The following is a 55,428-nucleotide window of genomic DNA, read 5'->3' on the forward strand; positions in this document are numbered from 1 at the left end:
AGCTCAGCCTGAGCGGTTTTTTAAAGGGGGCTTTAAGGCCGAATTACCCTCTCAACCCCGCTCAGGCTGAGCTTGTCGAAGCCCCCACGGCAAAAACCGACCTCCCCCGAAAACCCGCATTGCAACCGATTGGCACGTCTCTTGCGAAACACCCGGCACACAGTTCGGGACACCACCCAGATGCCGCAGGATCTATTCGGAATACATGGCAAGGCGCTGGAACTGCGCTCGCAGCGCATGGGCGTGCTTGCCTCCAACATCGCCAATGCCGGAACCCCCGGATACAAGGCCCGCGACATCGACTTTACCGCCGCGATCAAGGCGGCGGACGCCGGTGCCGGTATCGACAAGGCAGCCCATTCGGCCACGCTCTACCGCGTGCCGGTGATGCCCTCGCTCGACGGAAATACGGTGGAACTGCAGAACGAGCAGCTCGCCTTCTCCGAAAACGCGGTCGGCTATTCGACCACGCTCGAATTCATCCGCTCACGGGTCGATACCGTGAAGCGGGCGTTGCGGGGAGATTGACCATGCCGGCTCCCATGAACCTCTTCGGCGTCGCCCAGCGCGGCATGTCGGCGCAGCTGGTGCGGATGAACGCGGCGGCCTCGAACCTGGCCAATGCGGGGTCCGTGTCGGGCACCGAACAGGGCGCCTACAAGCCGATCCGCGCCGTCTTTTCCGAAGACCTCGACCGCGCCAGCGGCCTCTCCACCGTCGCCGTATCGGGCGTGATGCGTGAAAAGGCCGCGGCCGTGCGCCAGCACAACCCCGACCACCCGCTGGCCGACGAGAACGGCGACGTGTGGTCCGCTCCCGTCGATGAGAACGCGGAGATGGTCGAGATGCTCGAAGCCTCGCGCCAGTACCAGAACATGGTCGAGGCCCTCTCCACTGCCAAGAACCTGATGCTCGAAACGATGAGGATGAAATGACCGTCACTTCCGTAATCAACCCCTCGTCGAGCACGGCTTCGACGAACAAGACCTCGCTCTCGTCCCTGAACCAGGGCGATTTCCTGAAGCTGATGACCACCCAGATGCAGCAGCAGGACCCCTTCGATCCGGTCGATCAGAAGGAGATGCTGGCGCAGATGGCGCAGTTCTCCTCGCTCGCCGGGACCACCGAGATGGGTGAGACGCTCAAGACCATCTCCGGCCAGCTCGACACGCTGGCGGAGGCGCAGAAATCCACCGCCGATGCGGTGGCCGCACTCGCAGCTTCCCAGACCGACAAGACCGCCTGAAACCCTTTCTTCGGAGTACCTTAGATGTCCTACTACACTTCGCTCACCGGCCTGAAGAACGCGCAGACCGAACTCAACGTCATCTCGCACAACATCGCCAATGCCGAGACGAACGGCTTCAAGAAAAGCACCACCCAATTCGCCGACATCATCTCGTCGTCGATCGTCACCGACCCTTCGCTGACCGTCGGCATCGGCTCGCGCGTCAGCGTGATCGCGCAGGACTTCAACGTCGGCGCCATCGAGCAGACCGGCAATGCACTTGACCTCGCCATCGGCGGTGAAGGCTTCTTCACCACCGTTTCGCCCAAGTCCGGCCAGACCGAATATACCCGCAACGGCGCCTTCAGCGTGGACGGCAGCGGCTTCATCAAGAACGCGCAAGGCGCCCGCCTGCAGATCTTCCCGGTCGTGGGCGGCGTTACCAATACCGCCACCCACCAGGACGCACAGGTCACCACCACGAATGCCGCCGGCTCGGCCTATGCCAGCGTGACCATCGACCAGGAAGGCATGGTCGTCGCCTCCTACGACGACGGCAGCAACGTGACGCTGGGCACCGTGGCGCTGGCCAACTTCGTCGCCCCCTCGGGTCTCAAGCAGGTCGGCGATTCGAGCTGGAAGATCACCGGCAAGTCCGGCGCGGCCAATTACGGCGCCCCCGGTTCGGGCGCATTCGGCCCGCTGAACTCCGGCTCGCTGGAGCGTTCCAACGTCGATATCGCCGAGGAGCTGGTCGATCTCATCAGCGCGCAGCGGTATTTCCAGGCCAACGCCAAGGCCATCGATACCGCCACGCAGATCTCGCAGACCGTCATCAACCTGCGCACCTGATGAACGCTCCCTCCCCGCAAGGGGAGGGAGTTAACACGCCCCAAGGACCTGCCGATGGACCGCCTGATCTACACCGCCGTTTCGGGCATGAACGCCTCGCTCAACCGCGAGCGTGTCATCGCCAGCAACATGTCGAACGCGCAGACCATTGGTTTCAAAGCGGAAATCCTGCAGGCCACGCCGACAACGCTGGAAGGCCCGCAGCTGGAAGTACGCGCGATGTCGAGCACCGAGGTCTCTGCCGCGTCGATGAAGGCGGGCGGCCTCAACCGCACGAACTACGCGCTAGACGTCGCCATGCAGGGCGATGCGATGCTGGCGGTGCAGGCCGCCGACGGGCAGGAAAGCTACACCCGGCGCGGCGATCTTTCGGTTACCGTCACCGGCGTGCTGCAGAACGGCGACGGCTTGCCGGTGATCGGCAGTTCCGGTCCGATCTCGGTTCCGCCCGGCTCCAAAGTCACGATCGGGCCGGACGGCGGCGTGCTGGTGCAGGACCCCGACACCCCCGACGCTGCCCCGCAGGTGATCGACAAACTCAAGCTGGTCAGCACCGCCGGGACCAGGATCGCCAAGGATATCGCCGGCCAGTTTCGCGTGCCGAATGGCGGAATTCTGCCGGTCGACGAGAACGCTCAGGTAATTCCCGGAGCCCTGGAGCAGTCCAACGTCAACCCTTCCGAGGTACTGGTGGAGATGATCGCGGCGCAGCGGCTTTTCGATATGCGCACCAAGCTGGTCCAGACCGCAGGGCAGCTCGACGAAGCCGGCGCGCGCCTGATGCGCATCGACGGCTGACCGGCACCTAAACGTACCTGAACGACACCTAGAAGGACATAGACCATGCCCAGTTCCGCACTTCAGGTCGCCCGCACCGGGCTTGAGGCCCAGGACACGCGCATGCGCGTGATCGCCAACAACCTCGCCAACGTATCGACCACCGCCTTCAAGCGCGACCGCGCCAACTTCGCCACGCTCGCCTATCAGGATGCGCGGGTTGCCGGCGCGCAGTCCTCGACCGAGACGGCTTATGCCACCGGCCTCAATCTGGGCACCGGCGTCGCCGTGCAGTCGACCACGCGGATGGAGACGCAGGGCACGCTGCAGACCACCGGCAATTCGTTCGACCTGGCGCTGGACGGTGACGGATATTTTCAGGTCCAGCTTCCCGGCGGCCAGCTTGGCTATACGCGCGCGGGCAATTTCAGCCGCACCGCCGAAGGCCAGCTGGTGACCTCGCAGGGCTATGCCGTGCAGCCGGGCATCACCGTGCCCGAAGGCGCGACCACGATCACCGTTTCGGACGACGGCACCGTTTCCGCGCAGCTTGCCGGGCAGTCCGAGCCGACGCAGCTTGGGCAGATCACTATCGCCAGCTTCACCAACCCGGTGGCGCTGCAATCGGCCAGTGACAACTTCATGCTGGAGACCGCCGGCAGCGGCCCCGCGCAGATCGGCATCGCCGGCGAGCAGGGGCGTGGCCACATCCGCCAGGGGATGCTGGAAGGCTCCAACGTCAACATCGTCGAGGAACTGGTCGACATGATCGAGACGCAGCGCGCCTACGAGATCAACTCGAAGATGATCTCGGCGGTCGATGAAATGCTGCGCAACGCAAACCAGACGCTGTGATGATCCTTCGACAGGCTCAGGATGGGCGGAAGCAGGAAATGCCGGAAGACAAAGGCCCGCTCATGCTGAGCTTGTCGAAGCATGCCGGCGCCGCCCTCGCCTGCCTAGCCCTCACTGCCACTCCGGTCTTCGCGAAGAAGCCGCCGCAGCCCTCGGGTTACGAAGCGAGCCTGCCCATCGCTCCCGCACCTGTGGCACCGCCGACCGGCTCGATCTTCAACGTCTCCGCCGGCTACGCGCCGCTGTATCAGGGCACGCGCGCGGCGCGGGTGGGCGATCCGCTGACGATCCTGCTGACCGAAAGCACCACCGCGTCCAAGGCGGTCAGCTCGAAGAGCGGCAAGAGCGGCAGCGCCTCGATCACGCCGCCCACCACGGGCCTGATCTCGCAGCTGCTGAAGCCCAATTCGCTGAAAGCCGGCTCGAACTCCTCGTTCAACGGACAAGGCAGCGCAGCGCAGACATCCGCGCTCGACGCCACCCTCGCGGTCACCATCGCCGAGGTGCGGGCCAACGGCACCGCGCTGGTGCGGGGCGAGAAGAAGATGCTCATCAGCCAGGGCGATGAATGGGTGCGCTTTTCCGGCATCGTGCGGCTCGCCGACATCGATCAGGAGAACCAGATCGCCTCGTCGCGCGTGGCCGATGCCCGCATCGAATATACCGGCAAGGGCGCGCTGCAGCAGGCCAGCAAGCAGGGCTGGCTGGGCCGCTTCTTCAACAAGATCTCGCCGTTCTGATGAGAGTGAACATGCCCTCGCACATCGCTTTCCCATCCTTCGACAAGCTCAGGATGAGCGGCTTCGACAAGTTCAGGATGAGCGGAGTTGAACTCATGAAGCTGTTTCCGCTCATGCTGAGCCTGTCGAAGCACCTCGCACGTGCGGCGCTCGCCCTCACCCTTGTCGCCGCCCCCGCCCATGCCGAGCGCGTGCGCGATCTCGGCCAGTTTCAGGGCGTGCGCACCAACCAGCTCACCGGCTACGGCGTCGTCGTCGGCCTGCCGGGCACCGGGGACGACAATCTCGAATACCTGACGCAGGCGATGAAGGGCGTGTCGGGCCGCATGGGCCTGACCCTGCCGCCGGGCATCGCGCCCGGCCTCAAGAACGCCGCCGCCGTGATGATCACCGCCGACCTGCCCGCTTTCGCCAAGCCGGGGCAGCGCATCGACGTGACCGTCTCCACCATTGGCAAGGCCAAGTCCCTGCGCGGCGGCGCGCTGATCCTTACCGCGCTCTACGGCGCCGACGGGCAGGTCTATGCCATGGCGCAGGGCAACCTTGCCGTAGGCGGTCTCGACGCCTCGGGCCGCGATGGCTCCAAGGTCACCGTCAACATCCCCACCGTGGGCCGCATCGCCGAAGGAGCCAGCGTGGAACGCGCCGTCGCCACCGGCTTCGACAGCGGCGAGATGCTGCGCTGGAACCTGTTCGAGGCCGATTTCCTCACCGCCGCGCGCGTGCGCGACGCGATCAACACGCGCCTGCCGAACACCGCCTCGGTAGAGGACGGCGTTACCCTGGCCCTGCGCCTGCCGGGCAATCCCGACAGCCGCGCCAGCGTGATGGCCGCGATCGAGATGATCGACGTGAACCCCGCCGAAACCGCCGCGCGGGTGATCGTCAACAGCCGCACCGGCACCGTGGTCATCAACTCCGCGGTGCGCCTGTCCCCCGCCGCGATCAGCCACGGCAAGCTGACCGTGCGCGTCGAGGAGAACCAGCAGGTCGTCCAGCCCGCCCCGTTCAGCAAGGGCCGCACGGCGACCGAGCAGCATTCGAACGTCTCGGTCGAGGAGGAGAACCGCTCGGTCGCGCTGTTCAGGGGCGGCGCTTCGCTGTCCAAGGTGGTCGATGCGCTCAACATGCTGGGCGTCACCCCGTCCGACCTCGTGGCGATCCTGGAAGCGTTGAAGCAGGCCGGCGCCCTCAAGGCGGAAATGGTCATCATATGAGCACGATCCTCCCCTCCGTCCTCGGCATGGCGACCAGGGCGGACGCCACCGACCGCGAAAAGCTGCACACCGTCGCCAAGCAGTTCGAGGCCGTGTTCGTACGCGAGATGCTGAGCGCCGCGCGCAAGACCAGCTTCGGCGGAGATGGCGGCGCTGGCGACATTTCCGGCGGGCAAGGGCTGGAAACCTTCCGCCAATTGCAGGACGAACATGTCGCCGACACCACCGTGCAGTCGGGCGTGCTGGGCCTCGCGAAGATACTGGAGGAGCAGATGGCGAAGTTCGTCGGCGGTCCTTCGACAGGCGCAAGACGAGCGGATGGTGCGGGAAGTGGCTCGGCCACGACCAAACCGGACGGTGGCTGACACCAACCTTTGCTCCTCCCACCCCGCCAACCCTGAAAATCCGCGCTGCACTGCCGTTCTAGTATTCGGGGCAAGCGCCCCTCCCAAGAACCCCGCTCAGGCTGAGCTTGTCGAAGCCCGGGCCGCGCAAACGGAAACCAGGTAGCATAATGGCCTCCGACCTTCTCTCGATCGCGCGTTCGGGCGCCCGCGTTGCCCGCACCGCGCTGGACGTGACGGCGAACAACATCGCCAATGCCAAGACCGACGGCTACGTGCGCCGCAGCGTCTCGGTGGCCGAGGTCGTCGGCGGAACGCTCAATGCCACCCCCACCGGCATCAACCTTGCCGGCGCCCGGATCACCGGGATCGTTCGCAACGCCGACGTGTTCCGCCAGTCCGAGGTACGCCGCACCGGCTCCGACGCCGCGCGCGCCTCGGCCGAAGTGGCGGGGCTGGAAAGCGTGCAGACCGCGATCGAACAGACCGGCGTCTACGATTCGGTGGTCGCTTTCGAGGGCAGCCTCAAGCAGCTGGTATCCGATCCCACCGACGGTTCCCTGCGCGCGCAGGTGATCGAGGACGGGCGCACCATGGCGCAGACCTTCAACACCGCCGCGCAGAACCTGGATGCGGCAGGCAAGGGCCTGCGCTTCGAGGCGCGAGACGGCGTCGACACGGTCAACCGCCTCGCCGGAGAAATCGCCAAAGTGAACCTGCGCCTGATGCGCAGCGGCGGCGATGCATCGGGCGACCAGTCCACCCTGCTCGACCAGCGCGACGCCCTGCTCCAGCAGCTCAGCGATCATGCCGATATCACCACCACCATCAATGCCGACAAGTCCGTCTCGGTCACGCTGGGCGGGCCGACCGGCACCTCGCTGGTATCGGGCGCGGCGGCAAAGACTCTGTCGATGGCCAGCGCGGCGAACGGCACGGTGTCGTTCTCGGTGAACAGCCAGGCGGTGACGCTCAGCTCCGGCGCAATCGCGGGCAAGGCGCAGGCGCTGGTGGAACTGGCGGGCGCGCGCACGCAGCTCGATACCATCGCGGGCGGCATCGTCAGCGCCATCAACACTGCGCAAACGGGCGGCGTGGACCTTCAGGGCAGCCCCGGCCAGGCGCTGTTCTCCGGCACCGGCGCGGCGGACATCGCCATGGTCGCCAGCAAGGGCACCGCCATCGCCACCGCCCCTGCGGGCGCGGCGGCAGGCAGCCGCGACATGACCAACCTTACAGCGATGCGCAGCGCGCTCGAAACGGCGGACCCTTCGGGCGCGGTCGATACGCTGCTGTTCGGCGTCTCCAGCGCCGTTGCCGGGCGCACGATCACCCGCGATGCCCTCGCCGCGATCTCGGGCAGCGCGCAGTCCGCGCTGTCTGCTCAGGCCGGCGTGAACCTCGATGACGAAGCCGTGAACCTCGTCCGTTTCCAGCAGGCCTATCAGGCTTCGGCGCGGGTGATGCAGGTCGCGAGCGACATCTTCGATTCCATCCTCTCGATCAGGTAAGGCCCGCCATGACCACCATTTCCACCTCGACCGGCGCCTTCTTCGACAAGTCGCGGACCGATATGAAGTCGCTGCGCGGACAGGCGGAATCGCTGCAGACCCAGCTCAGCACCACCCAGAAGCTGAGCCGCTCTTCCGACAACCCGGTCGCCGCCTCGCGCCTGCGCGCGCTGTCGCGGCAGGAGACGCTGTCGCAGATCGACACCGCCAACGCGAACCGCGCAAATGCCGACCTGACGCTGGCCGACGGCGCCATGTCCGACATCGCCGACACCATCATCCGCGCGCAGGAACTGGCGACCCAGGCCGCCTCCTCCACCCTGACTGCCGAACAGCGCAAAGCCGTGGCAACCGAACTGGATCAGGTTCACGCCACCCTGTTCGGCCTTGCCAACACCCGCGATTCGAACGGCCACGCGCTGTTCGGCGGTGAAAGCACGGGCGATGCCTACAAACTCGATGCCTCGGGCAACGCTGCCTATGTCGGCACCGCCAGCAGCGAAGACCTGCCGCTGGGCGAAGGGCAAAGCGTCACCCGCTCTATTACCGGCCCGCAGTTCCTGACCTTTACCGACAAGAACGGCAACCAGACCGACGTCATGGCCACCGTCAAGGCGCTGTCCGATGCGCTCAAGACCGGGGTGACACCGACCGTCGGCGCGAACGACGCCCTCGCCAATCTCCAGACCGGCCTCGACACCCTGAGCACCGGGCAGACCGTGGTCGGCACCCGGCTGGCCTGGATCGAACTGACCGGCGACCGCCGCATCGACCGGGGCGAACTGCGCTCCGCCGAGCAGACGGACCTGGGCGCCACCGACATCGCCTCCACCATGGCGCGGCTTCAGGAAACCCTGACGGTGCTGGAAGCCAGCCAGGCCGGGTTCGCCAAGCTCTCCAGCCTGAGCCTGTTCAACCAGCTACGCTGATTTCGGCGCTTCTACGCAGCTTTGCGTAGGCTCGGCGACAAGCGGAAATAACCAACTGTCGGCTAACCTGCGCGCATCGCAAGGGTTCGCAAACCCTTATGGCGCCCCGTTTCTGCGGGTGCCGGGCTTTTCGACACGAAGGACCAGAAACCCATGTTCGCAATCATCGGCGTCGTCATCCTGCTGGTGATGGTTTTCGGCGGCTTCGCGATTACCGGCGGCGCGCTTGGCCCGGTGATGGAGGCGATCCCGCACGAGATGCTCATCATCGGCGGCGCCGCGATCGGGGCGATCGTCACCGGCAACTCGATGCACGAGCTCAAGGGCCTCGGCAGCGGCATGATGAAGGTCTTCAAAGGCCCAAAGCACAACAAGCAGGATCACATCGACGTCATCATCCTGACCACGCGGCTGATGAAGCTGCTGCGCTCCGAAGGTCCGGTGGCGCTGGAAAGCCATGTCGCCGATCCCAAAACCTCCGCCATCTTCGCCGAATTCCCGCGCCTGCTCGGCAACGAGCCGCTGGTCCACCTCATCGCCGACACCCTGACTCTGATCGTCGTCTCCTCCGGCACGCTGGAGGTCCACGCGGTGGAGGACGTGATGGACAATGCGATGAAAACCCATTTCCACGAAGCCCACGAAGCGCAGCATGCCCTGCAGGGGCTGGCCGACGCCCTGCCCGCGCTGGGGATCGTCGCCGCCGTGCTGGGCGTGGTGAAGACGATGGGTTCGATCGACAAGCCGCCCTCGATCCTGGGCGGGATGATCGGCTCGGCGCTGGTCGGCACGTTCATGGGCGTGATGCTGGCCTACGGCATGGTCGCGCCGATGGCCGGCCGCCTCAAGCAGGTGCTGGAGGCGGACGAACAGATCTTCCACGCGGTGAAGCAGGTCATCATCGCAAGCCTGCACGGCTGGCCGCAGCCGCTGGTGGTGGAATCGGCGCGTTCCGGCCTTGGCCACGCCTTCCGCCCCAGCCTGTCCGACCTGCTCGACGCGATGCGCGGCAAGTAAGATGGCCAAGAGCGACGAACCCGTCCGCCCGATCATCGTCAAGAAGATCACCATCGTCGCCGGCGGCCACCACGGCGGCGCATGGAAAGTCGCCTACGCGGACTTCGTGACCGCGATGATGGCCTTCTTCCTGCTGCTGTGGATCCTGGGCGCCACCACCGAAAAACAGCGCAAGGGCATCGCCGACTATTTCTCGCCCACGCTGGTCAAAAACCGCAAGTCCGGCACGGGATCGGGCACCGGCCTGCTGGGCGGCACTTCGCTGACCGCGCAGGACAAGCTGCCCCACCCCGGCGGCAGCGGCAACAAGGCCATCACCATCCCGCGCGACGCCACCGGCGGACCGAAGGAAGGCGCCAAGCGCACCCAGCTCGCTCGCCAGCAGGTGGAAAAGAAGCTCCAGTCCACTGACCGCCTGCGCAAGCTGGCAAAGCAGGTGCGGCTGGTCGACACCACCGAAGGCGTGCGCATCGACCTTGTCGACGATGCGAACTTCTCGATGTTCCGCCTCGGCACCACGGTACTGACGCCCGAGGCATCAGACCTGCTGGCAGCGCTGGGCGAAGCGCTCGGCCCCGACGGTGGCGGCGTGACCGTTCGCGGCCATACCGACGCGCTGCCCTTCGTGCCCGGCACCGTGGGCAACAACTGGTCGCTTTCAGCCGGGCGCGCCGAGGCGACCCGCCAGGCCCTCCTGCGCGACGGCATCAAGGAAGACCGCTTCCGCCGCATCGAGGGCGTGGCCGATCGGGAACTGCTGATCCCGGCCGACCCGCACGATCCGCGCAATCGGCGGATTTCGATCACGCTGCTGAACTGAGCAGTCGCCCTGCCCTCATGCAAACCGGGGCACCAAGTGTCGCATCGCACCCACGATCCGCCCCTCCTTGCACACCACCTGACCAGCCCGCACTTTCCGCCGCAAACATACGAAGGGAGAGCGCGCAATGCCATTTACCGGCCCGACCGAGGACCGCCTCGCTATCCGCGAACTCTACGGCACTTACGCCGACGCCAGCTGGCGCGGAGACCGCGACTTGTGGCTTACCACGTTCACACCGGATGGACGCTGGACCAGCCACCTGTTCGATGCCGCCGGTCACAAGGCCCTGACCGAAACCTGGGACGGATTGTGGAAGGACTGGACCTCCGTCGCGTTCCTCGGCGAGATCGGGTCAATGGAGATCACCGGCGATACCGCCGCCGTCCGCAGCTACGCCCGTGAAGTGGTGCAGATGAAGGACGGCATGATCTTCAAGCTCTGCGGCCATTACGAGGATGCGCTGGTCCGCATCGGGGCTGAGTGGAAATTCGCCCGGCGCGATTATACGCAGACTATCGGCGAATTCCCGGGCTGAAGAAAAACGTCGCCCCGGATCGTCAAGCCCGCGAATGCCAATCCCGCTTCAGTACGATGCTGCATCATCCGCGCGGCCAGATGGCCAGTCACGCCGATGGACAGAACGCTGTGCCGTTTATTGGTGAGAATGTAAGTCCAGCCGCCATGCTGACAGGCTAGCTTATGCAGAGGGCGGTCCCAGACTTCACTGGGATGACGACGGGATTTTAACGGCTGCCCTGAACCAACCGAAACGCCCGGCGGTCTGAGAACAGACCGCCGGGCTGGGCCCTCCGGGGGACGGGAGCCAAGTCGGCATGCCGCGCTTCGGCATACCGGTGTCGGCGTCGCTCTGCGCTTAGCGCAGCAGCGACAGGACGTTCTGCTGGCTCTGGTTGGCCTGGGCGAGCATGGCGGTGGAGGCCTGGCTCAGGATCTGGGCCTTGGCCATCGCAGTCGTTTCGGCCGAGTAATCGGCGTCTTCGATGCGGCTCTTGGCGTCGGACAGGTTGGTGACGGTGTTGGTGAGGTTGTTGATCGCCGATTCCAGGCGGTTCTGGCCGGCACCCAGCGAAGCGCGGGTGGCGTTCACGTCCTTGAGCGCGGAGTCGACGTTCGAAAGCGTGGTGGTGGCCAGCGCCGAAGTCGTCACGTCGAGCGAGGAGGCGGTCAGGTTGGCACCGTTGATAGCCTTGGCGGTCAGCGTGACCTTCTCGCCCGAGTTCGAGCCGGTCTGGATGTCGAAGGTCAGGTCGGTGCCCGAAGTGGTCGAGATCAGCGTGTTGCCGTTGAACTTCACCTGCGTGAACGAGTCGCTGATCTGCGAGGTCAGCGCCGTGACTTCCTGCTGCATCGCCGCACGGTCAGACGACTGGTAGGTGCCCGAGGCCGACTGGATCGCCAGTTCACGCACGCGCTGGAGCATGTTGCTGACTTCCGACAGCGTGCCTTCTGCGGTCTGCGCCAGCGAGATGCCGTCGTTGGCATTGCGGATGCCCTGGCTCATGCCGCGGATCTGCGAGGTCATCGAAGTGGAAATGGCGAGGCCGGCGGCATCGTCCTTGGCCGAGTTGATGCGCTTTCCGGTCGACAGGCGTTCCATCGCGGTGCCGAGCATCTTGTTGGCGGAGTTCGAAGCGTTGGACGCGCGAATGGCGCTGATGTTCGTATTGATGACAGACATGATGAGGTTCCCGTTGAGTGTCCCGATAATCCCGGCCCATCAGTCATGGGCTTTTCGGAGCAACCGGCCGGCCCATCCAGCCCGCTGCCAGCCACTAGACCGGCAAGCCCGCGCGAACTTTAAGCCCCGCTGTGAAATCGTTTGAAACGCGATTCTTTCCAGAGCGAGGCGGCGGCGGGCGAATCCTTCCCGTTTTACGATTCTCCCGCGCGACAATCGCGCGCGCGTGAAGATTATTCCTCCGCCGCGCCGCTGCGCCGGCCGGATGCGATCCAGCCTGACATCCACCGTGAAACGCGCGATTTTCAGGGATTCCAGCCGAAACCGCGCCTCCCAAAGCCCGGCAAGGCGAGGCTCGCAGCCGGTCGAATGCCCTGCAGGAACCTGCCGCCAAACGGCAGATTACGGACATCTACGCGGCCTTAAATTACCGCTCTTTTTGCCGTTAACCACCCATAAGCGGCTTCAGGGAACTGGTTAATTCCAAGGGAATCCGCGATATGGCCGCTCTGGAAATCAATAACGAAACGGCTCGCCTCCACGGCCCGCTGCTCCAGCGCGCCGGGGCGATTGCCGCCTCTCTTTTTAACGGCGATGCAATCGATTTCCGCGATTTTGCAGACCGCACTCCGCTGCGCCCCCGCACCCGCTGCGTGCGGCTGTCGCGCGGGCCGGTCTGCGCGCTTGCCCGCGAAGGCGCCAGCCTGACCTCGATGACCTACCCCGACCCGGTCAGCGAAACCGCGCTGGCCATGCTGCTGGCCGCCTCCGCCGGCCCCGAAGACCCCATCGCCGCCGACCCGGAGAGCCTGTCGGTCTTCGCGCTGGCAGAGCGCCTTGCCGTCAGCGACATCCCCGTACTCATCAACGGCCCGACCGGCACCGGCAAGGAAGTGCTCAGCCGCTTCATCCACACCCGTTCGAACCGCCGCGACCAGCCGTTCATCGCCGTCAACTGCGCTGCCATGCCCGAAACGATGCTGGAGGCCATGCTGTTCGGCCACCAGAAGGGCGCCTTCACCGGCGCGACGGCGGCCAGCGAGGGCTTCATGCGCGCGGCGGACGGCGGCACCCTGCTGCTGGACGAGATCGCCGAACTGCCGCTGGTCCTGCAGGCCAAGCTGCTGCGTGCGCTGCAGGAGCAGGAAGTGGTGCCGATCGGTTCGACCCGCGCGATCAAGGTGGACGTGCGCGTGATCGCCTGCGCCAACCGCGACTTGCCCACCGAAGTGGCGCAGGGCCGTTTCCGAGCCGACCTTTTCTACCGCCTCAACGTGTTCCCGCTGGAACTGCGCCCCTTGCGTGAGCGCCCGGACGACATCGCCCCGCTCGCCTTCGCGATGGCCCTGCGCCACCGCGGCGCGATGGGCACCGGCACCGAAGCCGTGCCCTGCTTCACCGAGGGCGCGCTGGCCATGCTGCGGCTGCATTCCTGGCCGGGCAACGTGCGCGAACTGGAGAACGTGGTGCGCCGCGCGATGCTGCTCGCCCACGGCAGCGCCCGGATCGCGCCCGAGCACATCGTCTTCGACAGCCCGGCGCGCCTTGTCGCGGTGCCTGCGATCGGCGGCCTCGAACTGCCCTTCGCCCCGCCCGCCGACGCACATGGCGACGACCGCAAGCTGTCGAGCATCGTCCAGCACTCCGAGGCCCGCGCCATCGTGGAAACGCTGGAAGCCTGCGGCGGCAACCGCCTGCGCGCGGCCCGCGAACTCGGTATCTCGGAGCGCACCCTGCGCTACCGCCTCGCCTCGATGCGGGAGGCCGGTATCGAAATCGGCCGTGCCGTGATGGGAGGCGGCCGGTGAGCAGCATTCCCTCGATCAGCGGCATGGGCGGCGCGGGCGGCGTCCAGCAGATCCTGCAACTGCGCCAGCAGATCATCTCGCGCAACGACCTGCTGCGCGAGATCCACACCGCGCAGGCCACCGCCCAGACCCAGGGCGCCGGGCAAGCCCCCGCCGGCGGTTTCAGCGCCTCGCTCCAGACCGCGCTGGACGGCGTCAGTTCGGTGCAGAGCCGTTCGGAGGCACTCTCCGTCGCCTACGAAAAGGGCGAGGTCACCGATGTCGCCAAGGTCATGCTGGCCCGCCAGGAAGCCGGCGTCGCCTTCGAAGCCACCCTGCAGGTGCGCAACAAGCTGCTGTCCGCCTACCAGGACATCATGCGGATGGGAGTCTGACTAGATGGCCGATCTCGTTCCCGTATCCGGTTCGTCCTCGACGTTTGGCGGTTTTGGTGATGCTTCGGGCGGCAGTGTGCTGACCCGGCTTTCGTCCATCGCCCAGCAGCCTGCGGTGAAGAAGATGATGCCGGTGTTCATCGGCCTTTCCGCCATCGGCGGCGCGGCGCTGACCTGGAGCATGATGGCGCCTTCGCCCCAGCGCGTGCTCTATGCCCAGCTCGGCGACAGCGAGCGCGCCGGCGTGGCGGAAGCGCTCGACGCGGCGCAGATCAAGTACGCCATCGACAACCAGACCGGCGCGCTCACCGTGGCCGAGGGCGATTTCTACAAGGCGCGGATGCTGGTGGCGTCCGACGGCGCGCTGGCCACGCCCGAGACCGGCGACCAGATGCTCGACAAGCTGCCGATGGGCGCCAGCCGGACGCTGGAAGGCGAACGCATGCGTTCTGCCCGCGAACACGACCTGCAACTGACCATCGGCCAGATCGACGGCGTGGATTCTGTGCGCGTCCACCTTGCGGAGGGCGAAAAGTCCGTCTTCGTGCGCGATAATCTGGCGCCGACCGCCTCGGTCATGGTGCGCCTGAAATCCGGCCGCCAGCTCAGCGAGGGGCAGGTCACCGCGATCCTCAATCTCGTCGCCGCATCGGTGCCGGGCCTCTCTCCCGATGCGGTGCGCGTGGTCGACCAGCATGGCCGCCTGCTGTCCGAAGGCCAAGGCGCCGACAGTGACCGCCTCGACATGCAGTCGCGCCTGGAAACCAAGCTGCGCGAACAGGTTGCGCAGCTTCTCACCCCGATGCTGGGGGACGGCAACTTCACCACCGAAACGCAGGTCCAGCTAGACATGGATCAGGTGACCGCCGCGCGCGAAAGCTACGACAAGGACGGCGTGGTCCGCTCCGAACAGCTGCAGCAGTCGCAGACTTCCGGCCCCGGACAGGCGGGCGGCGTCCCCGGCGTACTATCGAACACCCCGCCGCCCGCGACGCAGGCCGTCCCCGGCGCGCCGCAGGGTACGGCGCCTGCAAACCCTGCTGCCCCCGCCCCGACCAACGGGGAAAGCTCGACCAGCAAGACCTATGAACTGGGCCGTCAGGTGTCCGTCTCCGAAACCGGCCCCGGCGGGATCAAGCGCCTGACCGTGGCGGTCGCGATCAGCGCCGATGCCATGAAGGGCGCCAAGGCCAAGGATCTGGCCGACCTCGAAGCGCTGGTCAGCGCGGCGGTCGGCGCCAATCCGCAGCGCGGCGACGTGGTCAAGATCGTCACCCGCAGTTTCGAGCCGGTCGCGGTGGAGACCACCCCGTTCTACGAAACGCCGTGGTTCGCCATGGTCGTGCGCAACGGCGCGGCGGTGCTCGCGGTGCTGCTGGTCCTGCTGCTGGGCGTGCGCCCGATGATAAACGCCATGCGCGGCGACAAGCCCGCCAAGGCGAAGAAGGGCAAGAAGGGCGCCGCTGCCGAGGCGGACGACGGCAGCGATGCCGCCCCCGCCCAGCGCGCCCTGCCGATGGCTTCGCCAGAGGGCGTGGCCGTGGAAGTCAGCCGCGCCGAACTGCTCTCGCGCCAGCTTGGGCTGGCCCAGCGCATTGTCGCCGAAAAGCCGGAAAGCGCGGTCCATGTCCTGCGCCAGATGCTTGCCGAACCCGCCCCCGAAGCCCCTTCCAAGGCCGCGTAAATGACTGAAATGGCTCCCCTGCAGGCCGCCGACAGCGCGGCGGTGATGATGATGCTGCTGGCCGAGGACCAGACCGCCGAACTTCTCAGCGCCCTCGACCCGCGCGAACTGCGCCTGCTGGGCGAAAAGATGGTCGCGCTGGGCGAGATCGGCCCCGATGTGATCGCCCAGGCCATCGCCGGTTTCGTCGCCAAGACCGAGCGCATGGGCCTAGTTGCCCATGACCGCGTCGGCCAGGTCCACGCGATGATGAGCCGCGCCGTGGGCGAGGTAAAGGCCGACAACGTGATGCGCCGCATTGCGCCCGCCGCCCCGCAAACCTCGCCGCTGGAACTGGCGCGCTGGCTGACCCCGGACGCGCTGGTCCCGCTGGTCAAGGGCGAGCATCCGCAGGCCATCGCCGTGCTTTTGATCCAGCTCGACCCCGAGGTTGCCGCAGCCGTGCTCCACGCCCTGCCGCCGGCTGTCCAGCCCGAGATCGTCCACCGCATCGCCACGCTCGGCCCGGTCGCCCCGCAGGCGATCGAGATGCTGGAAGATCTGCTCTCGCGCCGGATCACCGAAAGCCACGGCCAGCGCCCCCTGCAGATGGGCGGCGCGCGCGAGGCCGCCGAAATCATCAACGGCATCGGCAAAGTCGCCGAGAAACACGTCATGGGCGCGCTCGCCAAGCGCGACAAAGTGCTGGCGCGCCAGATCGAGGAGGAGATGTTCAAGTTCGAACACCTCTTCGTCCTCGATGCGCAGGCGATGGGTGCCCTGCTGCGCGATGTCCCCAACGAGACCCTGATCGACGCCCTCAAGGGCATCGCCGAAGACGAGCGCGAAGTGTTCTTCAAGGCCATGTCCAGCCGCGCCGCCGACGGCGTGCGCGATGAGATCGCCGCGCGCGGACGGGTGAAGCTGGCCGATGTGGTCGCGGCGCAGAAGGACGTCGTCGCGGTGGCCCGCAAGCTGGCCGCCGACGGCACGATCGTGTTCGGTTCGGGCGGAGACGACGACTATGTCTGACCTTGGTTTCTCGCTGGCCCAGCCGGGTCTGGCGCCGCCGACGGCGCCGCTGGTCGGCAGCCCGCGTCCGCGCGTCTCGCTGGTCGAGGCGCTGGGCCAGTCGACGGGGTTCCGCCCCGATGCGCGCTTCGGGGGGATGTTTGGCATGACCTTGCATGAACGCAGCGGCTCGGTGGTGCAGCCCGATGCGCCCGATCTGGTGGCAGAAGCCTATGCCCGCGGTTTCGCCGATGGCCACGCGCAGGCGAGCGAGGCGGCAGAGGCCCACGCCATCGCCATGGCCGCCGCGCACGAGGCCTTGGCGCTAGCCTTCACCCGCCTCGACGCCAGCCTCGAGGAAGACCTGCGCCTGCGCCTGCGCGATACCGTCGCGGCGCTGTGCGAGGCGGCGCTGGCCCCCCTCGCCATCGACGAGGCGGCGCTGATCCAGCGCATCACCCGCGCAGTATCGATGCTGGCCCGCGCCGACGACGAGCGCGTGGTCAGGCTGCATCCCGCCGACATCGCCCTGATTTCGGAGCGGATGAGCGCCGAATGGCAGGTCGTGCCCGATGCCTCGCTGGAACGCGGCACCGTGCGCGTCGAAGGCAGTGCAGGCGGGGTGGAAGACGGCCCCGCAAGCTGGCGCATGGCGATCGCCGAAGCGCTGCACGAGGGTTGATCCGCCTTTTGCGAGGGGGCTTCGACAAGCTCAGCCTGAGCGGGGTTGAGATTTTTACGCCGCCTCCGCTCACCCTGAGCTTGCCGAAGGGTCAGGCTGAGCTTGTCGAAGCCCCAGCAGGCCAAAACAGGACGCGACACCCATGACCACGCCCCACGCCGCCATCCTCGCCGATTTCGCGGCCGAGCCGGTAGACCTCGCCCCGCGCCGCTTCGGCACTGTCACCGCCTGCGACGGGGGCCTGCTCGAAGTCAGCGGATTGTCGGTTCCGGTCGGCGCGATGTGCCGGGTGATGAACGGACCGCGCAAAACCTTCCCCGCCGAAGTCATCGGCTTTCGTAACGGCCGCACGATGATGATGCTCCTGGGCGACACCATCCTGCTGCGCCCCGGTGCCCGCGTGGTGCCCGAAGGCCGCCCCGGAATGCTCCCCGTGGGCGATGCGTTTCTCGGCCGCGCGGTGGATGGCGAGGGCCTGCCGATCGACGGCGGACTGCCCATCCACACTCGCCTCGAATGGCCAGCCGGCGGCGTGCGCACGTCCGCGCTGGACCGCAGCCCGGTGCGCCTGCCCTTCGACACGGGGGTGCGGGCGCTCAACGCGCTGACCACTTTCGGCGTCGGCCAGCGCATCGGCGTGATGGCGGGATCGGGCGTGGGCAAGTCGGTGCTGATCGACATGATCGCGCGCGGGGCCAGCGCCGACGTGGTGATCGTCGGCCTGATCGGAGAGCGCGCGCGCGAGGTTTCCGACTTCGTCGAGCGCCACATGAACGACGAGAAGAAACACAAGACCGTCGTCGTCGCCGTGCCCGCCGACCATGCCCCGAACCTGCGCCTGCGCGGCTCCATGCTGGCCACCGCGATGGCCGAGCATTTCCGCAGCAAAGGCAAGCGCGTGCTGCTCATTCTGGACAGCCTGACCCGCGTGGCCCACGCAGCGCGCGAAATCGGCCTCCTGCTGGGGGAACCCGGCGCCGCGCGCGGCTACCCCCCTTCCGCGCTGGCGACGATCACCAAGCTGGTCGAGCGCGCCGGCAATTCAGCCGCGAGCGGCGGCTCGATCACCGGCCTCTACACCGTGCTGGCGGACGGCGACAACCAGGACGATCCGGTGGTCGACACGGCCCGCTCGATCCTCGACGGCCATATCGTGCTCTCGCGCGAACTGGCGCAGCGCGGGCAGTATCCGGCGATCGACATCGCCGCCTCGCTCAGCCGGGTGATGAACGATATCGTGCCGCTGGCCCACCAGCATCTGGCCCGCAGTTTCCGCGCGCTCACCGCCAGCTACGAGGCCAACCGCGATCTCGTGCTGATGGGCGCCTACCGCACCGGCGCCGACCCGCAGCTGGACCGTGCCATCGCCATGCAGGCCGCGCTCACCGGCTTCCTGTGCCAGCCGCAGGGCGAGGTCGTTGGCCTGGATGCCAGCGCGGGCCAGCTTGCGGGACTGCTGGGATGAGCCCCGAACTCAAACGCCTCGCCCGCCTGAAAAGGCTGGAGAAACTGCGCGCCATCGCCAAGCAGACTGCCGCCACCGAAGCGGCGCAGGCCGAAAGTACCCTGTCGCAGCTTCGCTCCCTGTCGGACCGCACCCGCCAGCTCGCCAGCGACTACGCCGCGCGGCGCGAAGCCGCAGACGGCGCGGCGCTGCACCACGTCGCCCGCTTCGTGGGAGGCCTGCAGGCGCTCAGCCGCACCACCGACGGCGACGCCTTGCGCGCGCAGTCGGTAGCGGATGCCAAGCAGCAGGCCCTCGCCGAAGCCGAACGCCGCCGCGCCGCCATCGAGGACCGCGCCGCGCTCCAGGAACGCCGCATCGCCAGCAAGGGACAGGCCCCGGTCCTGACCAGCCGCAAGGCAAGTGGCACGGATCTTGAATAGAGCCGGGCGACGCCAGACAGGACAGGCCCCGCATGATCCCGACCACCGCCCCGACACTCAACCCCGCTATCACCCCGAATGCCCTGGGAACGTCTGCGGGTATGCCGGGCGGCGATTTCGCCGCGCTTCTGGGGATCACGCAGGTTCCGGCTGGCATTGCAGTAGTGCCTGCCCTTCCAGCGGGTGAGGCCGTGGTTCCCTCCCTCGCAGCGCCTCTCCTGTCGGACGCGGTGAAAGGTACGCAGGACGGCCTCGCCGCACTGGCGCTCCAGGCCGGTGCAGCCGCGTTTCCCGTCGCCCTGAAAGGCACGGCCGTGGCGGCCTCCCCGTTCACGGCCAGTCCCGCAGCACCGCCGCAAATTTCGCTCCAGATGCCCGGAAACCCTGCGCTTTCGGCCCCGTCCCCGGCCGCATTGGCAGTCGCTTTCACGTCTGCGCCGGTTCGCACCGAAGCACCCTCGACGCCGGGCCTTGAGCCGGTCGCAGCCGATCTCACAGCAGTCCCGCCCAAGACTGACAGCCCTACCGTCGCACCATCGGCCGCCGCCACGGTCAAAACCGCGCTCAAGCCCGGCCTGCCCGCTGGCGCCCTGGCGATGCCACCTGCCGAAACTCCTGCCCCCGTCGACGGCAAGGGCGGCAAGCAGACCGGCAAGATGTTGCCGCCTGCCGCCCACGCCAAGCATGACGACGAGGCGACCGCTGCGAACGAAACCTCCCTCGCAGCCGCGCCCGTTGCGACGGCCTCACCCGCCGCCGCTTTGCCGGTTGCAGACCTGTTCGCGGCCCCCTCGTCCGCTGAAGACCTGCCGAGTGCCGAAGCCGCGCTCGCGCAGCCCGTTATTGTCGAGCAGGCGGTGCCGTCCACTGCGCCCGCAGCGCCGATGGTGGCCGCGCCCGCTGACCTGCGCACCGCGTCCCGGCGGCCAGCTCCCCTCAGCGATACTTCGCGCGCCGCGCCGACGGCTGCGGCCAGTCTCATGCGGGTGACGGATGCACCCGCGCCTGCGTTCCCCGCCGCGCCTTCAACCGAAGCCACTGCGCATAGTGCTGCCGCGCCGCCCGTCAGCATCCCCGCGCCTCAGGCGAACGGGGTCCAGCTCGAACCGATCGAACTGGTGCCCGCAGACAGCGGACGCGCGGCCACGCGTGAGACGGCTGCGTCGCCTTCCATGCCGTTCCAGCCGCGCCCCGCCGACCCGGCACCTGTCGCTCCGGTTCGGACCGCCGCGCCCGGCATACCCGCGCCTGTGGTAACCCCGGCTGCGGCGCTGGTGATGCAGCAGCCAGTCGAGGTGGCCCCGGTTACTCAGGCTCAGGCCGTTCCCCATCGCTCGGAAGTGATTACCCCAACGCCCGCCGCCTCGCCCGCGCCTGTCATCGACGTCGCCGTTCAGGGCGAGGCCGAGCAGCCCCGCACGCTCGCTTCCGCAAAGCCCGCGCACGCCGAGCCGGTCGAGGTCAAGGGCCATCCGGCTCCGGCCACCGAGGTCGAGGCCGCCCCCGCGCGCACCGTTCTTGCCATGCCGCAGCCGGTGATGGTCGATGCTGCGCCGGGCACCCCCGGCACTCCTTCGCCTGAAGGTACTTCCGCGCCCTCGCCCACGGGTGAGGCGCCGCAGGACTTCGCCACGCTCGTCTCCCGCCTGGCCGAGGCGCGTGAGGCGGCCAGTCCGAATGTCGTGCGCACCGCGCTTTCCCATGCCGAGTTCGGCCGAGTGTCGATGCAGATCGGGCATGAGGACGGCGGCCTCTCCGTCACGCTGGCAAGCCGCGATCCCGAATTCAACGGCGCCGTCCAGGCCGCCGCCGCCGCGGCCGCGAACAGCGCGGCGGGCAATGGCGATCAGCCGCGTCAGGAAAACCCGGCCCAGCAGCAGGGCAACACCGGCCAGACGCAGACCGGCGCCAATGCCAATACCAATGCGAATGGCGGCCAGAACCAGCCAGCCCGCACCGACGCATCCGGCCAGCAGGCCCGGCGTGAGGGCGGCGCTTTCGGGCGGCCTCAGGACCAGCAGCAGCCCGGTACACAGCCGCGCAGCCGCAGCGAGCAGCGGCCCGGCAGCGACATCTACGCCTGACGCCGCCGAAGCTGCGCTCAACGCGCCCCGCCCAGCACTTTGACCGTCCGAACACCGGGGAATCTTCTTAAATGAGCGCAAAACCTGCCAAGGACGACGGCGAAGAAAAGCCGAAGAAAAAGGGCAAGATGGGCCTGATCCTCATCGCCGTGGCCATGCTTGTGGTCGGCGGCGGGGCGGTGTTCGGGCTGATGGTAGCGGGCGTCATCGGCGGCCACGGCGAGGAAAAGAAGAAGGACGAAGGCCCGCAGCTCGTCAAGAAAGGCGCCGTCGATCCTTATGCCCCGCCCGCCAAGGAAGGCGACAGCGAAGGCGGCGGCGCCGAAGTCGAAAGCGAGGGCGGCGATCCCTATCGCACCGCCTACTTCACGTTCACCGACGATTTCACGTCCAACCTCAAGGACAGCGATTCGATGGTTCAGGCCAGCCTCGCCTGCTCCACCCGGCGCGACGGGCGGGTGCTGCAATGGCTGGCCAAGCACGAGCTGGCAATCCGCTCGCGCCTGCTCGAAATCCTCGCGGACACGCCCGAGGAGGACGCCACCACCATTGAAGGCAAGGAACGCCTCAACAAGCGGATGACCGATGCCATCAACCAGGTGCTGATCCAGAAGGAAGGCTTCGGCGGCGTCGATGCCGTCTACTTCCGTAACTTCATCGTCCAGTGATGGCGCAGGAAACCCCGCCCAAAGCGCGTCACTGCGCCGAACTGCTCGGCTCCGGTCCCTCGATCGCCGAGATGGTGCGCCCGCTGGCGAAGCTGGGCGAGACGCTGGCGCGCACGCTGCCGGACGGGCTTGCCCGGCTGGCGGGCGGCGAGGCGCCGGTGGTGCGCATCGGTATTCCCGCCGAATCCACGCTTGCCGCGATGGAGGAGGAGAACGCAGGGCTGGCCGCGCACAGCCTGATGGGCCTTGGCCCCCGGCGCCTGCCGCTTCTCGCCACGTTCGAGGCCGCCCCGGTGCTGCGCCTGCTCGACCGCGCGTTCGGCGGGCGCGGCGACGTGCCCAAGCCGCTGCCGTCTGCGTTTCCGCTATCCGCGCAACTGCTGCTGGGGCGCATTGAGGAAGCGATTGCCGCTGCGCTGAGCGCCGGGCTGGGCGGAGATCCAACCCACCGCGTTACCGCGCTGCGCCGCGACACCAGCCTGTCCGAATTGGCCCCCTTCGCGCCCGCCGAGCCGCTGCTGCGGATCGTGCTGGAGATCGAGGAACCAGCCGCGCAGCCCTGGTCGCTGGCACTGGCGCTACCCCTGTCGACGCTGGCCGCCGCGCTGGTCGTGCCGCGCCGCCAGCGCCGGCCTGCCCCGCGCGTCCGGCCCGGCCCCGACGGAGAGCCGTTCGCCTCGATGCCGATCGAGGTGACCGCCGTGCTGGTCGACATGACGCTGCCTTTCTCGCGCCTTTCCGCGCTGCGCCCCGGAGACGTGCTGCCGGTGACGGTGGCGCGCTCGGTGCCGCTTCGGGTCGACGGGCGCACCATTGCTGCCGGCACGGTCGGCGAAGTCGAGGACCGGGTTGCGGTCCAGCTGCAAAACGCATTCTGATTTGGGAACCCGAAACGATATGAGCATCCATTCCCGCGGCCTCGATTTCCTGCGCGATGTCGACGTGCGCCTGTCTGTCGAACTTGGCCGGACCCAGATGAAGCTCAAGGACGTGCTGGCGCTGGGGCCGGAAAGCCTCGTCATGCTCGACCGGATGACCGACGAACTGCTCGACGTGCTGGTCAACGGCAAGCCCATCGCGCGGGGCGAGGTGGTCTCGCACAACGGGCGCTTCGGCCTGCGCATCGTCGAGATGCTGGGGATCGAGGAAACCGCCGCGCCGGGCGATGCGCTGGGCCTGCCAGAGAGCGGACTGGGCGGCGGACTGGGCGGCGGCCAGAGCAGCGGGGAGTGACGGGCGATGCTGTGGTATGTGCTCAAGCTGATCGTGCTGCTGCCGATGATCACGCTGCTGATCTGGGGCTGCCTGAAACTGGCGCGCACGGTGCAGGCGAAAGTCGGCGTGGGCACGGGGTCGAAGTCGATCCGTATCGTCGAGACGACGATGCTCTCGCCCACGCTCAAGCTGGCGGTGATCGAGTTTCACGGGCGCGAGATTCTGGTCTCCGCCTCCCGGCAGGGGCTGACGCGGTTGGCGGAGGCGCCTGCGAGGGCGCGGGGGGAAGCCGAATGAGCCTCCGCAAGTTCCTCCCCGGAACGGGGAGGGGGACCACCCGCAGGGTGGTGGAGGGGTACCCTCGCATTACGGGAGGCCGTGTAAACCGCGCGTGCCCCTCCACCATGCTTCGCATGGTCCCCCTCCCCCGCTGGGGGAGGAAGTGCGTCGCCACCTTCGCTCTTCTTTCCCCCGTCGGCGCCCATGCGCAAGCCGCGATCCCCGGCGCGCTCGACCGCGCTTTCGGGTCGCTGGGCGGCACCGGCGGGCCGGGGATGAACATGTCGCTCCAGCTCCTGCTCATCATGGGGCTGCTGACGATCCTGCCCAGCCTGATCCTGATGATGACCAGCTTCACGCGCATTCTGGTGGTGCTGTCGATCCTGCGGCAGGCAATCGGATTGCAGCAATCGCCGCCCAATCAGGTGCTGATCGGCCTGTCGATGTTCCTGTCGCTGTTCGTGATGGCGCCCACGCTGGAGACCGTGAACCAGACCGCCATCGCCCCCTACTCCGCCGGCACCATCAATGCCGAAGCCGCGATCCAGAACGGGGGCCGCGCTTTCCATGCCTTCATGATCCGCCAGACCCGCGAACGCGACCTGATGATGTTCGCGGAGATGGCCAAAGCCCCGCGCTTTGCCGGCAGCGCCGATGTGCCGTTCTCGGTGCTGCTGCCGGCGTTCGTCACCAGCGAACTCAAGACCGCGTTCCAGATCGGGTTCATGCTGTTCCTGCCGTTTCTGGTGATCGACCTGGTGGTGTCATCGGTGCTGATGAGCCTGGGCATGATGATGATGAGCCCGATGGTAGTCTCGCTGCCGTTCAAGCTGCTGCTGTTCGTGATGGTGGATGGCTGGGCGCTGCTGATGGGTTCGCTGGCGCAGAGTTTCGGGTGATGGGGTGCCTTGCGCGTGTGGTGCTTCGACAGGCTCAGCATGAGCGGAAACACCGGAAATACCTCTCAACTCCGCTCATCCTGAGCCTGTCGAAGCACTCTCGCACAGGGCAACGCTGATGGAGGACATCTCCGCCCTCCTCGCCCTGGCCGACAGGATGCTGTGGGTGACGGCGCTGGTCGCCGCGCCGGTGCTGCTGGCTTCGCTGGCGGTGGGTCTGGTCATCGGGATCATCCAGGCGGCCACTTCTGTCAACGAGCAGACGCTGACTTTCGTGCCCAAGCTGGCCGTGATCGCGCTGGTGCTGGTGCTGCTGGGCAGTTCGATGATGACGCTGATCGCCGACTACACGCAGGAAGTCTTCGCCCATATCTCCCGCACCGGCGACGCCCAGCAGGTTGCGCGGTGATCGGGCTGGACTTCGGCTACGGCGCGCTGGAGGCCGAGTTCTGGCGGCTGGTCTTCGTCATGACCCGGATCGGCGCCGCGCTGGTCGCCGCGCCGCTGTTCGGCGCGGTCACGGTACCGGCGCAGGTGCGCGTGATGGTGGCGGGCGGGATTGCGGTGATGGTCTGCGCGTGGACGCCGGTGGCCGCGCCCGCGCAGTTGCTGTCGGCGGCGGGCATCCTTTCCGTGATCGGCGAAGTTCTGGTGGGCCTGACGCTGGGCTTCGTATTGCAGCTCTCGTTCGCCGCGCCGGTGATCGCCGCCGAGGTGATCGGCGGCGGCATGGGCCTGAACATGGCGGTCGCGATCGATCCGGTGGGCGGCGCACAGTCGCCTGCGCTGGGGCAGTATTTCATGGTGGTGCTGACCCTGGTGTTCCTGGCGCTGGGCGCGCATCTGCAATGGTTCGCGCTGGTCGTGCGCAGCTACGAGGTATTTCCGCCCGGCCAGACTTGGCTGGGGCCGACGCGGTTTGCCCTGGTCGCCGGGTTCGCCAGCCAGATGTTCCTCACCGCGCTGGCGATCGCCCTGCCGGTCACGCTGGTGCTGCTGGTGGTGCAGGTGGTGACCGGCGTGCTGAGCCGCTCCGCACCCGCGCTCAACCTGTTCGCGCTGGGGATGCCCGCAGGGGTGCTGGGCGGGATCGCCGCGCTGATGATCGCCGCCCCGGTGCTGACCGACATGGTCGCCCGCCTCTCCGCCGAGGCCCTGACCAACGCCGCGCGGGTGCTCGGCCCATGAGTGAGCAGGAAGGCGAGAAAAGTTTCGCCCCCAGCGAAAAGCGCAAGCGCGACGCGGCCCAACGCGGCGATGTCATCCGCCCGCGCGAACTGGCGACCGCCGCATCGGTGGCGATCGGCGCGGCGTGGATGCTGCTGGCGGGGCCATGGCTGCTAGACCTGTCCGAGCGGCTGCTGCGCACCGGCTTCAAATTCGACCGCGCCTCGCTCGACGATTTCAGCCCCGCCGACATGCTGATGGACGCGCTGCTTGCGGGCCTGCCCCCGATCGCGGTGCTGGGCGGCGCGGTCATCGCGGTGTCGCTGGTTTCGCAGCTCGGCTTCGGGGATGGGCGCTGGGTGGGCGGCAATCTTGCGCCCAAGGCATCGCGGATCAATCCTATGTCGGGGCTGAAACGGGTTTTCGGTCCCTCGGGCTGGATCGAAATGGTGAAGGGCCTCGCCAAGGTCGGCCTGCTGGGCGTGAACGCCTGGACCTGGGCCGACGGGCGCATCGACGCTTTCGCCCGGCTGGGCCGGGGGGACGTGATGGCCCAGCTTTCCTGGGCCTGGGACACCATCGTCCTGCTGCTGTTCTGGCTGGCCGGAGGGCTATTCGTGATCGCCCTGTTCGATCTGCCGATCCAGATCATACGCCGCATGATGCGCCTGAAGATGACCCTTCAGGACGTGCGCGACGAATCCAAGGAATCCGAAGGCGCGCCCGAAAAGAAGGCCATGATCAAGGACCGCCAGCGCAAGATCGCCATGGGGGGCTTGGTCCCGGCGATGAAGCAGGCGCAGTTCGTCATCACCAACCCGACCCACTTCGCGGTGGCGCTGACCTACGACCCCGCCAGGGCCCCCGCCCCGATCGTGGTGGCACGCGGACGCGGCGAGACGGCGCTGGCGATGCGCCAGCTTGCCGCCGAGAACGCCTTGCCAGTGCTGGAATACCCGGCGCTGGCGCGCTCGGTGTTCTACTCCACGCGCGAACGGCAGGTGATCCGCGAGGAACACTACGTCGCGGTCGCCGCGCTGCTGGCCTTCGTCATGGCCCTGAAACGCGGCGAAAAGCGCACCGCGCCGCAGGTTTCGGTGCCGGTGACGGTGCGTTTCGATGCGGATGGGCGGCTTGATCCGGGGTCGGTGTCGTGAAGATGTTTCCGGCGCCGACGCCGCTTAAAACCGCGCCCCCCATGCCGTTCTGGGAACCATGGTAAGCAGCACCTCCTCCTCGACCAGCGCTTCGGCCGTCACCACGTCGTCGCTCGTGACCGCGCTTGGCGGGGGCAGCGGCGTCGACATGACCGCGCTCGCCAACAATCTGGCGAATGCGCAGTTCGCCTCGCGCAACGACCGTCTGGCCACCAAGTCCGACAAGCTGGACGCGCAGATTTCGGCAGCCTCGAACATCAAGTCGCTGATGCTGGGGCTGGATACCTCGCTGGGCACGCTGGTGCGTTCAGGCAGTCTGGCGCGCACGCCCAGCCTCGCCAATGCCTCCGTCGCCTCCGCCACGCTTTCGGGCAGCAGCCAGCCGAGCGGCAGCTATTCGCTCGAAGTCACCCGGCTCGCCAGCGGCCAGCAGCTTGCCAGCGCGCCCTTCGCGGCGACCGGCAGCGCGGTGGGATCGGGCACACTGACGCTGAAGTTCGGCACGGTTTCGGGCAGCAATTTCGCACAGGACAGCGCCCATGCCGCAGTCGACATCACCATCCCGCAGGGCGCGACCCTCGCCGATGTTGCAACGGCCATCAACGGCGCCAATGCCGGGGTCAGCGCCTATGTGACCACCACCGTCGACGGCGCGCAGCTGGTGCTGAAGGGCGCGCAGGGCGCTGCGAACGGCTTCGTGCTGGAGGCCGGTGACCCCAGCCTTTCCGCCCTCGCCTGGTCGCCCGGCGCCTCTAACGGCCAACTGCTGAACACCGCAAGCGACGCCGCCTTCAAGGTCGACGGCCTGTCGATGACCGCCACTTCCAACACCGTGACCGACGCCATCCCCGGCGTGAAGCTGCAACTTACAGCGACCAACTCCGGCGCGCCGACAACGCTTGGCTTCTCCGATCCCGCCAGCGCGATCGCCACCTCGATGCAGGACTTCGTGGACGCGCTGAACGAGGTGGTCTCGGCCCTGAACACCGCGACCTCGATCGGCGGCGACCTTGCCAACGATGCCGGGGCGCGCGCGCTCAAGCGCTCGCTCTCCGCGCTCGGTTCCACCACGATCATGCCCGGCGCCACGGGCGCGGCGAAGACCCTTGCCGACCTTGGCCTCAAGACCCAGCGCGACGGCACTTTCGCGCTCGACACCGACCGCCTGAGCGCAACCACCGCTGCCGACCCCAAGGGCGTGGCGGCGATGTTCACTAACGGCGTCAACGGCGTCTACGGCACCGTCGACCGTATCTACCGCGCGGCGGTTTCCACCAGCGACGCCTACTCGCTGGGCAGTTCGATCGCCGGGTACACCAAGAAGAAGACCGGCATCTCCACCGAAAAGAGCGACCTTGCCGAGCAGCAGGAGAAGCTGCGCGCGCGGCTTGTGGCGCAGTACACCGCGTCTGAAACGCGCATCGGCACCTCGAAATCGACGCTGGCGATGCTGACCAACCAGATCGCCCAGTGGAACAAGAGCAGCTGACATGCTCCAGATGACCTCCCCTCAGGAAGCCTACCGCCGGGTCGATTTCGACGCGCGCGTCAGCGGCGCCGGCCCGGCCGAGCTGGTCCACCTGTGCTTCGAGCATCTGGTCAGCGCGCTGGGCACCGCCGTCCATGCCGACCTGCGCGGCGACAACTGCCTGAAAAGCCGCTCGATGACCCGCGCGCTCACCGCCATCACCGCGCTGCAGATGGGCATTGCCGGGGCCGAAGGAGTCGCAGGCGCGCTCAGCCAGCTTTACGAAGCGGCGCGGCGCACGATCCTCGACAGCGCGCTGAATTTCGATGCAGAGCGGATAACGCAGCTGCGCACGGACTTCTGCGAGATCGGCCAGGCCCTGAAAGCGGGGTAAACACCCGTTTCGGTGATTGCGTAGTACGCTAAAGAGGCCGCGTTAGCCTGGTTACCCGCCGCGTTGCCTCGGTTTCGGAGCAGGTCGGGCGCGCGGGGATCGAAAGATGCGAATATCTCCCTAGGCAGATACCCAATGGGAGACTGGCCGTGGACATCATCTCGAACCTCATTCTTATCGACAGCGACAGCCGGCGCCGTGCCGGCATCAGTCACGTGCTGTCCGCCGGCAACATCCACGTGGAACCGTTCGAGAACGTCTCGGAACTGGCAGCCTCGTGGCCGCGCTCGGGCGTGGTGCTGATCCATGACGAGGACGGGACGATCGAAGACCTGATCGAAAGCATGGCCAAACATGGCGACTGGTTCCCGATCATCGCCTTCAGCGAAAGCCCGGATGCGCAGCGCATCGTCCAGGCCATCCTCGACGGCGCGATCGACTATATTGCCTGGCCGATCAGCCCGGAAGACCTGACCGACAACCTCGGCAAGGCGATCACCCGCGCCGAAAGCCTGGGCAACGCCAAGCTGCGCGAAGTCATGGCCCGCGCCCGGGTAGATCGCCTGACCCGCCGCGAACGCGAAGTGCTGGGCGGCGTCGCCAGTGGGCTCTCCAACCGCCTGATTGGGGAAAAACTCTCGATCAGCCCGCGCACCGTGGAAATCCACCGCGCCAACATGCTCAACAAGCTGGGCGCCAATCACACCTCCGACGCGATCCGCATCGCCATAGAGGCATCGCTGGTGAATTGAGCAGACCTCGCAATTACCCCTAGGTCACCGTGAACAAGGTATTAGCCATAACCGGATATACCGGGCTTGTCGGCACTGAGGCCGACAGCTGTACCCACAGTCTCCTGAGAACGCAGGCCCGGTCGATCCCCCCTCCCGGCCGGGTCTGCAGTTCTTCCATCTGGCGGCTTGCGCCACATTGGAACAGGCTGTTCCCGGCTCAAAACCCGCGGGTTCGCGAAATGCCCGGCGAACGTTTGAACAACTCAGGCAATGAAATCCGCCGCACTGACGGTCATTGGCTATGCGCTGTTCGCTCACTGGGTGTTGGGCGGCGTGTTTCAGCCCATTGCGCTCGCCTTGCTCTGGAACGACAGTCGGAGTCCTCACCGGCGGCCGTTCGTGGCGAGCAGTACGTCAATCGCTGGCCTCGCGTTCCTGCTTCAGGTCGGCTTTGCCATATTGCGCACGCCGCGAGGGATGCGACCGGTCCGATTGCACGGCCCGGCCAGCTCTCAATGCACCCGCATCCACGCGGGCGCGGGCAGCGCCTCCGTTTCGAAAGACGCTTTTTCGATCTGGGCCAGCACCGCCGCGACATGCGCCCCCAGCAAAGCCAGCCCAAGGCTCGACGCTTCGGCAATCGCCTCTTCCGCACCATCGCGCAGGACCACGCTGGCAAGACACGCGCCTTGCGGCCCGCGCGAGAGCATGAAGCAGGCGCCGGGGCCCATCAGTTCCAGCACCGCACTTGTCACCGCGCCGCTGTCGAGCATGGCGTGGATCATCGTCACGTCGATCGGGCCCTTGGCATCGAGACCGCTGCCGCCAAGTTCCAGCACTGCGTCACGCACACGCTCCGCCTCCTCGCAAGGTGCGCTGCCGGCGCAATCGTGCAGGAATTCGCGCAGCCGCTTTGCGCGCGTTCGATCGTCGGTGATTTCGTTCAAGGTACTAGCCATCACAGTTTTTCTTTCGCGTCCGAAGGTGCGCCAAAGTCCCGAAGTGCCGCCATGCGTCAATACGCAGATTCCGCGTGCGCTGCAGCACTGTCCCGCCTTGCTACATTCTACCTGCGCGAAGTGAAAGTACCGTATACACCGCCATCCGCAGTTTGAATTATCCCGATCCGCTGGCGATCGGCCGGTACAAAGGGTCAGGCGCGCGCCGCGAACCAGGTGACCATCCGCTCGATCGCATCCTCGACCTCGGGGGTGGAGGCAGCGAAGCTGAAGCGGATGAAGCGGTTGCCGTCGACGGGATCGAAGTCGATTCCCGGCGCGGTTGCGACGCCGGTACCCGCCAGCAACTCACGGCAGAATGCGAAGCTGTCGTTGGTAAAGTGCCCAATGTCCGCCCAGATGTAGAAGGCGCCGTCGGGCGGAGCGATATGGGCAAGGCCAAGACGCGGCAGCGCGGCGAGCAGCAGTTCACGGTTGCGCGCATAATTGGCGAGATGCCCTTGCAGTTCCTCATCGCAGTCGAACGCGACAAGCCCGGCGTGCTGGGCTAGCACCGGCGGGGTGAGGAACAGGTTGGCAATGCGCGCGCGCGCCGCATCGATCAGCACGGGAGGCACCACCAGCCAACCGAGCCGCCAGCCGGCCATGCTGAACCACTTGGAGAAGCTGTTCACAACCAGCGCATCCGGCACGTGCTGGAGCATCGACTGCGCCGCCGGACCATAAGTAAGGCCGTGGTAAATCTCGTCCGAGATCACCGCGATGCCCTTGCGTGCGCAGACCTCGGCAATGGCGGCCAGTTCCTCGGGCGCGATCACGGTGCCGGTGGGATTGGCGGGACTGGCGATGATCAACCCATCCGGCGCGGGGGCGATCGCATCGAGTGCGGCAGCGGTGACCTGATAACGTTCGGCCGGCCCGCAGGCCATCTCGACGGGCTCGATATAGAGTGTCTTGAGCGCATTGCGGTAGGCCACATACCCGGGCCGTGCGAGGGCAACCCGCGCGCCGGGGCGGAACAGGCATGACAGCGCCAGAACGAACGCAGGCGATGCGCCGCAGGTCAGGAACACCTGCTCGGGCGAAACAGTGACGCCGTAAGCCTCGGCGTAATGCCGGGCGATCCGCTCGCGCAGGGCCGGGCTTTCCCAATAGCCGCCCGCCTCGCTGTCGAGCACCGCATGAGCCGCGGCGATGGCGGCGGCAGGTGCTCCGGTAGAGGGCTGGCCATACTCGAGGTGGATGACATCGCGCCCCTGCGCCGCGAGTTCATAAGCGAGGCGGCCGATGGTGGTGGCGTGAAACGGTTCGACGTGAGCGATCATGGCGGCGTGCTACGATGCGTGCCGGTACGATGCAATGCGCGTGCGAGGTGCGGTGTTTGCGCGCCATGCGCATACCGCACAGGGCGGCAATGATGGGGAACGGTCATTTGACCCCAGGGGCAGAAGCGGCGCGGTATCGCACGCACGCATGGCCAGCCTGCTGCGCGCGCGACATAACGGCGCCAAGAGGAGAGAAAAGATGGCCACCGCGCTCGATCACTACCGCCTGCTTGGCCGCTCGGGGCTGCGGGTATCGCCGCTGTCGCTGGGTACGATGACCTTCGGCGTCGAGGGCGGCGGCTGGGGTTCCAGCGACGAGGAGGCGGCCGAGATGGTCGACACCTATCTCGACCGGGGTGGCAACTTCATCGACACGGCCGACTTCTACGGCGGCATGGGCGGCTCGGAGGAAGTGCTGGGGCGCATTCTTGGCAAGCGGCGCGAGCGGGCGGTCGTCTCGACCAAGTATTCGCTCACCACCCGCCCCGGCGACCCCAACGCAGCGGGGAACCACAGGCGCAACATGGTCCGCTCGGTCGAGGATTCGCTGCGACGGCTGGGCACCGAGTGGATCGACCTGCTCTACCTGCACATGTGGGATTTCCGCACGCCGGTGGACGAGATCCTGCGCGCTTTCGACGACCTCGTGCGCAGCGGCAAGGTGCTGTACATTGGCTTGTCCGATACGCCCGCATGGCAGGCCAGCCGGATGCAGGCGATCGCCGAACTGCGGGGCTGGAGCCAGTTCTGCGCGCTGCAGATCAGCTATTCGCTGATCGAACGCACGGTCGAGCGCGAGATGATCCCGATGGCGTCGGAGATGGGCATGGGCGTGTGCCCGTGGTCGCCGCTGGGCGGAGGCGTACTGGCCGGCAAGTACACGCGCGCCGACCTCGCCGCTCCTGTTCCGGGAGGGGCCTACGATCGCAAGACCATGAATGCCGCCACCGGACGCCTGAGCGAGCGCAACCTCGACATCGCCGACGAGGTAGCCACTGTCGCGAAAGAGATCGGCGCATCGAGCGCGCAAGTAGCGCTGGCGTGGACGCTGGCGAATCCGGCGGTTGCATCGCCGGTTCTGGGCACGCGAACGCCCGCGCAGTTGGTGGACAACCTCGGCGCGCTGGAGCTGACGTTGTCGGATGAACAGATCGGACGACTGAACGCGGCCAGTGCGGTGCCGAAGGTGTTCCCGATGGATGTGCTGACCGGACCGGCCGAAGGAATGATGTTCGGCGGGGTTACGGTGGAAAAGCGCTGAATTGCCAATCCCTCCCCGGTCCGGGGAGGGGCCGCTCACGGCGCGGCGCAGGGCGAAGACACATCCCCTCTCCGCCGGCGCGACCGGCTGCCGCCTCCCCGAACCGGGAAGACCGTCATTATCCAAACACCGTGTATATCCGCGCCGCGAAACGCCATTCGCCGTCCACCTGCGCGAAACTGTCGTGGTATTCACCGGTCACCTGCTTGTCGGTGCCGGTGATCGAGGCCACCATCATCGCGTTGGACCGGGCAGTGCTTCCCTCAACCTCGATCATCAGGTTGTGGATCAGCGGCACCGGATGCGGCTTGCCCTTCCCTTCCGACAGGAACGCCACCAGCGCCTGGGGTGTATCGAACCGCTGGCGCAGGGTGAACTCGGCCCGGTCGGGGTGCCCCGAACGCACCTCGAACGTACCACTAGCGACGAACAGCGCCGCCAGGTCCTCATAAGCCTCGCGCCGCACTGCGCGGGCATAGCCGTGGACGAGATCGGCGATGGCAGTCTGCGCCTCGATCCTTTCAAGCCGGGCTTCGAGGCTCATGCGGCAGCATCCCGGCGTTCGCATGCGGCGCGGATCGCGTCGAAGCGGGGCTCGAGGCTGCGCCAGACGCGGGTATGGGTCACGATGAAGGGTTCGTCCGCTTCGATGCCAGCGGCGACCATCTCGCCTATGTCGTCGGGCGTGATGGCAGAAGGCGGCATGGCCCCGCCATGCTGACGGATTTCTCCGCCCAATTTGCGGGTGCTCTCGGCAAGGTTGGTCGCGACATAGCCGGGGCACAGCAGCGATACGCCGACCCCGTGCGGCGCCATCTCCTGCCGCAGTGCCTCGCTCAGCGCGGTCACGCCGAACTTGGCGACCGCATAGGCGCCCACCCCCGGCACGCTGGCAGTCAGCCCCGCCTGCGAGGACGTGTTGACGATATGCCCGCATCCTCGCTCCCGCATGCTCTGGGCGAAGGCGAAGACACCGTTGGCCACGCCCCCCAGATTGATCGCGACGATGCGGTCGAAGCTGACCGGGTCCATATCGGCGAACTCACGGCCATTGGGAGCGATCCCGGCGTTGTTCACCAGTATGTCGACCGGACCGAATGCGGCTTCGGCCTCCGCCCTGGCCTTCGCCCAACCCTCCCGGTCGCGGGTGTCGAGCACTACACCGCGTATGCGTTCGCCCCGCTCAGAGACCACCCGCTCCAGCGCCGGGGCGTCGATATCAGCAACGGTAACGCGCAGGCCCCGCCGGACCATCGCATCGACGATACCTAGTCCGATCCCGCTGGCGCCGCCAGTCACGAAAGCATGGCTGCATTGGCTCAAATTCATGGGTTTTCCGCCCCCTCTCATACTCTGGCGCTCGTTCGGCGCGTTGCTTCCGGCAAGTCTGAAGAAGTGGACGCTATCTTGCAATCGCCCGCAGCCCCAAGCATCACCGCGTGGACGATAAGAGATTGAGAGAGGACAACCGGCATGACTGTCGACGACGTGATCGCAGCCGCCCAGGCCGAAACCGGACTGAAGGAAATTGGCGATCCCGCAGCGCTGGAAGGGCTTGAGGTACTGCTGCGAAGCTACGCTGAGGAAGCCGCTTACACCGAGCGCGGCAGCCAGCTGGCGCACCGCGACCTCGTGAAATACATGGCGAACCGCCTGCGGATCGAGGACTGGCTGGCGCGCCACCCCGAACTGCTGGAACGCCCGATCGAAAAGCCCCTGTTCGTCTTCGGCCTGCCGCGCACCGGTACGACGCTGCTGATCAACCTGCTTGCCGCCGATCCGACGCGCCGCGCCTTCCTGCGCTGGGAATCGCACGACCCGGTGCCGCCCCCGCGCCCCGAGGAGCTGAATGCCGGGCCGCGCTGGCAGAAGATGCAGGACCAGACGCAAATGGCGCTCCAGTACATGCCCAAGATCGCCGCCATCCATTACGAGGACGCCAATAGCCCGACCGAGTGCCAGTTCTCGATGAACTACTCCTTCTGCGCGCAGGTCTTCGAATCTCAGGCCGATGTGCCCAGCTACCGCGACTGGCTGTTACACAAGGCCGACTACCGACCCGCGTTCCGCTTCCACAAGCGGCTGCTGCAACTGCTCCAAGCCGAAACAGGCGGCCGCTGGACGCTCAAGAATCCCTGGCATCCGCTGTTCCTGGACGCGCTGACCGAAATCTACCCGGACGCGCAGCTTGTCATGACGCACCGCGACCCGGCCGACGTCCTGGGCTCCATCGGCAGTCTGATCGAGAACGTGCGAATGATCTATTCGGACAAGGTAGACCTCGCCCGCATCGGCGAGACTTTCATGGAAACCTTCGCGCTGATGATCGAGCGGCAGGAAGCCTTCCGCGCCAAGCATGGTGCGGGCGCAATTCTCGACGTGCAATATGTCGACGTGATGAAGGATCCGATCGGTGAGTGCCGGCGCATCTACGAGCACTTCGGCGAACCATTCACCGCCGAAACGCAAGGTGCGATGGACGCTTACATGGCCGCCAACCCCAAAGGCAAACACGGCAAGCACGACTACACGCTGGAACGCTACGGCCTGACCCGCGAAGGCGTGCACGCCGCTTTTGCCGACTACATCGAACGCTACCGTATTCCGGTGAAGCAGGGGGCATGACCCATATCGGCGCGCGCTATGGCCAGCTTGCCCAGATGAGCTACGTCACGCGGGACATGGACGCGGCCGTGGCGCACGCCGAAACGCAGCTGGGTATTACCGGACTGGTGCGCAGTCAGGCCGACATCGAGGTCATGTCCCATGGCCAGCGGCGCAGGCTGGCGGTCAAGTCGGCGATCGCCAACATGGGGCCACCGGGCGCTGTGCGTCAGTTCGAGATCATCCAGCCGGTCGCAGGCGCAACGGAAATCTACACCGATGCCGTGGACTTGGGCGCCCATATACTGGGCTTCCACCACATCGGAATAGCAGTGCCGGGCGCCTACTCCGAATGGGAAAACCTGCTGGCACAAGTGCGCGCCAGCGGCGACGAATTCGCCTACCTGTTTCCGGCCGAGCCCTCACCCGAAGCGAAACTTTGTTTCTGCTACGTCGACACCCGCAGGCAGCTTGGCCACTACACCGAATACCTCTGGGCCGACCCGGCGCTCGCCGGTATCCCGGTTGCGCCGTGGCTCTGACCACTCCGTCCGTCAAGTTCCGTCGGTATTGACGCTGACGATACCCGGACGCTCTGCGCCCATACCCGAGAAGCCGATCGAATAGCCCCCGTCCACCGGCAGGACTACACCCGTGATATAGGCTGCCTCGTCGCTCGCCAGAAACAGAGCGGCATTAGCGATGTCCTTCGCATAGCCCCAGCGGCCCATCGGGATGCCTGCAAGCGTAGGAAACCCCTCAGGCGGCACCTCGTGCGTCCTGGAGGCTTCGACGAGGCCGGTCCACATGGTGCCGGGTGCGACCGCATTTACCCGGATATTCTGGTCCGAATAGTCGAGCGCAGCCACCTTGGTCAGCTGGTGTACCCCGGCCTTGGCCGAGCTGTAGACCGCGTGGTGCTTCCAGCCGATGACCGCCGAGGCCGAACTGGTGTTCACGATGGCACCGCCGCCGGTCTTGAGCATCGCCTCGATGCCGTACTTCATGCAGAGGAAAACACCGCGGATGTTGGTGGCATGGACTTTGTCCCAAAGCTCCACCGGCTGTTTGTGCAGCGCAGCCATGCCGCCCCCGAAGCCGGCGTTGTTGCACAGGACGTCGAGCCGGCCAAAGCGGGTCTCGGCAGCGGCGATCATCGCCTGGACCTGCGCCTCGTCGGAAACGTCACAGTGCAGCGCGGTCACGTCGGGACCGAGCCCTGCCGCCACTTCGTCCTGCCCGCCCGAGATATCGGCGAGAACCAGCTTTGCTCCCTGCGCATGGAACAGCTGCGCCATCGCCTTGCCCATGCCCGAACCTGCGCCGGTGATGACGCAAACCTTGTCCTGAAGCCTTCCGGCCATTGTCCTACTCCCGTTGGTATTCGCGTTCGTGCTCAGGCGGACGTATCGATCGTCGGCCTGACGGTGATCTCCGAGATGTTGGTGCGGCGCGGCATCGAGAGGATGAAGACGATTGCCTCACCGATGTCGCGCGGCTTTACGGCGCCTTCCTTGCCGACGTGCGCCTTGATCGCGGTCCGCCAGTTCGGGTCGACAATGTTGTCCGCCACTTCGGTCTCGGTAGCGCCTGGCATCAGCGTGGTGACGCGGATGTTTTTGCCGCCCAGTTCCTGACGGATACCGTCGGTAAAGGAATTGGCGGCATGCTTGCTGGCCGAATAGGCACTGGTCATCGGTCCACCCTTGCGGCCCGCAAGCGAGGAGATGGTGATGATATCGCCCTCGCCTTTAGCCAGCATGTGCGGCACGGCTGCCGCGCACGTGTAGACCGTACCCATGAGGTTGATGTCGATGACGCGGCGGTAAAGGTCGGTGTCGCAGTTCTCGATACCCCCCGCCTGCATCACCCCGGCAGAATTGATCAGGATGTCGATCGCACCAAGCGCGGTGACGGTTTCCTCGACCGCGCGCTTTGCGTCATCCTCGATCATCATGTCGCCGGGGATCGCCAGGGCCTTGCCGCCAGCAGCCTCGATCTTGGCGACCAGACCAGCCAGCCTGTCGGCCCGCCGGGCGGACAGTGCCACGCTGGCGCCAGCTTCCGCCAGGCACAGAGCCGCAGCTTCGCCGATGCCGGACGAGGCCCCGGTGACGAGTGCGACTTTTCCGGCAAGCGGCCCATGATTCGGCGACGTCATCTCCAGCACTCTCCCGCATTTTATCTCAGCCCTTGCGGCCCGATCGTATGCATTTGCTGACAACGCCGAGGTGGATAGTCAATAAATATTGCTGAACACCTGTTCTAATCGCTCCAGCGAGGCGCCTCGATGTATCCGATCCTCATGCGATCACCAGGACACTGCGGTGGATGAAGCGCACGAGATCCGCCTGTCCACGCGCGCCGGTCTTGGCGTATATCCGCTTCGAATAAGTGCGCGCCGATTCCACCGTCAGGCCCAGTTCGGGCGCGGCTTCGCTGATCGACATCCCCCGGCTGAGCGCCAGCGCCAGCCGTGCCTCGCTGGGCGCAAGGTCGAATAGCTGCGCCAGTTGTTCACAGCGGTCGGCGGAAGACCAATTGTCGGCATGCAGGTAGCACACGATCGCGGGCGCGGCCTGGGTCGTGCCCATGCGCTGGCCCGAGGGCACCAGCAGCAGGTCGAGCCACGGCTCACGCGTCAGGACCAGCGCCCGCGGACGGGCCTGCGGATTTTCGGCGAGTTCGCGGATAGCTGCAAGCAGCTGTCGCCGCAGCGCCGGATCACGGGCGGTCAGCCGCCCGTCCTTGCCGCGTGCAATCCGGCCTCCGCCGACCTGCGCGCCATCACGTAACATCTCTCCACCAAGATGATCGGCGTCGAGCACTCGTCCTTCCGCATCAAGGGTCAGCCAGCCGAAGTTGAGGCGGCGCACCGCCTCGCGGGCAACGGCAGCAGTCATGCGCTCGCGCTCCAGCGCCACGAAACTGCCGAGCGCAGGGCGCATGTAGGGAGCAAGGCTTTCGAGCAGCGTGTCGACTTCTTCGGGAAATTCGCCCTCGCGGCGGGTCACCGTGATCCAGCCGCTCAGCCCCCCGCTTTCGGCGAAGCGTATCATGCGCAGGTGGTTCATCCCCGAGGGCACGAGCAACTGCGACAGATAGGCGTCATGAGCCGGCTGACCGAACTGCAGCAATTCGCCCAGCCGGTAGGCCCGCCCCTCGATCATGTCGTGATAGGGCATCGGATCGCGCAAGTAGAGATTCTCGCGGTAATGGCGGGTAACCGGCGGCGGTGAGGGCTGGCCGGAGTAGAGGTGAATCACCCGCGCCTCCGGGGTTCCCAGCGGCAGCGGCCGGAACACGAGACTGGCATAGTCACCCGCGACGGCCAAGCGCAGCGCGTCGAGGAAACCCCGCCAGGGCGGCTCCTCCGTCATGCCTGCTATCAGCGGCACGATCAGCGACGCATGCGCCGCGCCCAAGCCTTCTCCCATCATCGCTTCCGATCCCCAAATGGGAATTTTCTTATGCCGATCCCTGGACCACCAAACGGTCACGAACAACGAGGCCGGCACGGCGCGGGGACAAGCATCACCCCGGCGATACGCCCGCACGCGAGAGGAAAGCCCAATGAACGTGCAGCCCGCCGCCTTCCTGCGTACGACCCTGCCACTGGGGATCGACATGGTCGGCGACTACGATACGGGGCGCTACCACTCGATCTGGTTGCCCGACCACATGGTGAGCTTCTGGCCCGATTCGATCTGGACACCCGAATTCACCGATCTCGCGAAAACCTCGCCCAGCCCTCACCGCCACCTCGACGGCATGGCGGTGAGCGCGGCCGCCGCCGTGCTCACCCGGAATACCCCGCTCGCCACCACCGTAGTAGACACCGTGCGCCGCCACCCTTCACTGCTGGCCCAAAGCGCATTGACGATCAGCCACTTGTCGAAGGGCCGGTTCATTCTCGGCCTTGGCTCCGGGGAGTTGGAGAACACCGTCCCCTACGGCTTCGACTTCTCCAGGCCGGTCGGCCGCCTTGAGGAGGCGATCAAGGTCATCAAGCTTCTGTGGCACGCGGATGGACCCGTCGATTTTACCGGCGAGTTCTTCCACCTCGAACACGCGCGCATGGACACCGAGCTTTTCGAGGGAAAGGCGCCGCCGATCTGGCTCGGCGCAGCGGGGCCTCGCATGCTGGGCATTACGGGCCGTGAGGCGGATGGCTGGTGGCCGGCAGGATCGTGGACCCCGGACGATTATGCCGCAAAGCTGAAGGTGATCCTTGAAGCCGGCGATGCGGCAGGCCGCGACATGAGCCACTTCGTCCCTGCCCTGACGCAGATATGCCTGATCGGTGAGCCGGACGAGATCGACGAAATGCTGCGCGCGCCGATGGTCAAGTCGATCATCCTCATGCTGACCGCAAAGGACCTTGCCCAGTTCGGATACCAGCACCCGATGGGGCCAGACTGGCGGGGCATCATGGACTTCGATCCGGTGAAACTCAGCCGGGAGGCAATGCTGAAATTCTGCGAGGAGATGGACCCGCAAGCGATCCGCGACATCCTGCCGACCGGCACACCGAAGGAGGTCGCGCTCAAGATCAAGGGTTTCGCCGATGCCGGCATGCGGGTCTACAAGCTGATGGAATATGGCGCGATGGGCGGGATCAAATTCTCCGCAAGCTCGGCCGCGAAAGTGCGCGAAACCGAGGACGAAATCCAGAAGCTGGTGGGAGGCTGAGCGCCATGATCGCCGCATTGGACGCACAGCGGATGCTGCAGGACGCCGTGACGGAAACGGGTCTGTCGGACTGGGCCGACGACGGCTTTCCCGAACGCTTCGCTCTGGCGGCCGCCCACATCAACACGATCCCGATGGATGCAGCGGGAAGGCAGGCGGCGAAGGACAATATCCACTGGCTGCTTACCGACCGGCTGAGGTTCTTTCAGGACCGCAACGACTTTCCCCTCTCCGAAGAGCAGATCGAGCGGCCGATGTTCGCCAGCGGCGAGCCGCGTTCGGGCACTACGCTGATGCACGCGCTGATGTCGGTGGACCCGGATGCCAGAGCGCTGCGCTTTGCCGAAGTCATGCATCCTTCCCCCCCGCCCGGAAGCGTCGAGGGAACAGACCCGCGCTATGCCCGGGCCGACGCGGAATGGCGCGAGATCAACACGAAAATGGCCAAGTGGCTGCACTGCCACCCCTACAACGACATGCTGGGAAGCGGCCTCCCGGAGGACGAGCGCACCTGGGCCTTCGACTTCCGCGTCATGACCCCGACCGCCTGGTGGCGCGTGCCGATGCAGAACCTCTCCATGGGCCTGCCCACCGACCCGGCCGCGCAATACCGCATCCACAAGGCCATGCTCCAGGCGTTCCAATACGGGCGCGAAAAGAAATACTGGGTCCTGAAGGGGTTCCACACGGCCCGGCTTGAAGCGTTCTTCGATGCCTATCCCGATGCGACGCTGGTCTGGCTGCACCGCGATCCGGTGATGGTCGCAGCCAGTTCGACGATGATGATGTCAGACATCATGGAGGGTATCGTCGGCCCCATCGACCTCGTGAAAGAGGCGCAGATGCACCTGGAACGCGTGCGCTGGTCGATCGGTAATACGATGAGCGGGTCGCTCGTCGATGACCCGCGCATTCACCACGTCCTCTACTCCGATTTCGTCGCGGACCCGATCGGCACGGTCCGGGGCTACTATGCCTTTGCAGGGCGAGAGTTTACTGCTCAGGCGGAGGCTGCGATGCGCGCCTATCTCGCTGCCAACCGGGGAGACCGGCATGGCAAGTTCCAGTATTCGACGCAGGTTCTCATCGACGCTGGCTATGACATCGAGGCGCTGAACACCGAATTCGCGCCCTTCCGCGCGCGGTTCGGCGTGCCGATCGAAGTACGCGGCTCGAAGCCGTGATGCACCCCCGCGTCAACCTCCATCAGGTCGCATTTGCCGCGGAACCTACCGCAGCGTTCCTCGCATTCTGTGACGAGATCGGCGTGCAGCACTGCACCCTCGCCACACCTCTGCTGCAAAAGGAGGCGGCAGGAGGGTTCGATGTCCGAGTTGGCTGCATCAACCATCCTTTCGCACTCCACCCCGACATCGAACGGGACACCGGCGCGGCCGCCGAAGGCCTGATGCGCGCCATCGACATCGCCGCAGACCTGGGCGCCCCGTCCATCTACCTGCTCACCGGCGGACGCGGCTCGCTATCGTGGGGGCAGGCGGCGACCCGTTTCGCTCACCTGATCGCACCGTGCCGCGATGCTGCGGGGGCAGCGGGGATTGCGCTGCTGGTCGAGAATGCATCCCCCTTCAACGCCGACATCCACATGGCCCACACCCTGCCCGACGCGGCGCGGCTCGCGGCGATAGCCGGAATCGGCGTGTGCATCGACCTCCACGCCTGCTGGACCGAAGGTGCCCTTCACGAAAACCTTGCCGCCGCCATGCCGCTGACGGGTCTGGTGCAGGTCAGCGATTACGTGCTGGGTGACCGTTCCGCTCCCTGCCGTGCGGTGCCCGGCGACGGCGCTATACCCCTGGAGGCGATCCTGCGCGTCGTACTCGAGCTTGGCTATAAGGGTCTGTTCGACCTCGAACTGGTCGGTCCCCGCATTGATGCAGAAGGCGCGCGCACTGCCTGCACCCGCGCTGCGCAGGTCCTTTCCGACCTTCTCGGCAAACTGGGAGCCTGACGATGGCCTACGGCGACAGTCCAGACGACGGCGCGCTGCGGCAGGCGTGGGAGCGGTTCTGCGATGACCTGAAAGCGGCCGGCATGAACGCCTTCAAAGATGCGAACCCCGCCAATCCGCTCCAGCGCGCCGATGCTTTCCGTTTCCTCACGCAGAACCTCGGGCAGGCCTTCGACCTCGCTCTGGAAACCAGAGAGCCCGCGTTTCCGCAAATCCATGCCTTCACTACCCCGACAATGAAGCTGGGCGGCGATGTCGCCGACTTCACCTATCGCCAGGCCTGGATCGACGGAAAACACGCCTATCGCCTGACCGGCCGCAAAGGCACGGCGCGCTGGCTCAACGTCACAGTGCAGGGAGAGCGCCCGGCGACGATCCCCGGCACCGACTGGCCTTCCCTGCACGAACCCTTCGGCGACATTCCCGAATGCAACATGCTGGGGCATCAGATCGAAACCGATTCCACCGGGTATTTCGAGCTGTTCATCGGCGGCGTTCCGCGCCAACGGAACTGGCTCCCCACCACGCCCGCCAGCCGAAAGCTGTTCATCCGCGAAGCTTTCGACGGCTGGGACGAGACGCCCACCAGCTTCACCATCGAGTGCCTGGACATGGATGCCCCCCGTCCGCTGCCCGTCCCTGCGCGCATCATAGAGGCGATGGACTGGGCCGGCGCGTTCGTCACCGGCCTGATGCGCGACTGGCCCGAACATGCGTGGGCGACCTCACGCGGGGTCTGCGATCCCCGCGCGCTCAACACCTTTCCCGGCGAAGTCGCCAACGATGTGTCGGATACCAAACGCGGGCGCATGGCTGCCCACATGGTCTGGAAACTGGAACCCGACGAAGCATTGATCGTCGAAATGGACAACCACCCCGGCTTCTGGATCTTCGGCCTGGGCGGGGCGCTCATGGGCTCGATGGACTTCCTCCACCGCCCGGTCAGCTACACCCCATCCCGCACCAGCGTAGACGGCGACGGCGTGGTTCGCCTTGTCCTCTCCCACGACGACCCGGGCGTGCATAACTGGCTCGATACGCAGGGGTTCGCCCAAGGCAACCTCACCTATCGCAACCTCCTGACCCAGGATGCGGCGGCCTTCCGCACAATTCTGGTGAAGCGCGAAAGGCTGATGGACCACCTTCCCACCGACACCGGCATGACCACGCCAGAAGAGCGCACCGCAATGCTGCGCGAACGCTACCGTGCCATCAAGCGCCGCTACGGGATTTGATCCGCCCTGACGAACCGGTTCCATCCGCCTACGGGGCTATACCGAACGCTTCGTTGGTTCTCGGCACGGTCGACCTCATTGACGGCGGCATGGTCGCGGCGCTTTCCATAAGTTTGTGCTACGCACCGCTGTTTCGCCGGGCGAGGCTCCGCCCCAGCAAGTCCTCCCCGCCGCTCGCTCAAACCGCATAAGGAGTTTCCCTCAGCACCTCGCTCACCCGCTCTGCACCCTGTTTGGCTATCCGCAACGAGGTCGAAGCGGAGACGGGCATGAACGGACTGGAAGGCCTGCTGATCAAGGCCAGGAGCTTTGCGAAGCGCGGCGACGCACCGGCCGCGCGCGCACTCTACCACGAAGTGCTGGACCGTTACCCCCGCAACGCCCGCGCCATCGCTGCCCTCAAGGTTCTGGACGAGCCGGGCGACACTCCCGCGCAGCTTGCCTTCGACCGCATGGTCGCGGCTTTCAACGCTGGCCGCATGGACGAAGCGGCGGCGTGCGGGCAGGCTCTCTCGAAGCAGCACCCCCACGCACACGGCGTCCACAATCTGCTGGGCGCCGCTTTGCTGGAACTGGGTAACCACGCCGAGGCGGAAACCGCCTTTCGCCGCGCCGTCGCCGCCGATCCGCAGGGCTATGCGGGCTACAACAACCTCGCCATCGCGCTGCGCCGTCAAGGGCGAATGGACGAAGCCGAGGCTGTCTACCGCGAGGTCATTTCCCGCGCCCCCGGTTATGCCGACGCACCCTACAACCTTGCCAACCTGCTGGAACAGACAGGGCGTCTGGACGAGGCGGCGCAATGGCTGGAGGCGGCGGTCACCAGTGATCCCGGCCATGTCGAGGCACACTACAACCTTGGCAACATACGGGCGCGGCAGGGATACCGCGATGAAGCGATCGCCTGCTTTGCCGTCGCCGCCACATTGAAATCAGGCCACACCGACGCGCACAACAATATGGGCGCCCAGCTTCTTGCCGCCCAGCGCGCCGACGACGCCATCGCTGCATTCGACCGCGCGCTCGTCGCCGATCCGAGCAACGGCCAGGCCCTCGTCAATCGCGGCAAGGCGCTGGTACTCAAGGGTGAGCGCCTTGCCGCGATCACCGCCTTCCGCGCCGCTTTGGCTCTCGACCCGCAGAACAAGTCAGCCCTGCTCCAGGCCCTGTTCGAGGAAGCGCACATTTGCGACTGGCACGCGCGTCACGAATATGCCCTGACCGAAGGACCGGATGCCGCCGTCGTCCAGCCCTTCGCCTCGCTTCCCTTCATAGACGACCCCGCACATCAACTTCGCCGCTCGCAGACCTGCGCGGCAAAGATGTTCCCGGATATCCCCACAAGCCTGCCCGCCCCCGCTCCTTCGCCGGATGGCCGCATCCGCATCGGCTATTTCTCCGCCGACTTTCACGATCACGCAACGATGCACCTGATGGCCGGCTTCTTCCGCTCCCACGACCGCGCACGCTTCGAGGTCCGTCTCTACAGCTACGGCCCGCAGCGCGAGAATGACGCGGCCCGCGTCGCTGTGCGCCAACAGGCAGACGCCTTCGTAGAGATCGGTCCGATGCGCGACGAGGACGTGGTCGCACTCGCCCGCGCCGACGCTCTCGACATCGCGGTCGATCTCAAAGGCTATACGCTGGGCACCCGCACCCGCCTTTTCGGCCATCGCCTCGCGCCGGTACAGGTCAGCTGGATGGGCTACCCCGGCACGCTGGGCCATCCGGCAATGGACTACTTCATTGCCGACCATGTGACTGTGCCCAAGGGCGCGGAGGCCTTCTTCAGCGAGAAAATCGTCCGACTTGCTCACTGCTATCAAGCCAATGACGATACCCGCAAAATTGTCGCTGATACGCAGGGCCGCACCGGGTGGGGCCTGCCGGAAAAGGGCTTCGTCTTCGCCAGCTTCAACCAGAGCTACAAGATCTCCCCCGCCGAATGGGACATCTGGATGGGCCTGCTCCATGATACCGAGGGCAGCGTCCTATGGCTGCTCGACACCGGCCCCCACGCCCGTCGAAACCTTTGTCATGAGGCCCAGATACGCGGCATCGCTTCATCCCGGCTGATCTTCGCCGCCCCCCTCCCCCACGCAGAACACCTCGGCCGGCTGAAACACGCCGATCTCTTCCTCGACACGTTCGCGGTCAATGCCCACACAACGGCGAGTGACGCACTTTGGGCAGGCTTGCCGGTGCTGACACTGGCCGGGCGCCAATTTGCCGCGCGCGTGGCGGCGAGCCTTGTCCGGGCAGTGGGCCTTCCTGAACTGGCGGTGGAGAGCGAGGCGGACTATACCACTATGGCACGCGCTCTGGCCCGTGACGCAGACCGCTTGGGGAGCTTGCGCGCGCGTTTGGCGGAAAACCTCCGATCCTGTCCTTTATTCGATACCGCCGGCTACACGCGCAAAGTCGAAGCTGCCTTCACCCGAATGCATCGACGGCGGCAGGACGGATTGGCACCAGAGGATTTCGATGTGCAGTGAACTGCCGCCGTATAGCGGTCAGCCGGCACAGCCTCTGGCGAGCAGACAGATGCCGTTATCCGCAAAGTGCACATCGGCAAGGCTGGTTGCCAGCACGCAGCCGCCCGGCGCGATGGCCTCGCCGCCGACTTCGACCTCGCCCTCTCGCGGGATCACCAGCAGCGCCCCCGGATAGCGCGCGGCGATGTCCGGTGAAGGCGTGCCTGCGACCTGATCGAGCAGGAACAGCGGGCCGTCCACCAATTGCTGCGAACTGTGCGGCGCAACGGTCTTGTGCCAGCGATCCCGCGCGTACCGCTCACCCTTCGACACCGCCACACCGTCCTCCAGATGCAGTTCGCGCGGGCGGCCGTAGTCATAGAGACGGTAGGTGATGTCGCTGTTCTGCTGCACCTCGATCAGCCCCACCCCCGCGCCGATGGCGTGGACAGTGTTGGCCGGGATGTAGAAGAAATCGCCCGGCGCAACCGCGTGCCAGGTCAGCAGGTGCTCGATCGAGCCATCGAGCGCAGCGGCGCGCATCGCCGCTTCATCAAGATCGGCGTCGAAGCCGATGCCCAGCCTTGCCCCCGGCTCGGCGGCGATGATCAGCCAGCACTCTTCCTTGCCCTGACGCCCGATGCCTTTGGCGATCGTCTGCGCATCGGACGGGTGGACCTGCACCGACAGCGCTTCGCTGGTGAAGATGTACTTCACCAGCAGATCCGGCAGGGCGGCGGGCGGCTCGAACCAGATCTCACCGATGCGGATGCCTTCGGGCGCAGTGAAAGGCGCAGGCAGCACGTCCTTGCCCCAGGGTTTCTCGACCTGGCGGATCGGCAGCGCCGCGCTCACGGCAGAAAAATCCCGGGACAAAAATTCACTGGTTCACAGCTCCCGACAGCTTGCCGACCTTCTGCACGCCCGCGACAGTGGTGATCATGATGTCATCGCCGTCGACGACGACGATGACATCCTCCAGCCCGATCACCGAAACGCGCGGACCGTCGCTGTCGACCAGCACATTACGGCAGTCGACCAGTTCCGTCACGCCTGCGCCGCGCACCGAATTGCCGCTCTCGTCGGCCGCCAACGCCTCGTAGAGGGCGTGCCAGTTGCCGATGTCCGACCAGTTCATATCCGCCGGCACCATCGCGGCGCGAGCCGTATTTTCCATCACCGCGTAATCGACCGAATCGCTCGGCACGGCAGCAAAGGTATCTGCATCGGGATGGAAGCGCCGGCCGTCCTCGCTCCCCCTGCCGACCGCTTCGGCCACACCGGCGGCGATCTGCGGGCGGTGGGCCTCCAGTTCGGCCAGGAAGTCCTTGACCCGAAATGCGAAGATGCCGCCGTTCCAGGCATAGATACCCTCGGCGAGGAAGGCCTTCGCGCGTTCGAGGTCCGGCTTCTCGACGAACTGCGCGGTACGAAAGGCCTTGTCGGAAATCGCCTCGCCGCGCTTGAGGTAGCCGAAGCCGGTCTCGGGCGCGGTCGCCTCGATGCCGAACGAAACCAGCCAGCCTTCTTCCGCCAGATCGGCCGCTGCGCAGGCGGCGACGGCAAAGGCACCGGCATTGCCGATGTGGTGGTCGCTGGGGCAGACCAGCATCACCGCGTCCTCGGGCAGGCGGCAGGCGGCCAGCGCGATAGCAGCGGCGGTATTGCGCGCGGAAGGCTCGACGATGACCTGCGCGCCCTCGACATTACCAAGCTGCGCTTCGACATGGGCAAGATGCTGGCGTCCGGTCACCACCACCGGCGGCGCAAAGCCGCCAGAAGCAGGGCACCGTGCCAATGCCGCCTCAAACAGTGTATTCTCCCCAACCAGAGGCAGGAACGGCTTGGGCATCGAGGCTCGGCTGCGCGGCCAGAGCCGCGTGCCGCTGCCTCCGCAAAGAATGACAGGAACGATGGTGGGCATGAAGGATTTCGCTCGTCAGGTGACGCTTGAGATGCCCACGGTCATAACCCCTGCTTGCTGCGATGCAACGTTACACAACTCAAAAATATAGACCAAGATGCTCATAGATCGATACTCTTCTTATGCTGGCCTTCTGAAACAAAACGAAAACATATATCATCATTTCGCTTCGACCATATCGACGACCAATGCCGACGGCCCCAGGTCCGGGATCTTTCGATGCATCCAAAGCGAAGTGGCCCTCCCCAGCAAGAGGTAACGCGCGTGTTTCGCTAGCCCAAATCGACTTCCAAATGCGGAATATCTGATCACCCCCTCACTAACGAGCATTCCACAATATCAGCATAGTCGGAATCATAAAACGCAACAAAATCACACCAAAGCCAAAACAATCCACCCTCAGTTAACTAACCCCCTCGACGCCTAAATATTGCCACCTTCACACCAACCATAAATTTGAAGATGGTACTAATCAGAAGGAACGCTCAGACTACCCCATTCCCTGATTACGCGGGCACAGCACGCGCTCGTCACCTCCGTATAAATGCGTTGACTGGTCGTGCTGCGATGCGGGATAGGGGCCGCTTCGGGAAACATGTGCCGGGCGCCAAGCGCTCAAAAGTCGATGCTTTCCCACTCCGCGTCGCCATCGATACGGCGGCTTCAACAACGTCTTTTGCGAGTATTCCTGCATGAAGATTGCGGTTTTCGGCCTCGGCTACGTTGGGCTTTCCAACGCTGCGCTTCTGGCTCAGAACAACGAAGTCCTCGCGGTCGATATCACGGCTGAGCGGGTGGAGATGCTGAACGCGCGCAAGTCACCTATCGTCGACGCCGAACTCGAGGAGTTTCTCGCCAGCAAGCCTCTCAACCTTACCGCCACCCTGGACGCCCAGACCGCGCTTGCAGATGCAGACTACGTCATCGTAGCCACTCCAACGAATTACGATGTTGACACCAACAAGTTCGATACGTCCTCGGTCGAGGCCGTAATCCAGGCAGCGGTAGCCGCCAACAGCGAAGCCACGATCGTCGTCAAGTCGACCATCCCGGTAGGCTTCGTCGACGAGGCGCGTGCGCGCTACAAGACCGACCAGATCATCTTCAGCCCCGAGTTCCTGCGCGAGGGCAAGGCGCTTTACGACAACCTCCACCCCTCACGCATCATCGTGGGCGAACAGTCGGAACGAGCCCGCATCTTTGCTGATCTGCTGCTACAAGGCGCGGTGAAGAAAGATGTCGAAATCCTTTTCACGGACGCGCGCGAAGCCGAGGCCATCAAGCTGTTCGCCAACACCTTCCTCGCCATGCGCGTCGCGTTCTTCAATGAACTGGACAGCTACGCGATTGCTGGCGACATGGACACGCGCCAGATCATCAACGGCATCGGCCTCGATCCGCGCATCGGCTCGCACTACAACAACCCCAGCTTCGGCTACGGCGGCTATTGCCTGCCCAAGGACACCAAGCAGTTGCTCGCCAACTACTCGGAAGTGCCCCAGAACCTGATCCGCGCGATCGTCGACGCGAACCGCACGCGCAAGGATTTCCTTGCCGATCAGATCATCGCCAGGAAGCCACGAAAGGTCGGCGTCTTTCGCCTCGTGATGAAGGCCGGATCGGACAATTTCCGCCAGTCCTCGATCCAGGGCATTATGAAGCGAATCAAGGCCAAGGGCATAGAGGTTGTCATCTACGAACCCGCAATGACAGAAGCGGAATTCTACGGATCGAAGGTCATGCGCGACCTCGACGCCTTCAAGCAGGAATGCGACGTAATCCTAGCAAACCGCATGACCGCCGCCGTCGAGGACGTGAAGGAGAAAGTGTTCACGCGGGACCTGTTCGGCTCGGATTGAGGCTGACTTGCTGATGGAGACCGTCGCATCACATTGATAGTCAGCTCCGTCCGCGATGCCGCATATCGGCGTGCAACCGGGCGCATCGGTATTGCAGGACCCTGCTATTTAGCCCTAACGGACGAAGCCCTGCCCGACGAGGGCCTAAAGCCGCAATCCACGGGGATCGCAAAATGGACACAAGGATGAGACAGCCTGCCCCGTGGAGGCCCGCACACCGGCGAGCCATCGGCCTGCCGGGGCTATTTGCCGTCCTGCAGGTGTTCTCGCTGCTTGCGGTCGCTTTAAATGGCATTGACATCAACACAGGCAGCGTAACGCTCAATTTCGAACGTATCCTGCTTTTCCCCGTCGCGATCTGCCTAACCTTGGCGCTGTTCCTGCCAGGCGTTCTGCGCTTCACGCTACCGGCGGGGTTGTACCTGGCCTGGGTCGTCAGCGTCGTAATCGCGACGCTGCTCTCGTCCTCTCCCGTGGCGCACTTCAACGGGTTCCTCATCACCGTGGCGCCTTATTTCTATTTCCTGCTTTTCAGCCAGAAATCGTTCAGTCACGGCAGCATGGGCAAAGTGATCGAAACGTTTCTCTGGTTCCTGGCAACCGGCAGCGTGATCGCCTTTTCGATCTGGCTAACGACAGGAACCCTGGAATGGATGATCGACAGAGGTCGCATCAATTTCACAATGGCCGAACCCAACATTCTGGGAGCGACGCTGGCGACCTTGATGGTGATGCACCTGCATTTCTTCCGTCCAGGCTTCCGCCACTATGCGCTGCATGCAATCTCGTTGCTGGCGCTGGTGCTTACCCAGTCGAAAACACCGTATGGCGCCTACTTCGTTAGCGTAACTTATTACTTGGTAAGGTCAGGTGCCCTGCGCCGCCCGGCACCATTCTTCCTGCTCCTCTTCGGCGGCATAATGGGCTTTTTGGTTCTCGTGGTGTTTTCGAACACCATCACAGATCTCTATGCCTCGCACTTACAGCGTCAGGATGCGATTAATAACCGCATGTACTCATTGTACTATGGCTGGGAGCATTTTCTGATGCGCCCAATTTTCGGCAACGGTCCGCTGGACTTTTCTTTTGCCAGCCACAGCATTCTGGCACAGATGGGGACCGACGATACGCGAAACCTGTGGATCTGGCAAATATGGGTTGCCCTCCTACATGACGAAGGCGCTGTCGGCTTCATCTGTTTCGTAGCCTTCCTGATCATGAACTGGCTCCGCGCCGGACGAATGATCAACAGGGGTCAGCGCCAGTTCATCGGATATCAGGCAGGCATGATTTCCCTTCTCGTCGCATCGCAGGCGACTACGCTGCACCTTTCAGCCCTGTTTGGCATTACCATGGGTCTGGTCAATTCCCCGGCGCTCAACCTCGCTCCGTCGAAGATCCGTCCTATAAAGAAGCCGGCACGCGCAAGTCGATATCTCCCGCGTAACTCCCTTGGCCAACCGGTGCGCGGAGGCATTACCTGATCTGCGCGCCCGCAGTCGCGCACCATGTGGAGTCGAGAAGACAGTGACAATGAAGACCAGCCGCCTGCTTTCCTTCATCGTCGGACTGGGGTCGCTGGCTGCGATCGGTTCCGGCGTCGTTCTCGCCGCGACAGCAGGATCGGCACCGATAAGCATCGGAGTCTACTATTTCCCCGGCTGGTCTCCTAAACTGCCCGACGCGATCTATACCGACCCTTGGGCGCCTATCCGCAAATTTCCCGATCGTTTGCCTGAAACGGGCACATACTCGGACAACTCCCCCAAAGTGATGCGTCGCCAGTTGGACGACATGCGCAAGGGGAAACTCTCGTTCGTGGTATTTGACAGCTATAACGGCGCCAAGGGCTCCGAGCGGTTGCAACAGGCGCTCTCAGCCTACCTCGCTACCGCTACCAACCGTGACCCCAAGTTCGCCTTGCTTTGGGCAAACCACGATGATCGGCTGGCGTCCGCAGCGGACTGGGATGCGCTGGTGGAAACCTGGCTGACCAAGTATCTTGCGGATAGCCGTTACATGCGCATCGGAAATCGCCCCGTGCTCTTCATATTTTCACCCGACAACCTGGAACGGCGAGCGCAGGCATTTGGATCGAATTCCGCAGCACTGCTCGCGAAAGCGAACGACCGGGCCCGTGAACACGGCATGGCAGGCATTGCCTTCGTGGCCGGCGGCGGCCCCCGCCCGGGGATTATCAAGGGGACGGCCCGAGCGAGAGGGTATGCGGCCTTGTCCGACTACAACATGGGGACCAGCGGCTACCCGATAGCAGGGAGCGGCTACGAGCGACGCTTGGCCGTTTACCGAAAGTACTGGAGCGTCTACCGGCGAGACGCAGACCTTCCTGTAATCCTGCCTATGACAGTGGGATGGGATCGTAAGCCTTGGGGTGGTTCAAAGGAAGACGGTGCGATGTCGACGCCTTCCGAATTCGGCCGACATATCGCAGAAGGCGTCAAGATTCTGCGCGAAGGCAACAGCGAAGCAGCCCGCATCGGCGTTATCTGCTGCTGGAACGAGTACGGCGAAGGTTCGGTCCTCGAGCCCACGAAAAAGTACGGTGACGGGCATCTGCGCGCGCTGGCTACTGCATTGCAGACAACCAACGGGAGCCATTGAGTCGATGGTGGTGTTCTTGGTCAACCAGCTTGCCAATATGCTCACCCCCGGGCCGCTGGCATCGCGTATCCGCGTGGTCCTTTTCAATATGCTGGGAAACAGGATTTCTTTGAAGAGCCGAATGGCAGGCGGCGGATTCATCTACGGTCGGCAACTCAGCATAGGCCCGAAATGCTTCGTGGGGCGGAATTGCTATTTCGACCTCACCCATCCGGTGGAAATGGAGTCCGATGTTGTGATCGGGCACGGTGTAACCTTTGTGACCGCAAATCACGAAATCGGCCCGCCAGAACGGCGTTGTGGCCCGGTGAAGGCCGCACCAATCAAAGTATGCCGGGGCTCATGGATAGGAGCAAATGTAACCATCCTGCCGGGCGTGACGATCGGTGCCGGCGCAGTGGTTGCCGCCGGGGCGCTGGTTACCCGTGACGTCGCGGCTTCGACGCTGGTGGCAGGGGCACCTGCGCGGCAGCTGCGAGTACTCTAGTCTGCCGCCGTTGTGAGGCACTACTTCGGCCTTTCAACCAATGTTTACCAACGATTGATCTCGCACTCCGAGGGCGTCATAAAGACGTTCATATTCACCTACAAAGCGATCGAGGTTGGTGAAAGTCTCAACATTTTTCGGCCCCGCTCTTGCCATGCGGGATACCATTGCGGGATCGCGCGACAGTGTCCGCATCGCATCGCCTAGTGTTTCCGGCCTGTCCGGATCGACGAGGATGCCCGTTACCCCGTCATCGACCACTTCCGGCAGCCCCCCCCGGCGTGATGCGATCACCGGTCGCCCATGCGCACTGCCTTCGATGGCGACGCCCCCCAGCGCCTCGTTCCATATCGAAGGAGCCACGCCGACGTGGACGGCCGGGAAAAATTCCAGCGACGGGCGATGGCCAAGAAACGTGATACGCTTCCCTTCAGCCAATGACTTTAGCCGCTCGACGTAGTCGGAGGTCCCAGAGCCTGCGATCAGGAGTTCGCCCATGTCACTCTCGAACTGCTCGATCAGCCATTCAACCCCCTTGTGGGGAGCAAGCGAGCCGATATATCCGAATCGCATCGTCTCCGAGGCGGGCAGCGGACTGGGCCCCGGCAAGCGCTGCGCGTTGTAGATCGCACGCTGCTTTGCCTGCGCGAAAAGCCCTGCTCCAGTGATCTCCCCGAGCACGTAACGGCTGACGCCGACGGCTGCAGAGACATCGTTCGAGGCTAAGGCATAGCCCTGCCGGAACAAAATGCAGCTACCGCACCGTTTCACGCAGGAACTGCCATGCTTGAACATCGAGGAGTTAGGGCAGATCAGATTAAGGTCGTGCAGAACCTGAACCGACGGAATGCCATGCCGGCGTGGTACCGCCCACACTGAACGAGTTATGCCCGACAGGTTGTGGAACTGTACGACATCCGGCTTGAAACTGCGCACGAGGCGATCGAACCGTTGCTCCATGAGCCGACTGTTGCGGTCCCTTATCTGCCACAAAGTGCGCTGTAGCTTGCCCGGCAAATCGCGGTTCAGCTTGCGAAAGCTGTTATCGATAGGAAAACGGTGGACGGTAACGCCTTCCACAACTTCCGTGCACTCGACCTCGCCAGTCGTCATCACTGCCGCAGTATAACCTCTCGACGTCAGGCCGTTAACCAGACGCTGCATTGTCAGTTCAGCCCCTCCGCCGATTTCGGGAGCATAGAATGAACTGGCGAACAGGATCCGTCGGCCTCTCCCCTCATCCTTCGTTTCGTTCGTCATGGTGTCTCCATGGATTGCCTGCCTCTGAAATTGAGACCCTGTGTCGAGGTATTGCTGCTGCAGAGCGCGAAAGAGTTAAGGCAGCGGAAAATCCGGCTGCTCGCCCAGCCTCACTCCTTCGCCATCGCGGATAGCACGTTCAATTAGTGCAAGGCGCTTTCCGGCATCCAGCTTACGCGCATATCGCCGCAAGATCGCAAGGAACGCCGCCTTGTTCGCACGATAGAGCAGACCAGGTCCACTGTAGCGGTGGCGGTCAAACCAGACACGGTTACGGACGGTGTAATAGACCCGGAAGTCGGATCCGTCCTGAAGGTATTTGACAAAGCTGTTGCGCCGCACCGCAGGCTGCCCGTCAGCATCTTCGCCTTGTTTGCCGTCGACGAACCACGAGCCCTCCTGGTCGACGAGTTCGGCATTACGCACTAATCGGATAACGCCGCCCTGCTCAGTCACACGCACGGTATATTCGTGATCGTCGCCGTAAAGCGCCAGCTGCTCTTCGGGCACTCCGATAGCCTGATAGCAATCGCGATGGGCGACAAAGCCGCCGTACGGGGCGTAAGGTACAGCGACTACCGCACTTTTATCTATAGGTTCGATGCGAGCCTTCAATGCCCGTCGCTTGAACTTGAAACCGAGTATCCGCAGGTCGAAGCCGATGAACGAGCCGCGCGGAGGAAACACGATGTCGATCGGTATGCCAGCACCGATGTCGCTGAGATGATCGTCCCGGTAGCCCAGGACGCTGCTTGCCTTGGTCCCGTGTACGGCAATCGTACGCGCCAATTCGTCCAGCAGCTTGCCGAGCGCTCCAGGTGTGGGAGCATTGTCATCGTCCATCAGCCAGAATACCTGGCCAGGCGTTTCCAGAGCGGCTTCGATGGCATGGCGATAGCCTGGCGCCGAACCGAGATTGCGCGGCAAGCTGACAAGCTTCACCCGATCAGGGTAGTTCGCCACGACGTTGTCGAGCGCAGGATTTGGTCCATTGCTAACCAAGACAACGTTGCCGACGCCTTCGGCAAATGCGGTTTCGAGGAGCTGCATGACATAGCTCTCACGCCGCCCATAGGTAAGGGTCAGCAGAGTCACACTGCGCGGATCAATCGGAACAGCAGTGCCTTCAAATAGCGGATTGCGTTCTAAAGTCATGCTGTCCCCACGAAAAGCAAACGATGACGGATGGTTATCACGACAAAGCAGACTGTCATGAATGCCTCAGTTATCAACATTGAGATCGCCGCACCCGTCGACCCGCCAAACTTGGTTAGC

At 65.2% G+C, this 55,428-nt stretch carries 58 protein-coding genes (1 of these 58 only partly in view); 45 read left to right on the forward strand and 13 right to left on the reverse strand.

What is annotated here, in order from left to right; translation table 11 throughout:
* Positions 1-180: 180 nt before the first annotated feature.
* The 14 genes from flgB (at position 181) to GVL61_RS04300 (ending at position 10,828) form a co-directional block, all read left to right on the forward strand.
* Entirely contained in the window at positions 181-528 is a 348-nt protein-coding gene (gene flgB / locus GVL61_RS04235) for a flagellar basal body rod protein FlgB (RefSeq protein WP_159977340.1), read from the forward strand.
* Between the two features lie 2 nt (positions 529-530).
* Entirely contained in the window at positions 531-935 is a 405-nt protein-coding gene (gene flgC, locus GVL61_RS04240) for a flagellar basal body rod protein FlgC (RefSeq protein WP_159977342.1), read from the forward strand.
* On the forward strand, positions 932-1,246 hold the full coding sequence (locus GVL61_RS04245) for a flagellar hook assembly protein FlgD (RefSeq protein ID WP_159977344.1): 315 nt from the start codon (positions 932-934) through the stop codon (positions 1,244-1,246). Before flgC ends, GVL61_RS04245 begins: the two co-directional genes overlap by 4 nt.
* A 24-nt stretch (positions 1,247-1,270) precedes the next feature.
* Positions 1,271-2,080, forward strand: a complete 810-nt coding sequence (locus tag GVL61_RS04250; protein WP_159977346.1) for a flagellar hook-basal body complex protein — start codon at positions 1,271-1,273, stop codon at positions 2,078-2,080.
* A 54-nt stretch (positions 2,081-2,134) separates the two neighbouring features.
* Positions 2,135-2,878 (forward strand): flagellar basal body rod protein FlgF, encoded by a 744-nt coding sequence (locus GVL61_RS04255; protein WP_159977348.1) that lies wholly within the window; start codon positions 2,135-2,137, stop codon positions 2,876-2,878.
* Between the two features lie 45 nt (positions 2,879-2,923).
* Complete coding sequence (gene flgG, locus GVL61_RS04260; RefSeq protein ID WP_059152285.1) at positions 2,924-3,712, forward strand: flagellar basal-body rod protein FlgG; 789 nt, start codon at positions 2,924-2,926, stop codon at positions 3,710-3,712.
* A 38-nt stretch (positions 3,713-3,750) separates the two neighbouring features.
* The gene (locus GVL61_RS04265) at positions 3,751-4,452 is read left to right on the forward strand and encodes a flagellar basal body L-ring protein FlgH (RefSeq protein ID WP_235037524.1); all 702 of its coding nucleotides are present in this window, start codon (positions 3,751-3,753) and stop codon (positions 4,450-4,452) included.
* Between the two features lie 113 nt (positions 4,453-4,565).
* Positions 4,566-5,669, forward strand: a complete 1,104-nt coding sequence (locus GVL61_RS04270) for a flagellar basal body P-ring protein FlgI (RefSeq protein ID WP_159977875.1) — start codon at positions 4,566-4,568, stop codon at positions 5,667-5,669.
* On the forward strand, positions 5,666-6,034 hold the full coding sequence (locus GVL61_RS04275; protein ID WP_159977350.1) for a rod-binding protein: 369 nt from the start codon (positions 5,666-5,668) through the stop codon (positions 6,032-6,034). Before GVL61_RS04270 ends, GVL61_RS04275 begins: the two co-directional genes overlap by 4 nt.
* Positions 6,035-6,183: 149 nt before the next feature.
* Positions 6,184-7,524, forward strand: a complete 1,341-nt coding sequence (gene flgK / locus GVL61_RS04280; RefSeq protein ID WP_159977352.1) for a flagellar hook-associated protein FlgK — start codon at positions 6,184-6,186, stop codon at positions 7,522-7,524.
* 8 nt (positions 7,525-7,532) lie between these two features.
* The gene (locus tag GVL61_RS04285; RefSeq protein WP_159977354.1) at positions 7,533-8,453 is read left to right on the forward strand and encodes a flagellar biosynthesis protein FlgL; all 921 of its coding nucleotides are present in this window, start codon (positions 7,533-7,535) and stop codon (positions 8,451-8,453) included.
* Positions 8,454-8,606: 153 nt separating this feature from the next.
* A complete protein-coding gene (gene motA / locus GVL61_RS04290; RefSeq protein WP_159977356.1) occupies positions 8,607-9,470 on the forward strand; it encodes a flagellar motor stator protein MotA in 864 nt (287 codons plus the stop codon).
* Position 9,471: 1 nt separating this feature from the next.
* Entirely contained in the window at positions 9,472-10,290 is an 819-nt protein-coding gene (locus GVL61_RS04295) for a flagellar motor protein MotB (protein WP_159977358.1), read from the forward strand.
* Positions 10,291-10,417: 127 nt separating this feature from the next.
* On the forward strand, positions 10,418-10,828 hold the full coding sequence (locus GVL61_RS04300) for a nuclear transport factor 2 family protein (RefSeq protein ID WP_159977360.1): 411 nt from the start codon (positions 10,418-10,420) through the stop codon (positions 10,826-10,828).
* 339 nt (positions 10,829-11,167) lie between these two features.
* Here the strand turns inward: GVL61_RS04300 and GVL61_RS04305 are convergent, their stop codons facing one another.
* The gene (locus tag GVL61_RS04305; RefSeq protein WP_159977362.1) at positions 11,168-11,992 is read right to left on the reverse strand and encodes a flagellin; all 825 of its coding nucleotides are present in this window, start codon (positions 11,990-11,992) and stop codon (positions 11,168-11,170) included.
* Between the two features lie 500 nt (positions 11,993-12,492).
* Here GVL61_RS04305 and GVL61_RS04310 point away from each other — a divergent pair, with 500 nt between their 5' ends.
* The 19 genes from GVL61_RS04310 (at position 12,493) to GVL61_RS04400 (ending at position 29,500) form a co-directional block, all read left to right on the forward strand.
* The gene (locus GVL61_RS04310) at positions 12,493-13,800 is read left to right on the forward strand and encodes a sigma-54-dependent Fis family transcriptional regulator (protein ID WP_159977364.1); all 1,308 of its coding nucleotides are present in this window, start codon (positions 12,493-12,495) and stop codon (positions 13,798-13,800) included.
* Between the two features lie 5 nt (positions 13,801-13,805).
* Positions 13,806-14,174, forward strand: coding sequence for a flagellar hook-basal body complex protein FliE (gene fliE, locus GVL61_RS04315; RefSeq protein ID WP_159977877.1), 369 nt, complete (start codon positions 13,806-13,808; stop codon positions 14,172-14,174).
* Positions 14,175-14,178: 4 nt separating this feature from the next.
* Positions 14,179-15,858 carry a flagellar basal-body MS-ring/collar protein FliF gene (gene fliF, locus GVL61_RS04320; RefSeq protein WP_159977366.1) on the forward strand — a complete coding sequence of 560 codons (1,680 nt, stop codon included), beginning with the start codon at positions 14,179-14,181 and terminating at the stop codon, positions 15,856-15,858.
* Complete coding sequence (fliG, locus tag GVL61_RS04325; RefSeq protein WP_159977368.1) at positions 15,859-16,869, forward strand: flagellar motor switch protein FliG; 1,011 nt, start codon at positions 15,859-15,861, stop codon at positions 16,867-16,869.
* Positions 16,862-17,530, forward strand: coding sequence for a FliH/SctL family protein (locus GVL61_RS04330; protein WP_159977370.1), 669 nt, complete (start codon positions 16,862-16,864; stop codon positions 17,528-17,530). Before fliG ends, GVL61_RS04330 begins: the two co-directional genes overlap by 8 nt.
* A gap of 142 nt (positions 17,531-17,672) precedes the next feature.
* On the forward strand, positions 17,673-18,995 hold the full coding sequence (locus tag GVL61_RS04335; protein ID WP_159977372.1) for a FliI/YscN family ATPase: 1,323 nt from the start codon (positions 17,673-17,675) through the stop codon (positions 18,993-18,995).
* Positions 18,992-19,417, forward strand: coding sequence for a hypothetical protein (locus GVL61_RS04340; RefSeq protein WP_159977374.1), 426 nt, complete (start codon positions 18,992-18,994; stop codon positions 19,415-19,417). Before GVL61_RS04335 ends, GVL61_RS04340 begins: the two co-directional genes overlap by 4 nt.
* 32 nt (positions 19,418-19,449) lie before the next feature.
* Positions 19,450-21,501 carry a hypothetical protein gene (locus GVL61_RS04345; protein WP_159977376.1) on the forward strand — a complete coding sequence of 684 codons (2,052 nt, stop codon included), beginning with the start codon at positions 19,450-19,452 and terminating at the stop codon, positions 21,499-21,501.
* Positions 21,502-21,572: 71 nt separating this feature from the next.
* Complete coding sequence (gene fliL, locus GVL61_RS04350) at positions 21,573-22,169, forward strand: flagellar basal body-associated protein FliL (RefSeq protein ID WP_159977378.1); 597 nt, start codon at positions 21,573-21,575, stop codon at positions 22,167-22,169.
* On the forward strand, positions 22,169-23,047 hold the full coding sequence (locus GVL61_RS04355; RefSeq protein ID WP_159977380.1) for a FliM/FliN family flagellar motor switch protein: 879 nt from the start codon (positions 22,169-22,171) through the stop codon (positions 23,045-23,047). Before fliL ends, GVL61_RS04355 begins: the two co-directional genes overlap by 1 nt.
* Before the next feature lie 19 nt (positions 23,048-23,066).
* Positions 23,067-23,402, forward strand: coding sequence for a flagellar motor switch protein FliN (fliN, locus tag GVL61_RS04360; protein ID WP_159977382.1), 336 nt, complete (start codon positions 23,067-23,069; stop codon positions 23,400-23,402).
* Between the two features lie 6 nt (positions 23,403-23,408).
* Entirely contained in the window at positions 23,409-23,681 is a 273-nt protein-coding gene (locus GVL61_RS04365) for a flagellar biosynthetic protein FliO (protein ID WP_159977384.1), read from the forward strand.
* 116 nt (positions 23,682-23,797) lie between these two features.
* Entirely contained in the window at positions 23,798-24,562 is a 765-nt protein-coding gene (fliP, locus tag GVL61_RS04370) for a flagellar type III secretion system pore protein FliP (protein WP_159977386.1), read from the forward strand.
* A gap of 118 nt (positions 24,563-24,680) precedes the next feature.
* On the forward strand, positions 24,681-24,971 hold the full coding sequence (fliQ, locus tag GVL61_RS04375) for a flagellar biosynthesis protein FliQ (protein ID WP_159977388.1): 291 nt from the start codon (positions 24,681-24,683) through the stop codon (positions 24,969-24,971).
* Positions 24,968-25,750: a flagellar biosynthetic protein FliR gene (fliR, locus tag GVL61_RS04380; RefSeq protein ID WP_159977390.1), complete on the forward strand. Its 783-nt coding sequence runs from the start codon at positions 24,968-24,970 to the stop codon at positions 25,748-25,750. Before fliQ ends, fliR begins: the two co-directional genes overlap by 4 nt.
* The gene (locus GVL61_RS04385; RefSeq protein ID WP_159977392.1) at positions 25,747-26,886 is read left to right on the forward strand and encodes a flagellar biosynthesis protein FlhB; all 1,140 of its coding nucleotides are present in this window, start codon (positions 25,747-25,749) and stop codon (positions 26,884-26,886) included. Before fliR ends, GVL61_RS04385 begins: the two co-directional genes overlap by 4 nt.
* Before the next feature lie 58 nt (positions 26,887-26,944).
* On the forward strand, positions 26,945-28,375 hold the full coding sequence (gene fliD / locus GVL61_RS04390; RefSeq protein WP_159977394.1) for a flagellar filament capping protein FliD: 1,431 nt from the start codon (positions 26,945-26,947) through the stop codon (positions 28,373-28,375).
* A gap of 1 nt (position 28,376) precedes the next feature.
* Positions 28,377-28,748, forward strand: a complete 372-nt coding sequence (gene fliS, locus GVL61_RS04395) for a flagellar export chaperone FliS (RefSeq protein WP_159977396.1) — start codon at positions 28,377-28,379, stop codon at positions 28,746-28,748.
* 149 nt (positions 28,749-28,897) lie between these two features.
* The gene (locus tag GVL61_RS04400; RefSeq protein WP_159977398.1) at positions 28,898-29,500 is read left to right on the forward strand and encodes a response regulator transcription factor; all 603 of its coding nucleotides are present in this window, start codon (positions 28,898-28,900) and stop codon (positions 29,498-29,500) included.
* A 494-nt stretch (positions 29,501-29,994) separates the two neighbouring features.
* Here the strand turns inward: GVL61_RS04400 and GVL61_RS04405 are convergent, their stop codons facing one another.
* A complete protein-coding gene (locus GVL61_RS04405) occupies positions 29,995-30,441 on the reverse strand; it encodes a hypothetical protein (protein WP_159977400.1) in 447 nt (148 codons plus the stop codon).
* 194 nt (positions 30,442-30,635) lie between these two features.
* Positions 30,636-31,766: a pyridoxal phosphate-dependent aminotransferase gene (locus GVL61_RS04410; RefSeq protein WP_159977402.1), complete on the reverse strand. Its 1,131-nt coding sequence runs from the start codon at positions 31,764-31,766 to the stop codon at positions 30,636-30,638.
* A gap of 199 nt (positions 31,767-31,965) precedes the next feature.
* Here GVL61_RS04410 and GVL61_RS04415 point away from each other — a divergent pair, with 199 nt between their 5' ends.
* Positions 31,966-33,027: an aldo/keto reductase gene (locus tag GVL61_RS04415; RefSeq protein WP_159977404.1), complete on the forward strand. Its 1,062-nt coding sequence runs from the start codon at positions 31,966-31,968 to the stop codon at positions 33,025-33,027.
* Positions 33,028-33,145: 118 nt separating this feature from the next.
* On the opposite strand, the gene GVL61_RS04420 is transcribed toward GVL61_RS04415, so the two are convergent.
* Positions 33,146-33,571 carry a nuclear transport factor 2 family protein gene (locus GVL61_RS04420; RefSeq protein ID WP_159977406.1) on the reverse strand — a complete coding sequence of 142 codons (426 nt, stop codon included), beginning with the start codon at positions 33,569-33,571 and terminating at the stop codon, positions 33,146-33,148.
* Positions 33,568-34,356: an SDR family oxidoreductase gene (locus tag GVL61_RS04425; protein ID WP_159977408.1), complete on the reverse strand. Its 789-nt coding sequence runs from the start codon at positions 34,354-34,356 to the stop codon at positions 33,568-33,570. The genes GVL61_RS04420 and GVL61_RS04425 overlap by 4 nt, the downstream gene beginning before the upstream one ends.
* A 144-nt stretch (positions 34,357-34,500) precedes the next feature.
* On the opposite strand from GVL61_RS04425, the gene GVL61_RS04430 reads away from it, so the two are divergent.
* Both GVL61_RS04430 and GVL61_RS04435 read left to right on the forward strand, forming a co-directional pair.
* Complete coding sequence (locus GVL61_RS04430; RefSeq protein ID WP_159977410.1) at positions 34,501-35,652, forward strand: sulfotransferase; 1,152 nt, start codon at positions 34,501-34,503, stop codon at positions 35,650-35,652.
* The gene (locus GVL61_RS04435; protein ID WP_159977412.1) at positions 35,649-36,173 is read left to right on the forward strand and encodes a VOC family protein; all 525 of its coding nucleotides are present in this window, start codon (positions 35,649-35,651) and stop codon (positions 36,171-36,173) included. The genes GVL61_RS04430 and GVL61_RS04435 overlap by 4 nt, the downstream gene beginning before the upstream one ends.
* Before the next feature lie 12 nt (positions 36,174-36,185).
* Here GVL61_RS04435 and GVL61_RS04440 read toward each other — a convergent pair whose 3' ends face one another.
* The 3 genes from GVL61_RS04440 to GVL61_RS04450 all read right to left on the reverse strand — a co-directional run bounded on the left by GVL61_RS04440 (position 36,186) and on the right by GVL61_RS04450 (position 39,071).
* Positions 36,186-36,995: an SDR family NAD(P)-dependent oxidoreductase gene (locus tag GVL61_RS04440; protein WP_159977414.1), complete on the reverse strand. Its 810-nt coding sequence runs from the start codon at positions 36,993-36,995 to the stop codon at positions 36,186-36,188.
* 32 nt (positions 36,996-37,027) lie between these two features.
* Positions 37,028-37,792, reverse strand: coding sequence for an SDR family oxidoreductase (locus tag GVL61_RS04445; RefSeq protein ID WP_159977416.1), 765 nt, complete (start codon positions 37,790-37,792; stop codon positions 37,028-37,030).
* A gap of 142 nt (positions 37,793-37,934) precedes the next feature.
* Positions 37,935-39,071: a helix-turn-helix transcriptional regulator gene (locus tag GVL61_RS04450; RefSeq protein ID WP_159977418.1), complete on the reverse strand. Its 1,137-nt coding sequence runs from the start codon at positions 39,069-39,071 to the stop codon at positions 37,935-37,937.
* 133 nt (positions 39,072-39,204) lie between these two features.
* On the opposite strand from GVL61_RS04450, the gene GVL61_RS04455 reads away from it, so the two are divergent.
* The 5 genes from GVL61_RS04455 to GVL61_RS04475 all read left to right on the forward strand — a co-directional run bounded on the left by GVL61_RS04455 (position 39,205) and on the right by GVL61_RS04475 (position 46,022).
* Positions 39,205-40,323 (forward strand): LLM class flavin-dependent oxidoreductase, encoded by a 1,119-nt coding sequence (locus tag GVL61_RS04455; RefSeq protein WP_159977420.1) that lies wholly within the window; start codon positions 39,205-39,207, stop codon positions 40,321-40,323.
* A 5-nt stretch (positions 40,324-40,328) separates the two neighbouring features.
* The gene (locus GVL61_RS04460) at positions 40,329-41,507 is read left to right on the forward strand and encodes a sulfotransferase (RefSeq protein WP_159977422.1); all 1,179 of its coding nucleotides are present in this window, start codon (positions 40,329-40,331) and stop codon (positions 41,505-41,507) included.
* On the forward strand, positions 41,507-42,292 hold the full coding sequence (locus GVL61_RS04465; protein ID WP_159977424.1) for a sugar phosphate isomerase/epimerase: 786 nt from the start codon (positions 41,507-41,509) through the stop codon (positions 42,290-42,292). Before GVL61_RS04460 ends, GVL61_RS04465 begins: the two co-directional genes overlap by 1 nt.
* Positions 42,293-42,294: 2 nt before the next feature.
* On the forward strand, positions 42,295-43,527 hold the full coding sequence (locus tag GVL61_RS04470) for a hypothetical protein (protein WP_159977426.1): 1,233 nt from the start codon (positions 42,295-42,297) through the stop codon (positions 43,525-43,527).
* A gap of 269 nt (positions 43,528-43,796) precedes the next feature.
* On the forward strand, positions 43,797-46,022 hold the full coding sequence (locus GVL61_RS04475; protein ID WP_159977428.1) for a tetratricopeptide repeat protein: 2,226 nt from the start codon (positions 43,797-43,799) through the stop codon (positions 46,020-46,022).
* Between the two features lie 18 nt (positions 46,023-46,040).
* Here the strand turns inward: GVL61_RS04475 and GVL61_RS04480 are convergent, their stop codons facing one another.
* Together GVL61_RS04480 and GVL61_RS04485 are read right to left on the reverse strand one after the other, a co-directional pair.
* Positions 46,041-46,856, reverse strand: coding sequence for a class I mannose-6-phosphate isomerase (locus tag GVL61_RS04480; protein WP_159977430.1), 816 nt, complete (start codon positions 46,854-46,856; stop codon positions 46,041-46,043).
* A gap of 25 nt (positions 46,857-46,881) precedes the next feature.
* Positions 46,882-47,925, reverse strand: coding sequence for a mannose-1-phosphate guanylyltransferase (locus GVL61_RS04485; RefSeq protein WP_159977432.1), 1,044 nt, complete (start codon positions 47,923-47,925; stop codon positions 46,882-46,884).
* Positions 47,926-48,617: 692 nt separating this feature from the next.
* Between GVL61_RS04485 and GVL61_RS04490 the strand changes: the two genes are divergently transcribed.
* The 4 genes from GVL61_RS04490 to GVL61_RS25340 all read left to right on the forward strand — a co-directional run bounded on the left by GVL61_RS04490 (position 48,618) and on the right by GVL61_RS25340 (position 52,893).
* Entirely contained in the window at positions 48,618-49,784 is a 1,167-nt protein-coding gene (locus GVL61_RS04490; protein ID WP_159977434.1) for a nucleotide sugar dehydrogenase, read from the forward strand.
* A 185-nt stretch (positions 49,785-49,969) separates the two neighbouring features.
* Positions 49,970-51,268, forward strand: coding sequence for an O-antigen ligase (locus GVL61_RS04495; RefSeq protein WP_159977436.1), 1,299 nt, complete (start codon positions 49,970-49,972; stop codon positions 51,266-51,268).
* Positions 51,269-51,317: 49 nt separating this feature from the next.
* Complete coding sequence (locus GVL61_RS04500) at positions 51,318-52,406, forward strand: glycoside hydrolase family 99-like domain-containing protein (RefSeq protein WP_159977438.1); 1,089 nt, start codon at positions 51,318-51,320, stop codon at positions 52,404-52,406.
* A gap of 4 nt (positions 52,407-52,410) precedes the next feature.
* Positions 52,411-52,893, forward strand: coding sequence for a DapH/DapD/GlmU-related protein (locus GVL61_RS25340; RefSeq protein ID WP_159977440.1), 483 nt, complete (start codon positions 52,411-52,413; stop codon positions 52,891-52,893).
* Between the two features lie 33 nt (positions 52,894-52,926).
* On the opposite strand, the gene GVL61_RS04510 is transcribed toward GVL61_RS25340, so the two are convergent.
* The 3 genes from GVL61_RS04510 to GVL61_RS04520 all read right to left on the reverse strand — a co-directional run.
* A complete protein-coding gene (locus GVL61_RS04510; protein WP_159977442.1) occupies positions 52,927-54,153 on the reverse strand; it encodes a glycosyltransferase family 4 protein in 1,227 nt (408 codons plus the stop codon).
* Between the two features lie 75 nt (positions 54,154-54,228).
* Positions 54,229-55,308, reverse strand: a complete 1,080-nt coding sequence (locus GVL61_RS04515; protein WP_159977444.1) for a glycosyltransferase family 2 protein — start codon at positions 55,306-55,308, stop codon at positions 54,229-54,231.
* A protein-coding gene (locus tag GVL61_RS04520; protein ID WP_159977446.1) for a flippase crosses the window boundary here: on the reverse strand, positions 55,305-55,428 show its final stretch. 1,310 nt of this gene lie beyond the right edge of the window; only the last 124 of its 1,434 coding nucleotides appear in the window; the start codon falls outside the window, past its right edge; the stop codon is at positions 55,305-55,307. The genes GVL61_RS04515 and GVL61_RS04520 overlap by 4 nt, the downstream gene beginning before the upstream one ends.

The sequence above is a fragment of the Novosphingobium sp. 18050 genome, assembly GCF_902706195.1.
GTDB lineage: Bacteria > Pseudomonadota > Alphaproteobacteria > Sphingomonadales > Sphingomonadaceae > Novosphingobium.

What these genes read in the sequence shown, in the direction of transcription:
- flgB (WP_159977340.1), top strand. Translation starts at nt 181, where the DNA reads ATGCCGCAGGATCTATTCGGAATACATGGCAAGGCGCTGGAACTGCGC.
- flgC (WP_159977342.1), top strand. Translation starts at nt 531, where the DNA reads ATGCCGGCTCCCATGAACCTCTTCGGCGTCGCCCAGCGCGGCATGTCG.
- GVL61_RS04245 (WP_159977344.1), top strand. Translation starts at nt 932, where the DNA reads ATGACCGTCACTTCCGTAATCAACCCCTCGTCGAGCACGGCTTCGACG.
- GVL61_RS04250 (WP_159977346.1), top strand. Translation starts at nt 1,271, where the DNA reads ATGTCCTACTACACTTCGCTCACCGGCCTGAAGAACGCGCAGACCGAA.
- GVL61_RS04255 (WP_159977348.1), top strand. Translation starts at nt 2,135, where the DNA reads ATGGACCGCCTGATCTACACCGCCGTTTCGGGCATGAACGCCTCGCTC.
- flgG (WP_059152285.1), top strand. Translation starts at nt 2,924, where the DNA reads ATGCCCAGTTCCGCACTTCAGGTCGCCCGCACCGGGCTTGAGGCCCAG.
- GVL61_RS04265 (WP_235037524.1), top strand. Translation starts at nt 3,751, where the DNA reads ATGCCGGAAGACAAAGGCCCGCTCATGCTGAGCTTGTCGAAGCATGCC.
- GVL61_RS04270 (WP_159977875.1), top strand. Translation starts at nt 4,566, where the DNA reads ATGCTGAGCCTGTCGAAGCACCTCGCACGTGCGGCGCTCGCCCTCACC.
- GVL61_RS04275 (WP_159977350.1), top strand. Translation starts at nt 5,666, where the DNA reads ATGAGCACGATCCTCCCCTCCGTCCTCGGCATGGCGACCAGGGCGGAC.
- flgK (WP_159977352.1), top strand. Translation starts at nt 6,184, where the DNA reads ATGGCCTCCGACCTTCTCTCGATCGCGCGTTCGGGCGCCCGCGTTGCC.
- GVL61_RS04285 (WP_159977354.1), top strand. Translation starts at nt 7,533, where the DNA reads ATGACCACCATTTCCACCTCGACCGGCGCCTTCTTCGACAAGTCGCGG.
- motA (WP_159977356.1), top strand. Translation starts at nt 8,607, where the DNA reads ATGTTCGCAATCATCGGCGTCGTCATCCTGCTGGTGATGGTTTTCGGC.
- GVL61_RS04295 (WP_159977358.1), top strand. Translation starts at nt 9,472, where the DNA reads ATGGCCAAGAGCGACGAACCCGTCCGCCCGATCATCGTCAAGAAGATC.
- GVL61_RS04300 (WP_159977360.1), top strand. Translation starts at nt 10,418, where the DNA reads ATGCCATTTACCGGCCCGACCGAGGACCGCCTCGCTATCCGCGAACTC.
- GVL61_RS04305 (WP_159977362.1), bottom strand. Translation starts at nt 11,992, where the DNA reads ATGTCTGTCATCAATACGAACATCAGCGCCATTCGCGCGTCCAACGCT.
- GVL61_RS04310 (WP_159977364.1), top strand. Translation starts at nt 12,493, where the DNA reads ATGGCCGCTCTGGAAATCAATAACGAAACGGCTCGCCTCCACGGCCCG.
- fliF (WP_159977366.1), top strand. Translation starts at nt 14,179, where the DNA reads ATGGCCGATCTCGTTCCCGTATCCGGTTCGTCCTCGACGTTTGGCGGT.
- fliG (WP_159977368.1), top strand. Translation starts at nt 15,859, where the DNA reads ATGACTGAAATGGCTCCCCTGCAGGCCGCCGACAGCGCGGCGGTGATG.
- GVL61_RS04330 (WP_159977370.1), top strand. Translation starts at nt 16,862, where the DNA reads ATGTCTGACCTTGGTTTCTCGCTGGCCCAGCCGGGTCTGGCGCCGCCG.
- GVL61_RS04335 (WP_159977372.1), top strand. Translation starts at nt 17,673, where the DNA reads ATGACCACGCCCCACGCCGCCATCCTCGCCGATTTCGCGGCCGAGCCG.
- GVL61_RS04340 (WP_159977374.1), top strand. Translation starts at nt 18,992, where the DNA reads ATGAGCCCCGAACTCAAACGCCTCGCCCGCCTGAAAAGGCTGGAGAAA.
- GVL61_RS04345 (WP_159977376.1), top strand. Translation starts at nt 19,450, where the DNA reads ATGATCCCGACCACCGCCCCGACACTCAACCCCGCTATCACCCCGAAT.
- fliL (WP_159977378.1), top strand. Translation starts at nt 21,573, where the DNA reads ATGAGCGCAAAACCTGCCAAGGACGACGGCGAAGAAAAGCCGAAGAAA.
- GVL61_RS04355 (WP_159977380.1), top strand. Translation starts at nt 22,169, where the DNA reads ATGGCGCAGGAAACCCCGCCCAAAGCGCGTCACTGCGCCGAACTGCTC.
- fliN (WP_159977382.1), top strand. Translation starts at nt 23,067, where the DNA reads ATGAGCATCCATTCCCGCGGCCTCGATTTCCTGCGCGATGTCGACGTG.
- GVL61_RS04365 (WP_159977384.1), top strand. Translation starts at nt 23,409, where the DNA reads ATGCTGTGGTATGTGCTCAAGCTGATCGTGCTGCTGCCGATGATCACG.
- fliP (WP_159977386.1), top strand. Translation starts at nt 23,798, where the DNA reads ATGGTCCCCCTCCCCCGCTGGGGGAGGAAGTGCGTCGCCACCTTCGCT.
- fliQ (WP_159977388.1), top strand. Translation starts at nt 24,681, where the DNA reads ATGGAGGACATCTCCGCCCTCCTCGCCCTGGCCGACAGGATGCTGTGG.
- GVL61_RS04385 (WP_159977392.1), top strand. Translation starts at nt 25,747, where the DNA reads ATGAGTGAGCAGGAAGGCGAGAAAAGTTTCGCCCCCAGCGAAAAGCGC.
- fliD (WP_159977394.1), top strand. Translation starts at nt 26,945, where the DNA reads ATGGTAAGCAGCACCTCCTCCTCGACCAGCGCTTCGGCCGTCACCACG.
- fliS (WP_159977396.1), top strand. Translation starts at nt 28,377, where the DNA reads ATGCTCCAGATGACCTCCCCTCAGGAAGCCTACCGCCGGGTCGATTTC.
- GVL61_RS04405 (WP_159977400.1), bottom strand. Translation starts at nt 30,441, where the DNA reads ATGGCTAGTACCTTGAACGAAATCACCGACGATCGAACGCGCGCAAAG.
- GVL61_RS04410 (WP_159977402.1), bottom strand. Translation starts at nt 31,766, where the DNA reads ATGATCGCTCACGTCGAACCGTTTCACGCCACCACCATCGGCCGCCTC.
- GVL61_RS04415 (WP_159977404.1), top strand. Translation starts at nt 31,966, where the DNA reads ATGGCCACCGCGCTCGATCACTACCGCCTGCTTGGCCGCTCGGGGCTG.
- GVL61_RS04420 (WP_159977406.1), bottom strand. Translation starts at nt 33,571, where the DNA reads ATGAGCCTCGAAGCCCGGCTTGAAAGGATCGAGGCGCAGACTGCCATC.
- GVL61_RS04425 (WP_159977408.1), bottom strand. Translation starts at nt 34,356, where the DNA reads ATGAATTTGAGCCAATGCAGCCATGCTTTCGTGACTGGCGGCGCCAGC.
- GVL61_RS04430 (WP_159977410.1), top strand. Translation starts at nt 34,501, where the DNA reads ATGACTGTCGACGACGTGATCGCAGCCGCCCAGGCCGAAACCGGACTG.
- GVL61_RS04435 (WP_159977412.1), top strand. Translation starts at nt 35,649, where the DNA reads ATGACCCATATCGGCGCGCGCTATGGCCAGCTTGCCCAGATGAGCTAC.
- GVL61_RS04440 (WP_159977414.1), bottom strand. Translation starts at nt 36,995, where the DNA reads ATGGCCGGAAGGCTTCAGGACAAGGTTTGCGTCATCACCGGCGCAGGT.
- GVL61_RS04445 (WP_159977416.1), bottom strand. Translation starts at nt 37,792, where the DNA reads ATGACGTCGCCGAATCATGGGCCGCTTGCCGGAAAAGTCGCACTCGTC.
- GVL61_RS04450 (WP_159977418.1), bottom strand. Translation starts at nt 39,071, where the DNA reads ATGATGGGAGAAGGCTTGGGCGCGGCGCATGCGTCGCTGATCGTGCCG.
- GVL61_RS04455 (WP_159977420.1), top strand. Translation starts at nt 39,205, where the DNA reads ATGAACGTGCAGCCCGCCGCCTTCCTGCGTACGACCCTGCCACTGGGG.
- GVL61_RS04460 (WP_159977422.1), top strand. Translation starts at nt 40,329, where the DNA reads ATGATCGCCGCATTGGACGCACAGCGGATGCTGCAGGACGCCGTGACG.
- GVL61_RS04465 (WP_159977424.1), top strand. Translation starts at nt 41,507, where the DNA reads ATGCACCCCCGCGTCAACCTCCATCAGGTCGCATTTGCCGCGGAACCT.
- GVL61_RS04470 (WP_159977426.1), top strand. Translation starts at nt 42,295, where the DNA reads ATGGCCTACGGCGACAGTCCAGACGACGGCGCGCTGCGGCAGGCGTGG.
- GVL61_RS04475 (WP_159977428.1), top strand. Translation starts at nt 43,797, where the DNA reads ATGAACGGACTGGAAGGCCTGCTGATCAAGGCCAGGAGCTTTGCGAAG.
- GVL61_RS04485 (WP_159977432.1), bottom strand. Translation starts at nt 47,925, where the DNA reads ATGCCCACCATCGTTCCTGTCATTCTTTGCGGAGGCAGCGGCACGCGG.
- GVL61_RS04490 (WP_159977434.1), top strand. Translation starts at nt 48,618, where the DNA reads ATGAAGATTGCGGTTTTCGGCCTCGGCTACGTTGGGCTTTCCAACGCT.
- GVL61_RS04495 (WP_159977436.1), top strand. Translation starts at nt 49,970, where the DNA reads ATGAGACAGCCTGCCCCGTGGAGGCCCGCACACCGGCGAGCCATCGGC.
- GVL61_RS04500 (WP_159977438.1), top strand. Translation starts at nt 51,318, where the DNA reads ATGAAGACCAGCCGCCTGCTTTCCTTCATCGTCGGACTGGGGTCGCTG.
- GVL61_RS25340 (WP_159977440.1), top strand. Translation starts at nt 52,411, where the DNA reads ATGGTGGTGTTCTTGGTCAACCAGCTTGCCAATATGCTCACCCCCGGG.
- GVL61_RS04510 (WP_159977442.1), bottom strand. Translation starts at nt 54,153, where the DNA reads ATGACGAACGAAACGAAGGATGAGGGGAGAGGCCGACGGATCCTGTTC.
- GVL61_RS04515 (WP_159977444.1), bottom strand. Translation starts at nt 55,308, where the DNA reads ATGACTTTAGAACGCAATCCGCTATTTGAAGGCACTGCTGTTCCGATT.